Genomic DNA, 56797 nt, shown 5'->3' on the forward strand with positions numbered 1-56797 from the left:
CCCAACTCCGACGCAGCCCGCTCCACCCGCTCGACCGTCTCCCGACGCGCACCCAGACCATTGAGAACCCGCGACACCGACGCAATGGAAACCCCGGCACGCTTCGCGATCGACACGATCGTCGGCTGCCCAGCGCTCGCTGTCCTCGGCACCGCTTTACCCCCATGTGTCGGCGAACTACCGGTTGCTGTAAACGTTTCCTAAAGGTGGAAACGTTTACAGATGTTGCAGTCCCGTTCCCCGGTCGTCAACAGGCGGTCAATGTGATCCAGCTCATGTCGGGGCATGGGAGGCGTGTTGCGGCTCTGTGGCAGCAGTTCCGGGGCCCAAGCGGCGCCCCGGTTCTCGGGCCGAGGGCGGGCGGGGCAGGCCGCAAAGGTTGCGGAAGCGCTGCGAACGGCGGGATGCGCCGTCGTCGGCACAGGAAACGCTCCCCGCGACGCAGAAAAGACATCGGTCGCATACCCGCAAGGACTTGACAGGCAGGCGCAGGCGCTGGCCTCCCGGCTGCCGGGAAAGCGAGCGACCCAGGACTCCGCAGCCGTTCCGGGCTCGGTGACATTGACCGTCGGCGAGGATTTCGATGGCATTCGCTGATTCGACGGACAGCCCTTACCGGCGTGCAGGCGTGGCCATACACCGGCCTCGGTCCAGTCCCGCAGCCGGCGCCAGGCCGTCACCCCGGAGCAGCCCACGGTCTCCGCTCCTGGCGTGGACGGTCTCGGCGGACAGCGCGCCGACACCGCAATGACCGTGTGGGCATCGCTACATTCTGCTAACGTCTGCGACATGATGCGCGCTGCTATGACGACGACGCCGGAGAGTGTCCCGGCGCGCTGACAGACGATCTGATCCGAAGCCCCGGGGCAAGTGCCCCGGGGCTTCGGCGTAGACCCGGTCACTTGCTCCGCATCCAGCAAGGAGACCGCGATGACCACCAAGCACGACCACCGCAAACTGGGCCGTGAACTGGGCCTGTTCGACACCCATCCACTGATCGGCGCCGGCCTGCCGTACTGGCTGCCCGACGGCGCGACCGTACGGCACACCCTGGAGGAGTACATCCGTGCCGCCGAGCGGCGGTCGGGCTACCAGCACGTGTACTCACCGGTACTCGGCAAGCGGGAGCTGTACGAGATCTCCGGGCACTGGGCGCACTACAGCGACGACATGTTCCCCCCGATGGACCTCGGCGGGGAGCAGGTGGTCCTGCGGCCGAGCCTGTGCCCTCATCACGCGCTGATCTACCGCTCCCGCTCCCACAGCTACCGTGAACTGCCCTTGCGAATGGCAGAGTTGGGAGGCATGTATCGCTCCGAACTCTCGGGCGTGCTCGGCGGACTGACCCGTGTGCGGGCCATCCAGCTCAACGACGCGCACATCTTCTGCACCCTGGACCAGGTCGCCGAGGAGGCGCAGGCGGCGCTGGAGATGATTCGCCGGGCGTACGAGGCGCTCGGCATCATCCCGACCCGTTACCGGCTCTCCCTCCCGGGTCCTGGTGGCAAGTACGTTGCCGCACCCGAGAAGTGGCAACGGTCCACCGCCCTGCTGACCGACGTCCTGGACCGCTCCGGCCTGCCCTGCGAGGCGGCCGAGGGAGAGGCCGCGTTCTACGGCCCCAAGATCGACGTCCAGGTCACCGACGGCGCCGGGCGGGAGTCCACTCTGTCCACCGTCCAGGTCGACTTCCACCAGCCCGAGCAGTTCGACCTGCACTACATCGGCGCGGACGGCGCCAAGCACCGCCCGGTCATGGTCCACCGCAGCATCATCGGCAGTGTGGAACGTGCCGTCGCCCATCTCATCGAAAGGCACGGCGGTGCCTTCCCCGCCTGGCTCGCCCCCACTCAGCTGGTCATTCTCCCGATCTCCGACACCGAACTGGCGAACGCCGCAGCCCTTGCCCAACGCTGCACCCGTCTCGGACTGCGTGCCCAGATCGCGGGACCGGACCGCGGCAGCCTGGGCGCCCGTATCCGAGAGGCCCGCCTGGTTCCCTATCAAGCCGTCATCGGCGCGAAGGAGGCCACTGACGATCACGTCGCACTGCGTTTGCGTGACGGACGCCGACTCCACCCGCAGCCGGTCAGTGACGTGCTCACCCGCATCAGCGCTCTCATCGGGGACCACAGCACCGACCTGTGGGCTGACGCCGCCTCATAGCAGCGTCGCGATCAGCGCCTGCTGTCGCCCGGGGCGAGGAGACTGGTGATCTCCGCGATGGCGTCGGGTGAGGGCTTGAAGTAGCGGCGGACGTTCTCCGGCTTCTTGTGTCTCGACTTGGCCATCAGCATCAGCAGGCTGGCCCCGGCCTCGCCCAGGTGGGTTTGATGTGGCCGATCTCGCCCGCGTGCGGCCGGCTGCCAAGTCGGCATTCGGGGCCGGTCACACGCGGGCGAACTATGCGCTTTCTCAGTCCAATGCGGAGGAGCCCGAATCATGCTCGCCCGCACCACGCTCCGAGTGGTCGCGGTCGGGCCACAGGAGCACGACAGCGGCGGCCAGCCCTGCGACGGCGGCCAGAACCACGAGCACCATCCGGTCGGAGATGGCGGCCCCGATGTGCGAAAGGCGCTCCTCCATCGCGAACTCGGTGTCGGCACTCATCAGTGACGGCAGGGCTGACGTCCCGTCGAACAGGAGGAAGGCGGCGCCGAGAGCGATGAACAGTGTGCCTCCCACCAGTGACGTGCTGTGCAGCGACAGGGGGCCCAGTGTCCCCGTTCTGCCCCGCAGCCATCGCTTCCTGCCGAGGTCGAATCGGTCCCACAGCAGGGCCAGGACGAACATCGGCAGCGCCATGCCGAGCGCGTAGACCGCGAGCAGAAGCCCGCCGTGCAACGGATCACCGTCGATGGCGGCGACGGTGAGAATGCCGCCGAGGATCGGTCCCGCGCAGAATCCCGCCAGCCCGTACACCGCGCCCAGAGCGACCACCGACAGCGCTGATCCCGAACTGCGGTTGCCGGCTGCCTGCTGCATTGTGCGGGAGCCGAACCCGAGCCCTAGGATCTGCGCGGCGCCCAGCGCGATGACCAGCCAGCCGCCTGCGCTGACCAGGGCATCCCGATGACCGTAGAACAGGCGGCTGGCGAAGGACCCGGCCACGCCCAGCGGGACCAGGGTCGTGCACAACCCCGCGTAGAACAGGGCCGTCCGCGCGAACAGCCTGGTGCGGCTGCTGAAGGAGTAGGCGAAGAAGGCAGGCAGCAGCAGGGCGCTGCACGGGCTGAGCAAAGCGAGCAGCCCGCCCAGAAAGGCGGCCAGTAGCCCCACTTCACTCATCGGCCGACCGCTTTCGCCGCCGCGTCGATGGTCTCCTTGAACGTTTCGGTCGGCTGCGCGCCCAGGATGGGCTTGCCGTTGACCAGGAACGCCGGCGTGCTGGTGACTCCCAGCCCGTACCCTTCCTCCTGGTCGCGCTGGACGGCCTGGCGGGCTGCGGCCGAGTCCATGTCCGCCTTGAACCGCTCGATGTCCTCAATGCCCGCCCGGACCGCCATGTCGACCAGGTTCTTCTCACTGAACGCTCCCGCGTTCCGCTCGCGCGGCTCGCTGTAGGCGACCTCGTGGAAGTCCCAGAACTTCTTCTGCTGACCGGCCGCCCACCCAGCCAGGGCCGCTTGCGTTGATTCGTCCCCGAAGACGGGGAAGTTGCGCCATTCGATGCGCAGAATGCCCTTGTCGACGTACGAGCGCACGAGGTCCGGTTCCGTTCTGCGCGCGAACTGCCCGCAGAACGGGCATTGGAAGTCGGAATACTCGATCATCACGACGGGAGCGTCGGCCCGGCCGACCGCGAGCGCGTCGGTCTTGTCCCGGCGGGCCAGGGCGAGCAGGCTGTCGTCTGCCGGCGCGGACTCGCCGGGCTCGGTCACGACCGCGGTGGGCTGTGCGGCGGACTTGGTCGCAGGGGTGTCGGAGCCGTCAAGGGTGAGCGCGAAGGCACCGGTGACCACGGCGGCGACGAGAACGCCTGAAGCCAGGATGGTCCGCTTGCGGTTGCGGCGGCGTGCGGACGGAGTGCTGGTGGACGTCATGACGTACCTCTCCTGATACGGAGGAAGGGAAGAGCGAAGGAAAGGGGGCCGGGCGTCAGAGGGAGACCGACGTGGGGCATGCCGACTGGGCCGACAGGCGGCGCAGGGCCGCTTCGGCGAGAAGCGCCACGGAGGCGATGGCGATCAGCGGTTGCAGCGGCGCCCAGTAGCTGAGCGCTCCGGAGGTGCCGAGCAGCAGCAGGACGGCCTTGTTGCAGACCGGACAGCCGACCGCCAGGAACGACAGGAATCCGCCCAGCCACCCGAGACGTCCACCGTCAGGAGAGTCCGGTGCCCCGGGTGCGGAGGAAGGGCGCACGTAGGTGCCCAGGACCAGCCCGGCCAGAACGGCCGTGCCGGCAAGTGCCGGATAGTTCCACCACTGCACGGGAACCGACCGGGAGAACAGCGGGTTGGGGATCACGTCCGTCGGCATACCGACGGCCAGTGCGGACAGCAGCGCACCGGCACCGGCTACAGCCCACTGCCGAAGCCGCCAGTCACGCAGCGCCAAACCCGCCCGGCTCAATGAGCGCGGGGAAGAAGACATGTACGAGTACTCCGTTTCTGAGGATTCAGTGACACGACACGGGGGTCGGCCTAAATCCGCAGAACGCAGAACAGGACAGCAGGTGGAGGCGGGGCAGGCCCCGAGGGGAAGGCACGGGCGGGAAGCGCCGCCCCGGGTACGGACAGGGCACGGGTGACGGCCATCCACTGGCCGGAACCGGCGTGCGCGCCGTGGTCGGCGCGCTTCGCACTCGATTCCACCACGGCCTTTTTGGTGCACGGGGACATGGAACGATCAGAAGCTGCCACGGGACCCAGACGCTGGTCCGCTGTCGTCTGGAGGGCGCTCACCGTACGCGGGCCCATCCCGTTGCCGGATCCGCCCCGCGCAGCGTGACCAGCGATGCAGAGCGTTGCGACTGCTGCCAGGATCACGGCCAGGATGGCCCGGACGCTGCGCAGAGCCGCCCCGTGCCTTCCTGGTTTCATGCCACGCCATCCTCAAGTCGTCCGCAAGAGCCCCACGATAGGTCACACTCCGGCTAGCGTCTCATCCCTGGCTACGGGTGTTTCACACCGCGCTGTGCCTGTGGTGCGCCCTCGCCCGGGCCGTGACCGTTCCGGCCCTCTGCGCCTCACTCGTGTTCCCGATCCGCCACGGTCACCCGCCGTGGCCCCGGCACCTTCGCAAGACAGCGGCCGAGGCGCGCTCGCCGAGCAGGCCGGCATCGCCCTTGGTCCGCACGGCGGTATCCGGGTCGACGAGCGTCAACGCATCAGCGACCGGCACGTCTACGCAGTGGGGGGTGCCGTGGAGAAGATCGACCACCTGTCCAGGGGCGGGGTCCTGTCCCCCTGGCCAACCTCGCCAACCGGCACGGCCGCCTGCGGGCGGCAGTGCTGACCGGCCGACCCGTACGGAGTGTGCCCGCCACCGGCACGGCGATCGTGGAGGCGTCCAATACCCCACCGGGTATTCTGGAGGTCGGCGCGGCCGTCGACTCCAGGTGTGGGAGGCTGTGTTGCGTGCCTACTTCCCGAGCGGACACCGTCCGCGTCGTCGTTGCCGCTCCTCAGCCCGACCGCGTCGCACGGGCCACCATGAACCTACTGGCCGCAGCGGACCGCCCGCTGGACGTCGAGATCGTCCTCTACGGTGCGGGCGTCGACCTGATCCTCGACCGGACCCCGCCCGCCGAAGCGACGGCGCTGCACGAAGCCGGTGCCCGTGTACTGGTCTGCGCCAACACCCTCAAGGGCCGCGGGCTGACAGCGGAGGTTCTCCCTCCGTGGGTCGGCGTCGTGGACGCGGCCGTCTGGCATCTTGCCCTGCGGCAGCACCAGGGGTGGTCGCTCGTTCCGGTCTGGTGACGGGTCGGCCACGCGGTCACCGCGACGGCCGCCGCCGGAGTGCTCGCGGCGGACACCGGGGCCAGGCACGGCAGGCGCGGGCGAAGCTTGCCGAGCGCACTGCCCTGGCGGCCCGATTCGGCCTACCCGGAGCGCCAGGCTGCGGGCTCGCCCCTGGCGGTGGGTCAGGCACCGCTCACCGCGTGACGGCATCAACTACGCTGTCACCAGTTGCGTGGCCCGTGTCCGCGTTCCGGGATCAGGCCCCCTTGACCATCTCCTGAAGGCGCCTGGAGGAAGCTGTGACCGCCGAACTTCCTGACTGGATGTTTCCGCCCAGGCCGAGTGGCTGGGAGGCAGACGACCTCGACCATCTACCGCAGGCACCGCGGCACACCGAACTCATCGACGGAGCCCTGATCTTCATGATGTCGCCGCAGCGGTCCTGGCACGCCCGGATCGTGGAGAACCTGACCTTCGCCCTGCGTCAAGCGGCTCCCGCCGGGTTCGGGGCCGAGAGGGAGATGACCGTCCGCCTCGACAAGAAGAGCCGCCCCGAACCCGACCTCCTGGTCACCACCGTCCCCTACGACCCGGACCGCACCTGGTTCGCGCCCGAGGATGTCGCTCTGGTCGTCGAGGTCGTATCCGAGGAGTCTGTAGACCGCGACCGGTCCCTGAAACCTTTCAAGTACTCCCAGGGCAAGATCCCGCACTTCTGGCGCATCGAGGACGAGGCCGGGACCCCCACCGTCCACACCTATGAACTGGACGACATGACGCGTACTTACGTGCCCACCGGCATCCACCGAGGCCGACTGAAGGTCTCCGTTCCCTTCCCCCTCGACATCGATCTCGACGCCCTCGTACCGTGAACCCGGCCGTGGCCGAGGAGCGGAGGTTTGTGTGGGCCGTGACGCTCATATGACGCGTCGGCCGTCCCGGAAGATCCACGGAGAGCCGAGGAACCTCAGCCTGACCTGGTAGTTTTCCGATCCCGTCCAGGCCGACGTGATTCCGATGACGTCGCACGTGGAGTGTGTGGCTATTCTGGAGTCTGTGGAAAAGGGTGCCTGATCTGCGGTTTTTCCTAGGTTGCTCAGGCGTGGCGGGGATACTCGACCTGTTTTCCGAAGTGCAGCGGGTCGAGCGGACGGATCGCCGTTGAAGGGGCCTGACCTGCGGATTCATGGGGGATGCGCTCGCATCGGCGACGGCACCGTCGCGACTGTCAGCCGATCGCGAGGGCGGCCGATGCGTCGATGAGGGCGAGTTGGCCCGGGCTGGCTCTCCGGGTCCGGGCCTGTTCCACGAAATGGCCGAGCTCCGCGCGGACGGTGGCCGAGTCGATGCGCTTGATCACGGGCAGCGTGGCCTCGACGATCTGACAGGCGTCGTCGAGGCGGCCGACACCGGCCAGGGCTGTCGCCTGCCGAACCGCAAAGCGGGCCTGGGAGTTGCTGTCCGCCGGGACGGCCGGCCGGTGCTCGGCGGCGAAAAGGTCGGCGGCCAGCTCGAAGCGACGGAGGCTGAGCATGCAGGACGCCTCGATGAGCCGAGGGTTGCCGTTCTCGATGCGCGGGCCCCAGTGAGGGGTCCGGTCGCCGATGACCTCGGCGACGTGGCTTCTGAACCGCTCCAGTGCCCCCCGGCAGGCCCCCGCATCGCCACGGCGCGCATGCCCCTGGGCCGCGCGTCGCGCGGCGTGCGCGCGGATCACCGGGTTGGCCGCCGGGTGCCCGGCCGCCTGGTCAGCGAATCCGATCGCCGCATAGGTGTCACCGCGGTGCTGGGCGATGAACGCCTTGCGGACCAGGGCATACGCGGCCACCGTTTCGTCCCCGCCGTGTGCGCCCCAGCGGACAGCGAGATTCGTCCAGCGCAACGCCTCCGCGGGATTTCCCGCCTCTTGTGCCATCCACCCCGTGTATTCGGCGAACCTCGAGGCCAGCAGCCAGATCTCGGCACGCTGTTCGCCAACGGCGTGCGGACCGGCGTCCGTCAGGATCCGCGTGATCGACTTCATCGAAGCGGTGACGAACCTTGGTCCGGTGGATCTGCCGATGTCCTTCAGCTCCCGCAGGACCCGCTCGTACCCGGCGACCACGGGGCCGGCCTCGACGACGCCCTCGGCCCGGGCGCCGCGGCGGCCGGCCCCGGCCAGCTCGACGAGTTCCCCGCCGGTACCGAAGGCCGCGTCGCATGCCGCCGCCACAGCGGGCGTCGGGTTGCGCAACCCGCTCTCCAGATTGCAGATCTGCCCTTCGGACACATTCGCACGCCGGGCGGACTCGCGCACGCTCCACCCCCGACGTGCCCGGAGTGTGGCAAGGACGACGCCGAAGTCGCCCGGTGGTAGACGCGTGCTGGTCGATCTCCCTGCCGAGACCGTCTCTGCCGCGCTGTCCGCCGGATCCATACCCGCCAGCGTACGGAACCTTGCGGCGGCTATTCAATCCTCGGTGAATAGCGACCGAGCGTGTACTCCACCCCTAGGGTGAGCACGATGCCTGACGTCAAGGCTTCCCAGAGAGGGGGAAATTGTGCCGCGCATCTTCCTCAGCTTTCGCAAACCGGACTCCCGGTGGATGCGAGACCGCGTCTACCGCGCGCTGTCCGACCGCCTAGGTGCCCACGAGATCTTCAAGTCGGGCCAGTCGATACCGCCCGGGGCTGACTTCGCCGAGATCCTGCGGCGGCAAGCCGCCGAGTGCGAGCTCATGTGCGTACTGATCGGGCCAGGGTGGCTCGACGCGCGGGGCGGGGACGGTGTGCGGCTCCTGGACCGGGCTCACGACTGGGTCCGCCTGGAGATCGCGACAGCTCTGCGGGCGGGAAACCGCGTCGTCCCTGTCCTCCTGGGTGACGCGACGATACTGCCCGACGCCTCGGCGCTGCCGGCCGAGATCGCGGAGCTGGCGCGCCTGCAGTTCCTCCGCGTTCCGGAGACCCATCTGCCGGACGGGCTGGAGCACTTGAGCGATGCGGTGACCGCTCTCCTGTCCGATACCGACATCGACCCCGCTGTCGAACCCGGGCACGGCACGGCGCCGACCGCCGATCCGGAGCCGTCAATGACCATGACGGCCCATGTGTCCGGCGGCGGCAGCGCCTACCAGGCGGCCCGTGATCAGACGATCAGGCTGGCGTGAGGGGCTGACGATGGATCATTCCGGAGCAGACGGTGCTCATCGGATAGGGCCGTATGCGCTGCTCGGAAGAGGGAGCACGGTCGGCGGAAGCGAAGTCTTCGCGGCCCGCACGGATGAGGGGCTACTCGTCACGGTCACGGTCGTGGGGCCCGAACTCGCCGCGGACCCGGGGTTCCGGGACCGGTTCCGAGCCGCCGTCGAGCCGGCAAGGACGCTGTCCGGCGCCTTCCTCGTACCGGTGGTGGATGCCGACGCCGACGCGCCGGTTCCTTGGCTGGCGACCCAGTTCACCGCCGGACTGCCGCTCCGGCAGGTGGTGGACCGGCACGGCCCGCTGTCCGAACCGGCCCTGCGGGTGCTCGCCGACGGCCTCGCCCGGGCGCTGGCCGCACTCCACGCGGCCGGTACGGTCCACGGCGAGGTGAACCCGGACTCGGTGCTGCTGACCATGGACGGGCCCCGCATCACCGCCCTGGGGATGGCGGGAGCCACCGGAAGTCCGGCACCCTCACCGACGGACGACATGTTCGACCTCGGGTCGACCGTGCTGTTCGCAGCTTCCGGAGGCGGGCCGGACACGGGCGCCCTCCCCGTGTCGCTGCGTGACGTGATCGGCGGCTGTCTGTACCCGGAACCGTCGGACCGTCCCACCGCGGAGCAACTCATCGCCTACCTGAGGAATCAGAACCTGCCTGCCCTGGCGGGCAGTTGGCTGCCGCCGGCGGTGACCGCCGACATGGCCGCCGCGACCGCGGCGGTGGGATCGGTGTCCGCCGGGGGCGGTGGCCGGGGCCCGTTCCCTCCGCCGCCGGTGATCGCTGCCGACACGGGTGTCAGCCGCCGGAAGCTGATCACCGCTCTGGCAGGGGGCGTGGCCGTACTCGGCGGAGCCACGGCAGCGGCACTCGCCTTCTCCGGCGACTCGTCACCGGCACCCGACGGCCGGGCCGGCGGGCCCGGGTCCACTGCGCGGCCGGCCTCTCCGTCAGCCGTGCGATCCCCGTCGGCCTCCTCTGCGTCGCCGTCCTCGACGGACGGACCGGAATCGATCGTTCTGGCCGGACCCGACGCCGTCAAGGCATGGTCAGAAGCCGGAAAGCATGCCCCCACCTGCCTGGAAGCGTCCGACAAGGTGGTCATGGTGGTCACGGACACGGCCACTTCCTTCCTTGACGCCGCGACCGGAAAATCCGCGTTCCCCCCGCTGAACACGACCAACGACTTCGGCACGACCAGCCTCAAGTACCCGACGGCGTACGCGGACGGAGTGTTCTACCTGCTCTGCGACACACCGAGTCAGTCAGGCGTGCTGGCGGCGTTCGACGCCGCCAGCGGGAAGGCGAAGTGGGCGACCAACCTTGCCGACGCCGATCCCGGCGGCGGCGGCACGTATGTGTCGTACCCGAGCAACTATGTGGCAGTCGCGGGGAACACGGTCTATGTATGCGGGCAGGTGCTCAAGATAGACGGGGAGTTCTCGGCCAAGTCTCCGATTACCGGCTACATCCGTGCGTTCAACGCCGCGACCGGTAAGGGACTGTGGCAGGTCAAGGGCACGGACATCAACAACGTGCTCGTGCCGCCCTCCGGTTCTCGCCTGCTGGCCGCCTCGGCCGTTCCGGGCAAGAAACCCAGCCGCGTCCAGATGATCGACGCCGGCAGGAGAGGTGCCCGCGGCTGGAAGGTATCCGTCCCGCACGCCTCGTTCTACTTCACCACCGGCTGGCCGCTGACGTGCTACGCCGCCGGACTGTTCCTGTTCGCCGGCGGCAACGGCGACACGCTGTTCGCCGTCGACGCGGCCACGGGCAGCGAGAAGTGGCATCAACGCTTCGAGGCGAAGAACGGGGACCAGGTCCGGATCGGCGCCCCGTTCTCCAGCCTGGACGGCGCGACCGTCTACGTACCCGTCGGCAGCGACCTGGCCGCCCTGGCCGTGGCCGACGGCACGCTCCGGTGGGTCGCGGTGCTCGACGGCGCCAGCGACATGGGCCGTTCCAACCTGTTCAACGCCTCCCTCAGTGTTTCCGGCAAGAGCGCGCAGTGTTCGGCCGACACCGTCTTTGCCACCGACAGCGCCAAGACGCTGTGGGCCATCGACGCGGCCACCGGCAGGGCCCGGTGGAGATACAGCGACCCCGGGCAGCCGGACGTGGGGTTCCTGTGGACGGTGGGCGGCGACCACGTGTTCATCGCCTCCCACCTGACAATGACCGCGATCGTGGCCCACGGGCGGTAGGGGACAAGGAGTAGACATGGAGACGAGTGTGGAACTCGCCGGCCTGGCATCGGCGGCCGCGGCGCGTCTGATCGACCTGCTGGCGACGGACGGCTGGGCCGCGGTCAGGTCCTCGGTCCTGTCGCTATGGCGGTCCGCGCACCCGGAGCGCGTCGAGGAGGAACTCGCCGACGCACGCGGCGAGTTGCTTCAGGCGCAGCAGACGGGCGACGGCGAGGAGCTCCAGGGGCTGCTGGTCGCCGAGTGGCAGGCCCGCATCATCCGGCTCATGGCCACGCGGCCGGACGCCGTCGACGAGCTGCGCGCGCTGTTCGGCGGGGAACTGCGCGCTGCCGGAACCTCGGAACAGCAGATCACGGGCTCGATGACGCTGGAGGCACACGTCTCCGGCGGCGATGCGTTCCTGGCCGGCCGGGACATGAACGTCACCAGGGGCGGACAGGCGTGACGGAACGCAGCACCGGTGACTCGCCCCCCGACGGGCCGCCCCTCTGGCAGCCGAAACGGCAGGAGGCGAGCGCGACCGGCGGCGGCAGCGTCTTCCAGGCCGGCCGCGACCTCCATGTTCGCCTCGGCGACCAGGGGCGCAGAACCGTGCCCGGTCCCGGCGCCGACCAAGTCCCTTGCCCATACCCGGGCTTGGTCCCGTTCGACGCGCAGCACAAGCAGTGGTTCTACGGCCGTGAGCGAATGGTTCACCTCGTGTGCGAGCGGATGGACGCCCGGATGCGTGAGGGCGGCCCGCTGGTGCTGATCGGCCCCTCGGGGGCCGGGAAGTCGTCCCTGCTCGCGGCCGGGGTACTGCCGGCCCTGGACGACGGCCGGCTTCCGGTGGCGGGTTCGAGCACCTGGCCGCGGCTGCTGCTGACCCCGACGGCATCCCCTGCCCTCGCACTGGCGGCCGCCGCCGGGCTCGACGCCGAGACCGCCCAGCGCACGGCACCGGCGTGGCGGGCCGATCCCGCACGGTGCCTTGCCGAGCTGCGCGAGATCACCGGAGCCGGCGATCCGGAGCCCGCCGGGGAGTCCCCCTCCGCGGGCCTGGTCGTCGTGGTCGACCAGTTCGAGGAGATCTTCACGGCCTGCGGCGACGAGACCGAACGACAGTGGCTCATCGACGTGCTCGACCGTCTGGCCCGGCCCACGGGCGGGGCGGTCGTCGTGCTGGGAGTGCGCGCGGACTTCTACGCCGCGTGCACGGCCCATTCGCAGCTCCGGGCGGCGCTCCAGGCCGGTCCGGTCCTGCTGGAGCCGATGACGGAGGACGAACTCAAGGACGCGATCCGCCGCCCGGCCGACAACGTGGGACTCGACGTCGAAGACGGCCTGGTCGAGGTGCTGCTGACGGAGCTGGGCACGGTCGGGGGACCGGTCGGGACGAGCGCCACGGGCCGGCTGCCGCTGCTCGCACACGCGCTGCGGGCCACCTGGCAGCAGCGCCACGGTCACACGCTCACCGTGGACGGATACCGCGTCACCGGCGGCATCCAGGGCGCTATCGCCACCACGGCGAACAGGCTCTACGACACCCTGCCGCCGCCCTGCCACGAGGCCGCACGGTGGGTGTTCCTGCGGCTGGTCATCGTAGGACGTGACGCCGACGACAGCCGCCGGCGCGTCCGGTACGACGAGCTGCTGCGTCACGCGCCGGACCGGGATGCGGCCGCCAGAGTCCTGGACGACTTCACCCGTGGCCGGCTGCTGACCCTGGACCAGGACACGGTGGTGATGACCCACGAGGTGCTCATCCGCGCTTGGCCCCGGCTGCGGAACTGGATCGAGCACGACCGCACCGGGAACCTCGTACGACAGGATCTGGAAGAGGCGGCCGCGCTCTGGGAAGATGCCGGCCGGGAGGCAGCCGCGCTGTATCGCGGCAACCGCCTGGAGGCCGCCCTCGCCTGGGCCAAAACGCACGGGCCGGAGCTCAGCGGCGCCGCCCGGGCCTTTCTGGCAGCCGCCCGCCACCACCAGCGGCGCGGGCAACGGCTCCGCCGCGCCGCGGTCGCCACCATCACCGCCCTGGCCGTGGTCGCCTCGCTGGCCGCGGTGTTCGCCTTCCGGCAGGAGTCCCACGCCCGGGACGCCGCCACCCGGGCCCTGCGCTCCCGCGACGAGGCCATCAACGCTGCCGTCACCTCCACGTCCGTGCAACTGGGCCCGACCGATCCCTCGTTGTCCGCCCAACTCGCGCTGACCTCCTATCGCATGGACCCCACCCCAGATGCGGCGTCCCGGCTCATCACGACCCAGAACACCCCGCTGGCCACCCGGCTTCCCGGCCCGCGCGGCGCGGTGTACACCGTGGCCTACAGCCCCGACGGGCACATGCTGGCGGCCGGGAACGTCCACCAGAACCTCGTCCGGCTGTGGGACGTCTCCGATCCCGGCCGTCCGGTGGCGCTGGGCCAACCCGTGCCCGTGGACCGTTCCGTCAATTCGATCCTGTCGCTCGAGTTCAGCCCGGACGGCCAGGTGCTGGCCGTCGGCGGCCACACCAGCCACAACGGCGACGGCGGTTCCGGCGGATTCGTCGACCTGTGGAGCCTGACCAGCCCCAGCCACCCCGTCCTGCTCGGCCGGCCGAAGAGTCCCGCCATTCAGGGCTTGGACGCCGCGACCTCCATCGAATCGCTGGCGTTCAGTCCCGACGGCCGTACCTTGGCCGCCGGATGGCACGCCGGACTCGTCAGCCTGTGGAACGTCACCCACCCCGACGACGTCAAGCCCGCGGGAGCGCCCCTGAGCCTCGACTGCCCCGACGTTTTCTCCCATCGCGTCGCGTTCAGCCCCACCGGGCACACCCTGGCCGCCGCATGCGACGACGACGCCGGCACGATCGGCCTGTGGGACACCACCGACCCGGCCCACCCCGACCGCGGCCGTTCCCTGAAGGCCGGGCATCCCGTCAACTCCCTGGCGTTCAGCCCCGACGGCCGCACCCTGGCCGCCGGATCCACCGACAGCACGGTCCACCTGTGGAAGGTCGCCGACCCCGGCCACCCCGCACCCCTGGGCAAGCCGCTGACGGGTCCCGCCCAGCCCGTCATGTCGGTGGCTTTCAGCCCCGACGGTCACACCCTGGCGGCCGGCAGCGCCGACCACACCGTCCATCTGTGGAACGTCACCCACCCCGGGGCCATCGGCCCTCTGGGCCGGCCGCTGACCGGTCCCGGCAACGCGGTCACCGACGTGGTGTTCAGCCCCGACAGCCGCACCCTGGCCGCCGGGAACATGGACGGCAACGTCGATCTGTGGAATCTGCCGCCGACCCGGATCATCGGCGCCGGCGGCAATGTGGCATCCGTGGCGTTCAGCCCCGACGGGCGCACCCTGGCCGCAGGAAACCAGAACAAGACCGTCTCGCTGTGGAACACCGCCGACCCCAACAACCCCGCTCCCCGCGGTGATCCGCTCACCGGCCCCGAGGACGCGGTCGACGCCGTGGCGTTCAGCCCGGACGGGCGCACCCTGGCCGCAGGCGACAGCGGCGGCACCGTCACGTTGTGGAACACCGCCGACCCCAGCCATCCCGTTCGCTTCCCTGAGACCCTCACCGGGGCGAACGGGCTCATCTTCTCCCTGGCGTTCAGCCCCGACGGCAACACCCTGGCCGCGGCCGGCGACGACAAGCTCGGCAGCATCGCCCTGTGGGACGTCAGCGACCCCGCAAAGCCCGTCTCCCGGTCCGGCATCTCCAATTCACACACGAGGTCCGTCGCATCCCTGGCGTTCAGCCGCGACGGCACGATGCTGGCGGCCGGCGGCGACGGCAGCAATCGGGAAGTCGGACTGTGGAGTACGACGGACCCGGGGGTCCGTATCGGGGAGCCGATCCCCCAGCCGACCGCCACCAGGACCTGGGTGGCGTTCAGCCCGGACGGCCGCACGCTCGCCACCGGGAACAGCCGCGGCACCGTCACCCTGTGGAATGCCACGGACCCCAACCACCTCACGCGCAGGGGCAGTCCCCTGACTGTGCCCGGCGGCAGCCTGTGGTCGGTGGCGTTCAGCCCGGACGGGCGCACCCTCGCAGCGGCCGGCCACACCGACAACGGCACCATCAACCTGTGGAACGTCACCGATCCCGACCACCCCACCGCCATCGGCCGGCCGCTGACCGTGGATACGGGATTCGTCGCCGTTCTGGCGTTCAGCCCGGACGGTCACACCCTGGCTGCCACCACCGACGACGGCGTGGCCACGCTCTGGGACCTGAACGTCGAGTCCGCCATCAGCCGTATCTGCGCCGGGAGCTCCGGTGCCCTGAGCCGGCAGCAATGGAGCCGATACGTTCCCGAACTGCCGTACGAACCACCTTGTGTGACCACCTAGTGTGATGCGCCGGAGATCCGTTGGCAGAAGCGGGCGAGGGAGTCGAGGATCTCCTCGGCCGTCTTGGTCCAGATGAATGGTGTTGGGTTTTCGTTCCACTCCTTGACCCACGCACGGATGTCGGCTTCCAGGGAACGCACGCTTTTGTGGGAGCCGCGGCGGATCTTCTGGTCGGCGAGGAAGCCGAACCACCTCTTCACCTGGTTGCCGCAGCGTGCACCGGGGCCGGTCAGGCCGCCAGCCTGACCCTCGCCCAGGTCCGGGACCCGGGTGCGATCTGCGAGGATGCCTACCGCCCCGGCGGCCTCGTCACGGTCATCCGCGGCGTCGACCCGGGGGGCGCTGTTCGCACTAGGAGGAAGGAAGGTGCACGTCAGCCTGGACGTCGACGTACTCGATCTGGTGTACGTGTCGAACACGGGGAGCAAGGAGCCTTTCGGAGCCTCCCCGGAGCAGGTCAGACACGTGATGGCGTGATGGCCTGGATCGCGGACAACTGCACCGTCGTGAGCGCCGACGTGTCGGAGATCGTGCCTGATCCCGCCCACCGTGCGACTGCCGAGATCGCGATGCGATGTATGCATGAACTCATCAAGGAGCGAGAGACGCGATGAATGAGAGGCCAGTGGCCCAGGTGACCGATGCCGCCGTCGAGTTGCGGCCCCACACGTCGGCGAGCCTCGAACCGCTGCTGCGGTGGAAGAACGACGTCGAGATCCAGCGGCTCAGCGACGACGGGACGCGCACGTACACCCGTGAGCAGGTCGTCGCGACGCTCGAGCGCTGGATGCGTCCCAGTGACGACATCGTCCACCTCGCGATCGGGCTCGCAGGCCGTGCGGAGCCCATCGGCTTCCTCCACCTGGCGCTCATCGAACGGGCTCACCGGCGGTGCCGGCTGGGCATCGTCATCGGTGAGAAGGACTTGTGGGGGTGCGGCTACGGGCATCTGGCGGTCGTACAGGGGGTCGAACACGCCTTCGACGTGCTCGATCTTGACCGGATCACGGTGGAGGTCTTCGCCGACAACACACGTTCAGTGCGGCTGTTCGAGCGTGTGGGCTTCGTGCGCGAGGGCGTCATGCGGGAGAACATTCTGCGCGACGGGCAGCGCGTCGACGAGCTGATCTTCGGACTGCTGCGGCACGAATGGATCGGGGGGGAAGAATTGACCAGATCGCGATGACGGGGCCAGAGAACCCGACACTGGCTGGGAGCCCGGAGGCGGATCGGCGTAGCTTTTATGCGGTACGAGGGGCATGATCGAGATGTACGGTTCCCCCACTGAATTCTTCGACTGCGGCACGGACGCGGTCCAGGGGGAGACTGTCGGCCGGGAGGTACATCTGCAAAGCGCTGCCCTGAGCGGCGGCGATCCGGGCCATGGTCCAGGCGCGGAGGAAGCCTCCTCCGTGTATGTAGCGGTCCGGATCCTGCGGCAGTATGCAGAGGTAGTCGTAGTCCCGGATCCGAGCGATCCACATGCGGTCGATCTCCGACCACGGCACAACCACCTGCGCCCGGTCCCAGGAAAAGGCCTTCAGGCGGACACCGGCCGTGGTGAAGGCCGGGTCGTCGCCCCGCATCGCGGTCACGGCCCCTGCAGAGGCGAGTGCGAATGCCACGGCAATCGCACTCGCCACGATGCTGCCGGGCAGGTCTACGACCTTCAGCAGCACCGAGAGCACCCCACACCCGAAACAAAGCCCGAGGAACGTCATCAGCATCCGGCGGGGTGTTTCTCCCCGTGGGATTCTCATTTCGAGCAGCGGCACATCGCCCACATCATCCCCTGTTGCAGTCCGACCAACTGATTGGTTCTATGGTCCGGCCGGTCGCCCTGCAAGAGCAAGAGGGTCAGTTCACCGGAAGTCGGCCGGCCTGCTCGGCTCGTGCACGGTGCTGGGCGCGGATCGCCGCGATCGGGGACAACGCATTGTCCAGCACCGTCTCCGCATCGGGGAACGTCTTGGCACCAAGCGCGCGCATCGCACGGGTCTGCCACTCAACCGCCTCCGTGATGGCCTGGGCCGACCGACGGCCGCATGCGCTATAGTTGATCTTGAAAGCTCGCCGCAACTCACGGCGACTGACACTGCGTTGGTGGTCCAAGGAAAGACGCCCCGCTTCCTGCGGGGAAATGCAGGTGCAAGGCCTGCCCAGCGCTCACTCACGAAGCCCTTCCCCCACCGGGGAAGGGCTTCGTCACGTTTCCCGCGTGCGAGTTCGCCCGGCTTGCCGCCACGCTGGAGGTAGCGCATCCGTACGGGTTCGCCGACCCGGATACGCCGACGCCCCGCGCCCGGTACGGAACCGGACGTGGGGCGTCAGCACGGTCGTATGTCAGTGATCGGCGGCGTACGAGACGAAGGCGGCCCACTGCCGTGACCCGAATGCGAGTTGGGGGCCCCGCACGTGCTTCGAGTCCCGTACGTGAATGGTCTCGGGGGCGAAAGCGACCTCCACGCACTCCGGGCCTTCATTCGTGCTGTAGCTGCTCTTGAACCACTTCAGCACGGAACTGTTCCCCGTCGAGGGGTTGGTCATCATGTTTCTCCCAGCACTTTCTCGATGAAGGCCAATGACTCACTGGGCGTGAGGGCTTGGGCTCGGATGATGCCATAGTGGATCTCAAAGAGCTGGATCTCCTTGGGATGCGAGAACAGCCGACTGATGAGGTGGGCCTCGTTGTGCCCCACGGTGTCCCCTTTCTCGAGCCGTAGCAGCTGGAATGACCCCGCAAGACCGGCGTGGTCCTCGCGATCCGTGGGCATCACCTGGATCTCCACGTTCCGCCGCCGGCCGACCTCCAACAGGTGTTCGAGCTGCTTCCGCATCACCATTCTGCCCCCGAGCGGGCGGCGCAGCGTCACCTCTTCCTGGACGAAACTGAAGACACGGGGCGGCTGTCTGTCGAAGACCTTCTGCCGCGCCAAGCGCGCGACGACGTGGCGCTCAATCTCCTCCTCGGTGAAGGGCGGACGCCGCATCCCGTACAACGCCCTCGCATACTCCGGCGTCTGCAGCAGGCCGTGGACGACGGAGTTGGCGTAGGCGCAGATCTCGACCGCCTTCTCCTCCAACTTCGCCAGATCTCGCACCTTCTTCGGGAATCGAGCCTCCTCCGCATCCTTCTTCAACCCGGCGATCAGCCCACCGGCCTCCAACACCTCGTCGGCCTTCTCCAGAAACGCCTCACTCGGCGCCCGCCGCCCCCGCTCCACCGAGGACACCCGCTCCTCGCTGTAGCCGATGGCCGTGCCCAACTCGGCCTGGGTGAGCCCCTTCCGTTCGCGGCATGTCTTCACGACCCGGCCGATTGTCCGCAGTACGGCCGCCGACTCCTCGTCGTGACCGTCGTACGGCTCCATCCCGTCGCCGCCCTGCGCTCCCTGCCCCGTCACACCCACGTTCGCGTGCCTCCACGTCCGCCACGTCCGTGCCCAACTCCTCGTCGGCGTACTGCGTAACGCTGCGTCGCCCGGACAGAGCCGGACAGCACCCGGACAGTGACGCTGCGTACCGCCGTCGTTACTGGTGAGCGTAGAGGTGGCCGACAACGCTGAGTGACATGAATCGCGATACTGCCCACTCGCCGGTACTCCGCCCCGGGCTCACGCAACACACCGTTCCCACCCGCCACTTCACCATCCGTCTCTCGGCCACCCCGCGCGGCGCTCGCCTCGCCCGCCGCCTCGCGGCCGAGGAACTCCGCAGCTGGGGCTGGCCGTACGACACCGGGGCCAATCGGACGGCGACACTCCTCGTGGCCGAACTCGCCACGAACGCGGTGGTGCACGGCCGAGTTCAGGGGCGCGACTTCCGCCTGCGGCTCACCCTCCGCCCAAGGGGTTCCGCCCTCCGTATCGAGGTCACGGACGCGAGCCCCGACCGCCGCCCACCCTCTCCCGGCACGATTCCGCCGCCGTCCCCCGACCTCGACACCGGCCGGGGCCTTCTTCTTGTCGAAGCCCTGTCCACGCACTGGGGAACCACCGACGACACCAAGACCGTCTGGTGCGAGGTCGCCCTGACCTGACTGCCAGCCCCGGACCGAGGAGGGCATGCCGTTCTGGACGTTCGCCGCCGTCACCGGGTTTGGCGGTGTCTCTATCGCGTTCATGGCTGCCGACGATCGGGCCACCACGGTCTCCGACCCGGCCGGGGCCGTCACGGTGGAGGCGATTTGCTTCCTGGAAGCGCTGCTCATCCCGGCCCGGCGCGGCGCGCAGCACTCCGTGCTCGATGCCCACGGCAAGCGAGTGCTGCCGCCGCATGTGTAGGGGAGGACCGCCATGACGCGCCGGTTCCGGTTCCGGTTCCGGTTCCGATCCTGGCTCCGGTCTCGGTCCTGGTTCCGGTCTCGGTTCCTGTTCCGGATGCGGTCAGGCGGTCGTTCGGCGGAGCCAGGAAGCGATGCCCTCGATCAGGAGCACGACACCGAGCACCATCAGGATGATGGTGGCCACCACGTCGAATTCCAGCACGCGGGTTGCGCTGATCAAGTGGAAGCCGATGCCCCCGGCCCCCACGATGCCCAACAGCGTGGCCGAGCGCACGTTCACGTCCAGTTGATGCAGGACGTGGCCGATCATGGCGGGTACGGCCTGCGGCAGCGTGCTTCCGAAGAGGACCTGCCAGGCGGAGGCGCCGGTCGCGGTCAGGCCCGCACGAGGTCCTGGGTCGAGCTCTTCCAGGGAGTCCGCCAGGAGCTTGCCGAGAAAGCCGACGGATCCCAGGCCGAGAGCGAGTACGCCCGCGACGGGACCGAGGCCGGTGGCGATGACGAACGTGATGGCGAGGATGAGCTCGGGCGTACCTCGCACCAGCAGGATGACCATCCGCGCGATGCGGGCGACGAGCGGTGAGGGAGAGGTGTTCTCCGCGGCGAGTACGCCGATGGGGACGGCCAGGACGAGACCGATGAGGGTACCGGCGAACGCGATCTGGACCGTTGTCCACAGAGCGGCGAGAAGTTCGTCGAGGATGCCGCCCGTCGATGGAGGGAAGAACTCGCCGAACACGGGCAGGGCTCGGTCCGCACCTCCGACGAACTGCCCCCAGGACAGCTGTACTTCACGTATCGACGCAATGAGCACGACGGCGACGAGGACCGTGTGGACGAGGTGGCGCCGGCGCGCGGAGGTCCACGGCGGAGTGGTCCGGCGCCCCTTGGCGGATACCGCAGGGGGCGTCGGTCGCTTCGATGAGCCGGCCCCCTTTTGCGCCCTGCCCGTGACCCGGGCCCGCGGGCGCGGGGCGCGGAGCAGTGCTCGGCGGATGGCGCCCGAGACCAGTTCCATGGCGATGCAGAGGAGAAGGACCACCAAGGCCAGTGCCATCGCCCGCGGGTAGTCGAGGCGCTGGACCGCATGGGCGACATCCGCCCCGATGCCCGCCACGCCCACGAAGCCGAGGACCACGGAGACCCTGAGGTTGACGTCCAGCCGGTGCAGCGCGGTGGCGACGAACGAGGGCAGCACCTGTGGCAGTACACCGGCCACCAACTGCTGGAGCCGGGAGGCGCCGATGGCGCGAACCGCCTTGGGCACACCCTTCTCGATGTCCTCGATGGCGTCGGCGAAGAGCTTGCCCACCATGCCGACCGAGTGGATGCCCATGGCGAGCACGGCGCCCATTCCACCGAGGCCGAAGATTCTGAACGCGATGATCACCAGGATCACGTCCGGGACAGCACGTGCGAGCACGATCACCGCCCGCGCGACGACCTGACTGGGCTTGTTCCAGGAGGTGTTGACCGCGGCCAGCACAGCGACAGGCAGGCTGAGCAGCACCGAGAGCAGCGTCGCGCAGATGACGATCGACAGCGTCTGACCGCACGAGCGCAGAATCTCGCCCGGCGGAGGGAAGTCCAGGGGGAACATACGGCGGGCGAAGTCGGCGCAGAGCTCCGCACTGCTCGCCAGAGTGGCGAAATTGACCTTCAGATCGACGAGTGCCATGACTCCGGCTGTCAGCCCCCCGAGCATCACCACGATCGTGGCGAGGCCCGATGCTGACGGGCGTGGCAGTGTCATGGGTCCGATCGGAGCCGGTGCCCGCCTCATGGCGCCATGTCCGGGACAGCCCGGGGCGCAACCACCCCGGCCGCCGGGCCGGTCGGCGCGTCGGCGATATCGGAGTAGAGCCCCGTCACATCGCTGTGGTCGAGGCCCTCGGCGCGAACGTCGAGCACGACGCGGCCGGAGCGCAGGCCGATGACGCGCTCGGCCCAGCCGAGTGCCAGGCCGACCTGGTGGAGGCTGCACACGACGGTCAGCTGTTCCGACCGGGCCAACTCCTTGATGAGGGACATGACCTGGTCCGCCGACTCGGGGTCGAGCGAGGCGACCGGCTCGTCGGCCAGCAGGATGCTCGGTTCCTGCATGAGCGCCCGGGCCAGCGCCACTCGTTGCTGCTCGCCGCCCGAGAGAGTGTCCGCCCGCTGGAACGCGCGGTCCGCGAGCCCTACCCGGTCCAGCCGGTCGAGGGCCTGCTCACGGATGTTCCGGGGGTATGTGATCAGACCGAGCCGGGGCCCGCGCAGCCGCCCGAGCGCACCCGTGCAGACGTTCTCCAGCGCCGAACGGCTGCCCACCAGGTGGAAGCGCTGGAAGACGAAGCCGATACGCCGCCGCATGGCGCGGAGTTGAGCGGGGCTCGCCGAGGCGAGATCGGTACCCAGCACGGTGCCCGTTCCGGACGTGGGGAACTGGAGGCCGTTCATGTGCTCGAGGACGGTTGATTTTCCCGAGCCCGAGGGTCCCAGCAGGGCGATGATCTCGCCGGGCCGCACGCCGAATGACACATTGTCCAACGCGTGGACGATCTCCTTTCCCTTGCGGAAGTGCTTCCCGAGGGAGCTCAGTTCGATCAGGAGATCGGATTTGCCGACGTCGGCGCCGGACTGCGCCAACTGTCCCCGGGTGTGGCTCATTCGGTGGCCTGGCACTGCTTGTCCTTGGTCACCCTGCAGACTTCCCGCACGCTGTCGAAGGCGGCGTCGTCGATCGCGACGTAGCCCCAGTTCTCGCCGATCCGGCATTCACTGCCCGTGCAGAAGCCGTGTGCCTGGAGGTAGTCCTCGGTTGCCTTGTTCGCGAAGGCATCGCTGATCTTCTTGCGTAACTCCGGGGCGAGATCATCGGAAACGGCGGCCGGTGACCCAGGGATCACGTCGGACTTCCAGATGACCCGGACATCGCCCTTCTTGATCGTCCCCTGCTCCGGCAGCAGGGTGTCCACCATGGCCTCGGCGGCGAAGCCGGCCTCGCACTGCCCGGTGTCGACGGCGATGACGGAGGCGTCCTGGCCGCCGGTAAGGGTCGGCTCGATGTCGTTCTCGACGTCAAGGCCCGCCTTGGCGAGCGCGGCCTTGGGGTAGAGATAGCCGGACGTCGAGTTGGGGTCGACGAGACAGACCTTCTTCCCCTTGAATTCCTCCAGGGACTTGATCGAAGAATTCGCCTTGACGATTCCGTAGGAGCGGTATCCGGGCTTGTCGCCCTTTTCGGTGACCTGTGCGCCGACGGGTGTCACCTTGACGCCGGCCGCCCGGGCGACAACGTACGAGAGCGGCCCGTACTGGGCAATGTGGATCTTTCCGGCGCGTTGCCCCTCGATGACTGCCGCGTAGTCGGTTGCCGTCTGTATGCGGACCTTCTTTCCGGTCTCCTTCTCCAGTAACTTGATAAGCGGCTGGAACTTCTGCTGAAGCGTGGTGGCATTCTCATCCGGAACGGCAGCGAAGACGAGTTCGTCGGGGTTCTTTCCACCGTCGGCGGAGCTGTTTTCAGTTTTTGCGCTGGATCCGCAGGCGACCAGGGTGGCTGACAGTGTCATCGGTACCAGGCAGTACCGAAACAGGCGAGAATTGACCGCTGGCATGATGTGATCTCCGCTATGTGAAGGGTTTCAGAAATCCTGCGAGAGGTGGTGGCTGATGCTCTTCTGGAAAGGCGGGTGCGTCAGGATCGGCAAGGTGCTGCGAACATCGAAGGTCTCGGCCTCGGCATTCGGCACGAGGTCCTTCCAGTGGGAGGTGAAGAAGGGCTCGCCCTTCTTCGTCTGGAAGACCAGGGTCCGGCCGGTGAAGGGGCGGGGTTCGTGGTGGGCCTGCGCGTGAGCGATCCCCGCCCAGACCGCCTGGAACCACATGAAATCGTCCGGGCTCTCGTGGCCGTCGTAGTACGCGACGTCCTCCGTCTGCAGCTTTGCCAGCACCTCGGCCGCCGAGGCGGCCAGATTGTCGACGCCGAAACGCTGCTTGAAGTGGGCGAGCCGCAGCTGGTAAAGCTCCTCCATGCCATCGCCCGGGTCGAGGTCGGAGGGGATGGTGTTGGGGTAGCCGTTGACGAAGACCAGGAGGGCGACCTCCTTGCCCCGTGCGGTCAGACGCCGGGCCATCTCCAGGGCGATGTTGCTGCCGTTGCAGAGCCCGCCCAGAAGATACGGCCCCGAGGGCTGGCCCTCCAGGAGCTCCTCGACGTAGGACTCGGCGATCTCGGCGACGGACAGCTGGACGCGCTCACGCCTGACCAGTGCCGGGTGCTGGAAGCCGTACAAGGGCCGACCGCCACTGATCCTGTCCGCGATACGGCGCAGGAAGGCGATGTTGCCGGTGCCCCAGTGCACCCAGTGGAAGGGGGTGCCCGCTCCTTCGGAGAGCTTGATGCGGGCCTTCGGGCGCTCACCGTTCCAGGGGCTCACCGCTTCCGACCACAGGGCGGTGAAGGAGGGCTCCGGTCGTGCCTGGGCAGACTGTTCCCCGGAGAGGAAAGAGGCGAGTTCGGTCAGTGTCTGGTGGGTGAATACGTCGCTGGCGGAAAGGTGATATCCGACCTCGCGCAATTGGCTGACCATCTGGACGGCGAGGAATGAGTATCCGCCGAGGTCGAAGAAGTTGTCGGAGGGTTCGACATCGGTATCCAGAAGTTCTTCCCAGATCTGCTGGAGCTGCTTCTCGGCTGCCCCGAAAGGGATGTCCGTGCGATTATTGTCCATCTGAATTCCGGCTCCTCGTCGACAACGCTCAAGCGCGTCGTGAAAGTACCACAAGCCGCTGGAGGGGAATCGGATTATTCGGATCCGGTTGTCCGGAATGCTCCGGTTTGGCATTCAATATTCCCTCCGGGTGTGATCGTGCCGATCTTTCGCCAAAACTTTGATTACGACACCCCGGTCGGAATTGACATGGTGGTCCCGGTGCAGTCGCTTGCTAGGGTTCACGTACTCATCCATGGATTAATTGAGAATCAAATGTTCCGTTTGCGATGCAGGTGACAAAGGGGGAGAAGTGCCGTTCGTGCAAGGGCAAGGGGCGGAGGATGCGAAGCCGGACCTGCTGGGGCTGGTGCTCGACACGTTTGCCGACGTCCTCGAGGAGGACGACCTCCCCGAGGACGTCTCCTTCACCGCGCTGGGCGGGTCGTCGCTCGACGGGACGCTGGTCTGCGCCCGCATCGGCAACGCACTCGGGTTCCCGGTTCCCCTTTCCCAGCTCGCCGCCGCCCCGACGGCCCTGGAGTTCGCGCGCTCCCTGGCGGCGACAGGAGTACGCGCCGAGGAAACGCAGGCACGCGACGAGAGCGCCGACGAATCCGTCGTACTCACCCCGATGCAGATCGGCTTCCTCAGCCAGCACGCGATGGACCCCGGCGACCCGACACCCCACCTGCTGTTCACCTGGGTCCTGTCGGGAACCCTGGACACGGCGGCCCTGCGCGGCGCGCTCCAGGACGTGCACGAGCGCCACCAGCCGCTGGGCAGCCGATATGTGATCCGTCGTCCGGCGGTGGCCGAACCCGGTGCCGCCGCCGAGGTGGACGTTGTCACGCTTCCTGACGAGGCCGACGAAGAGGCCGCCCTCGACGCCACCCGGGCCGCTCTGGACGGCGACCTCGATCTCGCGGCGGGCAGGGTGTGGCGCGTGGCCCTTGCGGGTGTCGCCGGGCAGGACACCCACGTCCTGCGGGTACTGGTCCACCACATAGCCTTCGACGGATGGTCGGAGTCCGTCCTGGCCGACGATCTCGGCGCCTGCTACGCGGCGCGGCTGCGAGGCGGGGCCGCCGAACTGCCGGCCGTCCCGGGCATGGCCGAGCGCGGCCGTATGCGCGAACGGCAGGCCGATCTGCACCGGGCCGAGCTGGAGCGCCAGCGCGAGTTCTGGAAGACCGCCCTCGCCGATACCCCCGACCTCGCCGTCCCTCCGGTACCGGCGGGGCAGTCCGGCCCCGCCCGGCTCAGGCGCACTGTGCGGACTCTCGAGGCGGGCGCGATGGACGTCGTCGACGCCCTGGCCGCCCGGCACGGCACCACACGCTTCGCCGTTCTGCTCACCGTCTACGACCGGGCGCTCGGGGAAACGTCCGGCCAGTCCGCCTACGCCGTCGGCTTCCCGGTCGCCCGCCGGTGGGACGCCTCCACGGCCGCGGTGATCGACTGCTGCGTCGAATCCATGTGCCTGCGGATGCCCGCCGGGACCCGCTACGGCAAGGTCGGCTTCGACACGGCACTGAAGGCCACCGCGCACCGGCTGTCCGAGGCGTTCGCCGCCGCCGACACCGCCTTCGCCGACATCGTGCGGGCGATCAATCCGCCCCGGACGGGCCGCGCCCCGCTCTTCCAGAACATGCTGGCACTCCAGGACCACGACATCCGCGAACTCGGCCTGGCCGGGCTCGAGACCCGCCGTGTGGTGGAGCCCTACCTGGGCCTGCCCGCGGAACTCCACACGGAGGTCGTTCCGCAGCCGGACGGCACGACCACCGTCGCCGTCAGCCATCTCACGGACCGGGTGCCCCGCGAGTTCGCCGAGCGGTTCGCCGCCGCGTTCGTATGCCTTCTGACAGCCCTCACCGCCGCATGACGGCGTCCGGGAACCGGCAGCCCCACGGACGGGGCACCAGGCTGCTGCGCGCGATCACCGGTGACGCGCTGCCCCCGCCCGGGCCGTCCCGACGGGTGGCGGTGTCCCAGTTGGTGGACGCCATCGGCTTCGGCACCAACCTGCTGGCCCTGCCGCTTTTTCTCAGCAGGATCGTGGAACTCTCCGCGGTCGAGGTGGGACTCGCCTTCAGCATCGGCGGCCTGGCGGGAGTCTGGGCCGGGGTGCCGATCGGTCACATCGCCGATCGCCGAGGCCTGCGTAACGTACTCGTCTGCATGTATCTGTTCCATGCCTGCGTCGCCGCGGCCACTGCGTTCATCGACTCCTTCACGACGGCCGCCGTTCTGGTGGGCCTCACGAGTTTCTCGTTCGAGGGGTCGAGGGCGGTGCGTCACGCCGTGATAGCCCGCCTCGGTGGAGGTCAACGTGCCCAGTTCCGCGCCCAGTTGCGGTCCATATCCAATGTGGGGATGGCGCTGGGATCGGTACTGGCCGGAGTCGCGGCCCAGCTCGACACGCGCGTCTCGTTCACCGTGGCGTTGTGGACCAAGGCAGCCGCGCTCCTCGTCGCCGCCGCACTGCAGTGCACCCTGCCGAGAATGGATCCGCTGCCCGCACCGGCCACCCCGAAGGGAAGGTCCCCCGGATCGCCCGAGGACAGGATCGGGGGAGTATCCGGCGAACAGACCAGCACCCCCACGGGCAAGGCGGTCGCCCTCAAGGACGTGCCCTACCTTGCCGTCAGTGCGCTCAACGCGGCACTCCACCTCTCGGGCCAGATCCTCACACTGGCCATCCCGCTGTGGATCGCATCCCGAGATGTCGCACCCGGCTGGACCGCGGCGGCGCTCCTGCTCGTCAACACCGCGATCGTGGTGTTCCTCCAGGTGAGGATGACCCGGAGCATCGACTCGCCGACAGCGGCCGGCCGGGCCTGGGTGCGTTCGGGCACCGCCCTCCTGGTGACCTGCCTGCTCATCGCCGTGACCGGGACGGTGCCCACCGCGGTGGCCCTGGGAATCTTCTTCGTGGCCGTCATCATCTTCACCGCGGCAGAGATGTGGCATGCCGCCGGCAGCTTCGAGCTGGCTCTGGGACTGGCCCCGCCGCACGCCCAGGGGCAGTACCAGGGTGTCTTCAACCTCGGTGAGGGCATGGGCGGGGCCATCGCCCCGACCGTGATCGCCTACCTGTGCATCGCCTGGGGCGCCCCGGGCTGGATCCTGCTGGGGGTCGTCCTCGCCGGCTGCGGAGCCCTCGGCCCGGCGGCCACCCGATGGGCGCTGGCGACCCGACCCGCCGCCGAACCGGTGCCGACGGCCGTCGCCGGCGCGTCCGGGCCGCGCTAGGGGGTCCGTCAGGCCCTGTCCGGGCCGGGACTGCGCCCACCGCCGCCGTCAGGCCCTGTCCGGGCCGGGACGGCGCCCACCCGCCCGTGTCACACACAACCCCTCCTCAATCCGTCCCGATGCCCTCTCACGTAGGAGCGCGCAATCACCATGTCCCTGTCCAGTGCCCCGGAACCACTGACATCCGTACTGGTCAACCACGAAGGCAGGAGGAGCCTCTGGCCGGCGGACACCGCCGTACCCGCCGGGTGGCGCACCGAGCTGGACGCCGCCACGAAGGCGGACTGCCTGGCGTACGTGGAACGCCACTGGGGCGACATACGGCCGAACGGCGCTCCCGGTCAGGTCCCGGAAGAACCCGTGGCGCTCGTACCGCGGATCTTCGAACGGACGGCCGCGGAATTCCCCGACGCGATCGCCGTCAGCGGCAAGCAGGGGGAGCTGACCTACCGTGAGCTCAACATCCGTGCCAACCGGCTGGCCCGTCGGCTGATCGACCACGGCGCCGGTCCCGAGTCCCTGGTGGGAATCCTGTTGCCGCGCGGCGAGGATGCCGTTGTGGCCATCCTGGCCGTGCTCAAATCCGGGGCGGCCTACGTGCCGCTCGACCCCGCCTATCCGGCGAAGCGCCTTGAGTTCATGCTCTCCGACGCGCGGCCCGTCTGTCTGATCAGCGAAACGGGCGAGGAGGTCCGGGGGTGGGACGGGCCTTGCCTGGAGCCGTCGGGACAGAGCACGCCCGGTGGGGCGCGCGGCACCGACGAGGCAGATGTCGGTGATGTGGAGCGACTGGCGCCGCTGACCCCGCACAGCCCCGCCTACGTCATCTACACGTCCGGCTCCACGGGCCGGCCGAAGGGAGTCGTGATCGAGCACCACGCACTCCTGAGCTACCTGACGTGGGCCGCGGAATCCTATCCCGGCGGCCGGGTGTCCTCCCTCCTCCACTCCTCCCTCAGCTTCGACCTCACGGTCACCACGCTCTTCCTGCCGCTGCTGCACGGTGGTCGCATCCACGTCGCGGACCTGGCGGACGATGTGGACGCACGCGCGGCCCTCGACCGGGCACCCCTGCACTTCCTCAAGGCCACCCCGAGCCACTTGGCGCTGCTGACGCTGCTGCCGCCCCAATTCTCCCCGTCCGGCCAACTGGTGGTCGGCGGTGAGCAGCTGACCGGCAGCATGCTGCACAGCTGGCGGGCCCTCAATGCCGGCGCCGCAGTCGTGAACGAGTACGGCCCCACCGAGGCGACCGTCGGTTGTATGGAGCACCGGATCGCGCCGGGTCAGGTGGTGGCCGACGGTCCGGTCCCGATGGGCGAGGCCGCGCGCGATCTGACGATCCGGGTTCTGGACGAGTCGATGCGGGACGTCGAGGCGGGACAGGAAGGCGAGATCTGCATCGCGGGCCGGCAGTTGGCCCGCGGGTACCTCCGCCGTTCCGGCATCACCGCGGAGCGCTTCGTGGCGGACCCGTTCGGCGAACCCGGCTCCCGTATGTACCGCACGGGCGACCTCGCGCGTCGTGACAAGGAGGGCACCGTCGTCTATTTGGGGCGGCTCGACGACCAGGTGAAGGTGTCCGGATTCCGGATCGAGCCGGGGGAGATCGAAGCCGTGCTCGCCCGGCATCCCGGCGCCGCGCAGACGTCTGTACTGGCCGTGCCGGGCCGGCGCGGCAGCACGAGGCTGGTCGCGTACGTCGTACCGGCTGCGGACACGGCGCCGCCGACCCCCGTCGAGCTGCGTGAGCTGGCCGCTGCGGCACTGCCGGAGTACATGGTGCCGGCCGCGTACCTCGAGGTCGACGCGCTGCCCCTGACGAGCAACGGAAAACTGGACCGGCAAGCGCTGCCCAGGCCCGACTTCCGCAGGAACCCCGGGATATCGGGACTTCCGACGCCCGGCTGACCCTCACCGGGGAAGGACACCGGACGGCCGCGCCGGGGGCACCGCGTGATGTCGCGGGGTGCCCCCGGCGCATGCCCGACGCATCGTCAGCCGATGTCGTTCACCTCGACCCGTTCGCTGAACCAGGCACCCAGCGCGTGCATCCGGGCCTCCGCCTCCTCCTCCGAGGGCAGAGCCACCAGGATGCGACCGCCCCGGACGGAGGAGTGGACGAGTTCACCCATGACGTCCCCCTCCTTGAGGTCCACGGTGCCCTGGACGACGCCGTCCTGGCTCAGGAGTTCGTCCAGCGCGGGAACGCTCACCACACGGCCGGCGGGCGCCAGCAGATTGCTCTGGCCGTATACCAGCGGCGCAGTGGGCGGCGCGGGGCGGGACGACGGCAGCCCGACCAGCGCCCTGGCCCACTCGTCCATCAGGTCCACACCCGTCTGCGCGTGCACCATTTCACGGGCCAGGCCTCCGGCGGTACGGCCACCGCACTCGCTGAAGACCAGCCTGTCCGCCTGGTCGAACGCTTCGAGGTGGAAGACGCCGTCCCGGTGACCCAGCGCCCCCAGAGCGCGATCCAGCAGCTCGCCGGCGCGCTCGTACAGGACGGGGTGGCGGTCGGGGCGCAGCAGCACGCTGCCCATGGCGCCGCCCGAGCGGATGGCGATCACGTTCACCAGGTAGCGGGAGACGCTGAAGACCTCGAGCTTCCCGTTCCGGACGACGCCGTCCAGGTGCAGTTCCCGGCCGTGGATGAACTCCTCCACCGCCCACGGTCCCGAGGTCCGTCCCGCCTGGCTCTCCAGGAGTCCGGCGAGGTCCTGCCGGTCGCGCACGGCCCAGGTCCTCTCCGTGCCGGCACCGAGCAGGGGCTTCACCACATAGGGGAAGTCCAGGGCCACGTCGGGCAGTTCCTTGAGGTCGTCGACGGTCAGGGTCGAGGCGACCGGCAGCCCGGCGGCGCGAACGGCCGCCTTCTGGGCGACCTTGTCACGCAGCAGCACAGCCGTTTCGACGGGTATGCCACGCGCGCCCGCGAGCGCGCCGATCACACTCGCTGTCATGAGGGTGAACTCCAGATCGCTGCCCACGGCCGTGAATCCGTCGAGGGGAAGCCCGGACCGGGCGAGCCCGGCCAGGACGGACTCCGTGCCGGTGGGGTCCCCGACGGTGACCAGGTCACCCGTGAACCCGTTGGCACGTACGGCGGTCACCTCGCCCGGCGTGACCACCCAGGTCACCTTGCAGCCGAGGCGGTTGACCGCCGCCACGGACTGGGTGCGCCAGCCGATCAGCAGCAGGTGCTCTTCCTCCGGTACGACGTCGCGCGTCACCGGGAGGTCGGTTCCGGTCATATTTGCTCCTCGATCTGGGTGCGGGCCGACGGCGTGCCGGACTGCCGGGCGGCGAGCTGGACCCGGTCCACCTTGCCCGCGGTGGTACGCGGCAGTTCGGGCACGAAGGTGAAGCGGCGCGGATGCTCGCTCGCGGGCAGCCGTGTGCGCAGCCACTTGCGCAGTTCACGCTCGGCCGGCTCGTCGGGGGTGACGAGGAAGGCCTCGATGAAGGTCCGCTCGGGGTGCTCCACGTCGCGCAGGACGATCGCGGCCTGGGCGATCGAGGCGTGCTCCTCCAGCACGGCTTCGATGGAGGTCAGCTCGATCCGATGACCGCGCAGTTTGACCTGGGCGTCGGTGCGGCCGAGGAATTCCAGTGTGCCGTCCTCGCGATAGCGGCCCCGGTCGCCGGTGCGGTACACCCGGCGCGGGCCGTCGGGCGTTTCGCGGGTGAGGAACGCCCGGGAGGTGAGGTCGTCCCGGTCCAGGTACCCGAGGGCGAGCCCTTCGCCGTACAGGAGAATCTCGCCCTGCTGCCCGGGCTCGGTCACCAGCGGACCCGTACCCTCGTCTGCGCTGTCGGCGGCGTCCGGCAACCCGGCGAGGCAGACCCCGGTGCCCGGCAGCGGACCGCCCAGGGTGATGGCCTCGGCCTCGGTGACCTGTGACGCGGTGGCCCAGATGGTGGCTTCGGTCGGACCGTAGAGGTTCCACAGTTCCTTGCACAGCGGCGTCAGCTGTTTCGCGAGACTGGGCGTGAGAGCCTCACCGCCGGACCAGATACGGGTGTGGGGCGCACCCTGCCAGCCGCTGGTCAGGGCCAGGCGCCAGAAGCTGGGTGTGGCCTGGATGACGTCGGCGGGGTGCTCCTGGGTGAACCGGCCGAACGCCTCGGGGTCGAGCCGGGCCATCGGCGGCGCGGTGATGAACCGGGCTCCGACGGTGAGCGGCACCAGCATCTCCGCCAGTGAGATGTCGAACGACAGAGCCGTCATCGAGACGATGGACTCGCCCGCCGCCAGGCCGGGGACGCGGGCCAGGCCGGCCAGCCGACTGAGCAGTGAGGTGTGCGGTACGGCAACGCCTTTCGGACGTCCGGTGGATCCCGAGGTGTAGAGCACATATGCCACCTCCTGGAAGGAGGGCTCGCGTGGCTGTGGCACCAGGTCGACCGCCGGTGCCTCGATGTCGAAGCGGTGGTCGTCGGCCTCCTTCATGAGCAGCGCCGGACGGGCGTCGGTCAGCAGTGCCGCACGCTGCAACGGCGGGCTCTCCTGGCTGAGCGGCAGCACTGCGCAGCCGGCCTTCGCCGCCGCGAGCAGTGCTATGGACCCGCAGGTGCCTTTGGACGCGTCCACGGCCACCAGGGCGCCGGCGGGGGCGCGTTCAGCGATGGCGGCGGCAACTTCGGCGGCACGGTCGACGAGTTCCCGGTACGTGATGTCGTACGCGTCGGTGACGGCCACGGCCGAGGGGGCCTTGCGGGCCTGTTCCGCGACGATGTCCCACATGGTCGTCATGGGTGTCCCTTCGATGTAAGGGGAGGTCACTGGGCACTCAGGAGGCTGTCGGCGACGGCGCGCAGGAAGCCGCCCTTGCGCACATAGTCGAGTTCACCGCTCGTGTCGACGCGGGCGTGCATGCGCCATTGCCTGGAAGCGCCGGTCTCGGTGTCGAGGGCGCGTACCAGCACCTCGCCCCGGGGTTCCAGGCCGTCCAGGCCGACGATGTCGAAGGCTTCGTGGCCGGTGAGGCCCAGGGAGTCCGGGCTGTCGCCCTCGGCGAACTGCAGCGGAACGATGCCCATGCCGATCAGGTTGCTGCGGTGGATGCGCTCGAAGCTCTGCGCCAGCACGGCCCGGACGCCCAGCAGCGCGGGTCCCTTGGCCGCCCAGTCGCGGGAGCTGCCGAAGCCGTAGTCCTTGCCGGCCACCACGACGACGGGCGTGCCGGCGGCCGCGTAGGCGGTCGAGGCGTCGTACACGCTCATGGTCTGCCCGGTGGGGGTGTGGACGGTGTGGCTGCCGCGCAGGTCCGGGGTCAGCCGGTTGCGGAACTTGATGTTGGCGAATGTGCCGCGGATGAGCACCTCGTGATTGCCCCGGCGGCAGCCGTAGGAGTTGTACTGCGCTGGCGGTACTCCGGCGTCGGACAGGAAGCGCCCGGCCGGTGAGTCCTGCGCGATGGAACCCGCCGGCGAGATGTGATCGGTGGTGGTCGAGTCCCCGGCGTAGACGAGGACCCGGGCTCCGCTCAGGTCGGACAGCGTGTGCCGTGACTCCTCGTCGAAGAACGGAGACCTGATGAGGTAGTCGGAGCCGGCGGGCCAGTCGTAGACGGGTCCGGACGGGAACTCCAGTGCCCCCCACGCCTCGTCGCCGACGAACAGCGAGGCCTTCTCCCGGCCGAAGTGCTCGAACGAGACGCAGCCGACGGCTTCGCTGATCTCCTGCGGTGTCGGCCAGAGATCGCGGAGGTACACGTCCCGGCCCTCGGGGTCGACGCCGACGGGCTGCGACGTGAGGTCGGTGAGCACGGTTCCGGCCAGCGCGTACGCGAGCACGAGCGCGGGCGAGGCGAGATAGGCGGCGGCGACGTCGGGGTGGATGCGTCCCTCGAAGTTGCGATTGCCCGACAGTACGGCGGACAGCCGGACCCCGGTGGTGCGTACGGCCTCCTCGGCGAGCGGTGACAGACCGCCCGAGTTGCCGATGCAGGTGGTACAGCCGAAGCCCGCCACGGTGAAGCCGAGCTTCTCGAAGCTCGGCAGCAGCCCTGCCGCGTCCAGGTAGTGGATCACGGCCCGGGAGCCGGGGGCCAGGCTGGTCTTGACCCACTCCGGCACGGTCAGCGCGCGCTCCACCGCCTTACGGGCAACCAGGCCGGCCGTCACCATGGAGATCGGGTTCGAGGTGTTGGTGCAGCTGGTGATGGCAGCGATGGCGATCGCGCCGTCCTCGACCAAGGGGGCGCCGGGGGCGGCGTCCACGGGCTGTTTTGCCGGTGTGTCCATTCGCTCGGGGAAGCTGGCCGGCACGGAGTGGAGAGGGATCCGCTCCTGCGGGCGGCGCGGACCGGCGACGACGGGCTCGACCGCGCTCAGGTCGAACTCGACGGTCCGGGCGAAGACGGGCTCCTGAGTGCTGTCCAGCGGAACGAACAGCCCCTGCTCCTTGCTGTACGCCTCCACCTGGGCGATCTCGTCCTCGGGACGCCCGGTCAGCCGCAGATACGACAGGGTCGCCTCGTCCACCGGGAAGAACGCCACGGTGCAGCCGTACTCGGGGGCCATGTTCGAGAGCGTGGCCCGGTCGGGCAGCGACAGCTCCGCGACGCCGGGCCCGAAGAACTCGACGAACTGCCCCACGACGCCGGTGCCGCGAAGGAACTCGGTCATGGTCAGCGCAAGGTCGGTGGCCGTGCTGCCGGTCGGCAGCGCACCCGTCAGCCGGACACCGACAACAGGCGGGCTGAGCAACGAGATCGGGTGGCCGAGCAGCGCGGTCTCGGCCTCGATGCCGCCGACGCCCCAGCCGAGCACCCCGAGCGCACCCACCATGGGGGTGTGCGAATCGGTGCCGAGGACCGAGTCAGGGGCCAGCAGGCCCTGCGTGTCCGTCATGACGACGCGGGCCAGGTGCTCCAGGTGCATCTGGTGGACGATGCCCTTGCCGGGCGGTACGACGCGCAGTCCGGCGACCTCCTGCTGGGCCCAGCGCAGGAACCGGTAACGCTCGTTGTTGAGTTCGTACTCGCGCCGCATGTTGAGGCTCAGGGCGTCGGGCCGTGCCCATGCGTTCACCTCGACCGAGTGGTCGACGACGAGGTCGACGGGGAGCGCGGGCCTGGCCTTGCGGGGGTCCAGCCCGCGTTGCTCCATGATGGAGCGCAGGGATGCCAGGTCGGCGAGCACCGGAATGCCGGAGTGGTCCTGCAGGATCAGCCTGGTCGGGCGGAACAGGACTTCGACATCGGGGCCCTCACCCGTGCTCGCGGAGATCAATTCGGCACAGGTCGACAAAGCCTGGTCAATTCCCTGACCGCCTTGTTCGACGCTGGCAGAAATGGCGTTCCGTAGTATATTCTCCACCAGAATCCGGATACTGCGGGGTGCGGTCGCCATGCCGCCGAGTCCATTCTCTTCGGCGGCTTCCAGGCTACAGAACCGGGCCGTTCCGTCCGGCAGGTCCAGGGTGCGCAGCAAGTTATGCATTCTTATTTGCTCTTATTTCTCGTCGAAGGACTTATGCAGCGTGCAGGGTCCATGAACGGACGCTGCCGGGAACGAGGTTCACATGATGGATACCGCAGTGTGCGAGGTTGCTCTGTGGCAGAGCCCGGAGCCGTCCGTCGCGGCTGACGTCGACGTGGCGATCGATGTACTGGAGTTGGCGGGGCTCGCTGTGCAGTGGGTCCGCACAGCACCGGGGTCCACCGCGCCGGGAGAGGTGAATGAGCAGGTGAAGGCCGGTCTTCTGGCGCCCCTGCATACCTCGCCGACACAGGCTCAGGCGCTCGCCCGGCAGGCTCGCCAGGACTGGGGAGCGGCTCTCAGCCTCATCGGCAGGCGTGGTCCGAGCCTTCGTGGCGGGGTGGATCTGGATGTGCTCCTGATGCGGGCGGAATTCGACCTCAGTGATACCGGAATAGAATTTCCGGAAAACTCCGAAGATGTCGAACAACTGCGCCGAATAACTGTGGAGCACAGTGCACGGCCGCTGCGTACAGAGGCCGCCGCTGCTGTTCACACCGCTGACCCGGAACGCATTCGAGCATGTGTCATGAGCGCGGTGGAGGTGTGTCGCGAGAGGGGTGTAGGGCGGATTACCGTTGCCCATAAGGGAAACTCCATCAAATACACTGACGGGCTCTTCGCGTTGACTGCGCGTGAGGCAATGGAGGAACTGGTCGATTCTCCGGGAATCGTGTACGAAAGCTTGATCATCGATCATATGGCCGCTGAACTGGTGAGGAATCCGGAAAAGTACCGGGCCGTTCTGACGCACAGTGCGTTCGCCGATCTGCTGGCCGCGGTCCTCGAAGGACAGCTGGCCGAGGACCGGGGCGGTGTGTGCACCGCGCTCGACACCGCCGGCCGACCCCAGTTCGGCTATGACACCGCGCTGGACACCACACGCCTCGAAGGCGAGAGCGCGGACCGGGCCCGCGTGCGTCGGCTGCGCTCGACACTGCTGGCCGGCGCGGAACTTGCCGGGTATCTCTCGCTCGACACGGTCCGGGCGGCGATCGAGGCCGCTGTCACCGCCGTGGAGAACGACGGTTCGACCTGGCACGCCGCCGAGAGGGCCGCGCGTCACGCCGTAGGACGGGGCGGTACCCGATGACGGCGTGACGCGCGGTTTCACCGCTCCGCCGATGAGAGGCTGTCAGGCAGCCGTCTCCGCGAGGGCCTTCTTGTAGAGCTCGACGGTCGTCTCCTGGGAGACCGCTCCGCGGACCCGGATCGACTCGGCGCGAACCGCGTCGAGCACCTGGCCGAGAAGGTCCTCGCGGGCCTCGATGCCCTGCTGCTCCAGTGCCCAGGCCACGAGTGCGCGACCGGAGTGCTTGCCGAGCACGTACCGGCGCTCACCGCCGACGTGCTCCGGCGGGAAGGGCTCGAAGCTGGAGGTGTCGCGGAACATGCCGTTCGCGTGGATGCCGGACTCGTGCGCGAACACGTTGTCACCGGTCACCGGCTGCCAGGGCAGCACCTCGTGGTTGGCCGCCTCGGCGACGAGCCGGCTCATGTCCTTGAGCTTGGTGAGGTCGATGCCCAGGTCGCGGTCGTAGAGCTTCTTGAGCGCGACGACGACTTGCGCCAGGTCCGCCATACCGGCCCGCTCGCCGATGGCGTTGACCGTGACGTGGAAGTAGCGGGCACCGGCCTTGAGCCCGGCCAGGGTGTTCGCTGTCGCCAGACCGAAGTCGTTGTGGGCGTGGCACTGAGTGTCGATCGGGGCGGCCTCGCCCACGGCGGCCACCCGCTCGCCGTACGCCTCCGGGCCGAGCAGACCGACGGTGTCGGACAGGCGCAGACGGTCGGCGCCGGCCTCGTGCACGACGCCGGCGTACTCCTGCAGGAACGAGATCTCCGTGCGGGCGATGTCCTCGGCGCTGATGGAGACGAACGCCCCCCGGTCCTTGGCCATCTTGATGAGTTCGGTGGCCGTGCTCAGCAGCCATGAGCGGTCCTTGCGGACGCTGGCCTTGAGGTGGCCGGCCGAGGTGGGCAGGCCGATGTGCACAGCCTTGAAGCCCATGTCGAGCGAGCGCTCGACGTCCTCGCGGACACCGCGGTGCCAGACGACGAGGCGGGCCTCGTCCTGCCGGTCCACACAGGACCGGATGAAGTCCAGCTCCTCGCCGCCCATGGCGGGGATACCGATCTCGACCGAGGTGACACCGGCCTCGATAAGAGAATTCAAGATCTTGGTCTTGGTTTCCTTGGAGAAGGCAACCCCGGGAGTTTGCTCGCCGTCTCGGAGGGTCGTGTCCTCGAGGATGATGTCATTCCGGATAGCCACTGAGATCGAAACCTTTCGCTCTGATTGCCTCAAGGCGATGCAATGCCGCCTCGCGGTGAATTCAATAACAAGACGGATCAAGATCCCCATGCCGGGGTGAAACGGGCATACATGCCGGACCGAAACGGGCATACATGGCTATTCGATGCCGGTTCCCCCCGTATCGGAAAGCTCTTGCCAACTTGTCTTGTGGCGCGGTTCACTACCGTAGCCGGTATGGGTTGCAACTGTACATGGGCATGTTCTTGATGAACACCTCTTAAGCGTCGCGTGGACAGCGTGGCCGAGACAGCGGGAGAATTCTTGAATAAGCGGAAGATGCTGCGCGAGGCTATTTCCAGGAATGGTTTCTCCATGGCGGCCGGTGTGCACGATGGGCTGAGTGCGCGAATTGCGCAGAGAAGTGGATTCGGTGTGCTGTGGGCGAGCGGCCTCGGTATATCGGCTTCCTACGCCGTCCCGGACGACAGCATTCTGACGATGACGGAGTTCCTGAACGCCGCGCGAGCGATGAACGACGCGACGGATCTTCCGGTGCTCGCCGACTGCGACACCGGCTTCGGCGATGTGCGCAACGTCGCCCGCATGGTGGACCAGTACGAGCGGGCCGGCATCGCCGGCGTCTGTATCGAGGACAAGACCTTTCCGAAGCGCAATTCCCTGGGTACCGGCTCCCAGGACCAGGAGACGATCGAGGGCTTCGCCTCCAAGATCAAGACGGCCAAGCAGGCCCAGAGCACCGAGGACTTCGTGGTCGTTGCCCGGATCGAGACCTTCATTGCCGGTGGTCAGAAGGGCGATGCCATCGCCCGGGCCGATGCCTACGTGGCGGCCGGCGCCGACGCCATCCTGATCCACTCCAAGTCGAAGGACGGACTGGAGATCCTCGACTTCGGCCGGAGCTGGGCGAACAAGGAGGTCCCGCTCGTGGCGGTGCCGACCACCTATCCCGGAGTCGATGCCGCGCAGCTGCGCGAGGCCGGCTTCTCCCTGGCCATCTACGCGAACCAGGCCCTGCGGGCGTCGATCACCGCCATGGAGGCCAGCCTCACGCGGATCTCCCAGCAGGGATCCACCAGCAGCATCGAGGGCGAAATCGCCGCACTGGGCGATGTATTCCAGCTCCAGGGCTGATGGGGAACATGAGTAAATACAGAGTCACCCTTGTGCCGGGTGACGGAAGCGGTCCGGAGCTCATTGCCGCCGCCCGCTCCGTGCTGGATGCCGCGGCGAGCGCGGCGGGATTCTGCTTCGACTGGAATGTTCGGCAGGCCGGACAGGGTGCTCTCGATGAGTCGGGTGAATTGCTGCCGAGCGCGACGCTCGACGCCATCCGGGATGACGGAATAGCCCTGAAAGGCCCTACGACAACTCCGATCGGCACCGGGCACAGGTCGGTGAACATAACCATTCGGCAAGAACTGGATCTCTACGCCTGCCTCCGGCCGGTGCGGGTACTTCCTGGCCGGGATGATGGTCGGGGAATCGACCTCGTGGTTGTCCGGGAGAACACCGAGGACGTCTACTCGGGGCTTGAGTACCCGGCGGGTTCGCCCGGCGCGAAAACAGTTGTGGACATGTTGGCGAGCCGTGGCATCGGTATCTCCACCGATGCCGGCGTGTCGCTGAAACCGTTCACCCCGGAAGGCTGCCGCAGGGTCGTCGAATTCTCGTTCGACTATGCGCGACGGAACGGCCGGAAGCTGGTGGAGATCGCTGCGGACGCCCATCGCTACCCGGTCACGGAGGGGATGTTCACGCGGATCGGCGGGGCCGTCGCCGAAGGCTTCTCGGACGTGCCCTCCCGAGTGGTGCCGGTCACCGAACTGTGTGCGTCGTTGCTCAGGTCCCCCCTGGACCATGACGTCATCGTCCTGCCGAACCTCTACGGGGACATCGTGTCGGACATCACCGCGGCCCTGGTGGGTGGCCTGGGGGTGGCTCCGGGGGCCAACATCGGTGACCGGCACGCCGTGTTCGAGGCGACGCACGGGTCGGCCCCGGAGTTCGCGGGCACCGACCGGCTCAACCCCACGGCACTGATCTTCTCCGGCTGCATGCTGCTCGACCACCTCCGGGAGCACGAGACGGCGGCCCGGGTCCGCACCGCCGTCGAGGACGTCGTGCGAGAGGGGCGGGTCCTGACCTTCGACCTGCTCGAACCGGCGCGGGCGCTCACCGCGGCGACCACGACGGAGTTCACGGCCGCGGTCATCGACCGGATCCGGCAATCGGCATGACAGGAAACATCGACCGGATCCGGCAATCGGCATGACAGGAAACATCGACCGGATCCGGCAATCGGCATGACAGGAAACATCGACCGGATCCGGCAACCGGCATGACAGGAAACTCGGTGCGCGCGACATCGCGCTGTTGGAGATGCGTATGAACCCGAAATCGACACAGACCGGACCGGTCACGCGGGAGAGCCTGTACAAGGACTTCATGGCACTGGGCGTCACCCGCGGCCGGACCCTTCTCGTCCACGCATCGCTCTCGTCCCTCGGCTGGGTGTGCGGCGGCGCTCAGACCGTTGTGCGCGCATTGCAGGACGCCGTGGGCGACGAGGGGACTCTCGTGATGCCCACCTTCTCGGGCGATCAGTCCGATCCGGCGACGTGGCGCAGGCCCGCGGTGCCGGAGAGCTGGTGGCCCGTCATCAGGGAGCAGATGCCCGTTTTCGACCCGGCACTCACACCCACGCGGGGCATGGGCGTGATCGCGGACACCTTCCGCCGCGCGCCGGGTGTCGCGCGCAGCCTCCACCCGCAGAACTCGTTCGCGGCCTGGGGCAGGCATGCCCGGGAGATCACCGGGAACCACGGCCCCGAGGAGCGGCTGGGCGAAGGCTCTCCGCTGGAGCGGATCTTCGACCTCGACGGTCACGTCCTGCTCCTGGGCTGCGGTTTCGAGAGCAACACGTCCTTCCATCTGGCCGAGTACCGCACGGCCTATCCCGGACGGGCACGGACGACCCGCATCGTCCCGGTGCCGCGCGGGGACCGCAACGAGTGGGTGGCCCAGGACGACATCGTCTACTACGAGGAGGACTTCCACGAGATGGGTGAGAGCTGCTTGTCGGCCGTCGAGGGGCACGCGCGCGGCCACGTCGGGGAGGCCCTGGCGACGCTCTATCCCCAGCGGCCGTTCGTGGACGCGGCGTGCACATGGCTCGCGCGGCATCGCGATCTCACGGCCGGTGGAGCGGCGGTGACCTCGTGACCGGCCGGGAACATTACGGGACGGTCGTCTGCGGGGGCGGCCCGGCCGGAGTCTCCCCGGTGGTGGCGGCAGCTGTACAGGGCCGGCTCGGGGAACTGCTCGACGACGGGGTCCTGCTGATCGAGGCGGGGGAGCGGGCGGGTGCCGGAGCGTTCGCCCGCTACCGGATTCGCGCGAACTCCCTCGGTTCCGTCTTCCTGGAATGCCTGGACGGTCCGGCGGGCAAGGAGCTCCTGGCCGGCCTGGAGGACACACCGGAGGTCGAGGCGCTGCGTGCGTGGGCGGACGACTACCCCCCGCTCCCACTCGTCGGTGCTTTCCTGGCGCTGGTCGGCGACCGGGTCGTGTCGACGCTGCGCGCGCATCCCAGGTGCGATGTCCTGCTGGGTCACCGCGTCGACGAGGTCCGGCTGGAGCCGGACGGTGCCCGGGTCCGTGCCACCGCCGCCGATGGCGAGATCCGCGAGGTGCGCGGGGAGCGGGTGCTCGTGGCGATGGGAGGGGCCGAGCGGACCGACATCGCATCCGGGGCGCTGGAACAGCTCTCCGCAGCCAACCCGCACATGCGGATTCTGACGTCCGGTCAGGTGGTCGGCGACGGCGCGTGGTTGCCGACGGCCGCCAATTCCCCGTACCGGGACCTGCGCCGCATCACCGTGCTCGGTGGTGCGCACAGTGCGTGGGCCATTGCCGCGCAGCTCGGTGTGCTGTCCCAGGAGGGGTGGTTCACCGGGGACGTCGAGGTGCGTGTGGTGGAGCGGCAGGAGCCGCCGATCTTCTACTTCAACCCGGACGACGCCGCCGCGGACGGGTACCGCTTCTCGCCCGACCAGGACGTGTGCCCGCTCAGCCGCCGCGTCCATCGGTTCGCCGGACTGCGTGGCCCCGCCCGCGAACTGGCCCGCCGCGTCATGGGACTTGCCCCTCAGTCGGCGCCGGACGGCTTCGTCGCGCTGACGGTTCCCGGGCCGTGGACCGGGCCGGTGCTGGAAGAGGCGGGTGCGGCGGAGACGGATCTGCTCATCACCTGCCTCGGCTACGACGCTCTGCTGCCGCGGATGGTCGGGCCCGATGGTGCCGAACTGACGCTGGCCCGCCGCTCCGGCGCCGTGGACACCGGTACCACCGGTATTCCGACGCGGGAGTCGGGCGAACCGGTAGACCGTCTGGTCGTCTACGGGCTGGGCGCCGGTCTCGTGCCGTCCGGCAGCATCGGCGGCGAACCCGGATACCGGGGCCGGCTGGACGGCGTATGGATCTATCAGCACGACATCGGAGCAGTCGTTCTCGACTCGCTGCTGCCGTCGGCCGAGCAGGGTCGAGGCCGGGGAGCGGGCCGATGAGCCAGGAAAGGAACCCCGTGACCAGGACTGAACTGCCCACCCGGGCCATTGTGCTGGCGGCCGGACTCGGGCAGCGGCTCGGACATGCCTCCAGCCGACGGCCCAAGCCGCTGACTCCGTTGGCGGGCCGGCCCATCCTCGCCCACACGCTCGGCCACCTCGCGGCGGCGGGGGTGCAGGAGACCGTCCTCGTCGTGGGGCACCTGCGCGAGCTGATCGAGGAGCTGGCCGGCGCGGAGTTCGCGGGCATGAAGATCCGCTACGTCGTCAACGAGAACGCGGCCACGACGAACAATCTGCACTCCGTCTGGCTCGCCCGCGATTACTTCGACCAGGACGTGCTGCTCCTGGAGGGCGACGTCGTGTTCGAGGCCGAGGTGCTGGAGCGCCTCGGTGCGTTCGCGGGTGCCAGCGTCGCGGCGGCGGCGCAGCCGCTGCGCGCCCTGCGGGGCACGGTAGTGTCGAAGGACGCCGACCACCGGCTCACACGGTACGTCGACGACCGGCAGCAGTCCGGTGCCTTCGACCACCCGGGCTTCCTGAAGACCGCCAATCTCTACCTGTTGCGCGAAGAATTCCTCCAGGAGGGCTTCCTGCCGGCCCTGAACGCCCTCAACAGCGTTCTCGGTGGGCAGGGTTACTACGACTACGCCATCAGCTCCGGCATCGAGACCGGCGATCACACCTGGGCCGTCGCCGACATCACCGACCTGGCCTGGTACGAGGTGGACGACCCGGGCGACCGCAGGCAGGCGGAGTTCAGGCTGCTCCCGGCGGCGGAACAGAAGCGTGTGCTCGAAACACTGCACGGCGGGTACTGGCGATACGGGGTCAAGGATCACGCCCTGCTGTACAACGTGCACTTCCCGCCCGCCGCGATGATGGACATCCTGAGGTCCGATTTCGACGCGGTCGTGCGGAACTATCCGTCGGCGCATGCCCCGTTGACGGAACTGGCGGCCACCATCGCGGCGCGTGCGCCCGAGGAGGTCGTGCTGGCCAACGGCAGCTCCGAACTCATCAAGATGCTGGCCCGTATGCGCGGCAACTGGGCTGTTCCCGTACCCGGTTTCAATGAGTACGAGAACGTCGTCGGCACTGACCGGGTGAAGCGATTCCAGCTGTACGGACCGGACTTCACCCTGCCCGTCGAGGAGTACGCGGCGTTCATCGAGAAGTCCGGTGTGGACACCGCCGTGGTGGTCTCGCCGAACAACCCCACCTCGGTCGGCGTACCGCTCACCGACCTGCGCCGCCTGGCCGAACTCGTCGGGCCGGACGTCCTCCTGGTGATCGACGAGTCGTTCGTGGACTTCGCCCGGGCCCCGGTCGCGTCCATCGTGCCGCACCTCGACGAGCACTCCAACGTCCTCGTTCTGAAGAGCATCAGCAAGGTGTACGGAGTCGGAGGGATCCGCCTCGGCTATGCCGTGACCGGCATCAGGGAAATGGCTGCAGAGATGCGGCGGGAGCTGCCGATCTGGGACATCAACGGATTCGCCGAGGAATTTCTCCGGGTGCTCCCGCACTTCCGCTCCGATTTCGCCGACAGCTGCCGGCGTATGCAGGAGAACACTCGGGCGCTGGCCGAGGGGCTTTCCGCAATTCCTGGAATCCGGGTCGTACCACCGGACGCCAATTTCGTTTTCGTGGAGATAACCGCGCCGATAGATGCCCCGGAACTGAGCCTGGAGCTTTATCGACGGCACCGGATCCTGACGAAGGAGTGCTCCGGCAAGTCGATGCCCGGCGGTGCACAGTATCTTCGGATCTCCAGCCGCAGCATGGCCGAGAATGCGGTCGTCGTGGAAGCGGTGGCGGGGATCGTGGCGGAAGCGCGAGGTGCCTGATGGTCCCGGGGGAAGCGGAGCCCAGGCCGGTCCGGTGGATCGGTCACGGTGAGCGCGAGGTGCACCGGAGCCGCTGGCTGACGCTGTCGGCCGCCCGGGTCGAACTGCCGGACGGGGAGTTCGTCGACCACCACTTCATCCGTACACCGCCGGCCGCGATCGTCGTCGCGGTCGACGGGGAGGACCAGGTCCTGATGATGTGGCGCCATCGGTTCGTGGCCGATCTGTGGGGCTGGGAACTGCCGGGCGGCCTGGTGGACGAGGGTGAGGATCCGGCGACGACGGCGGCGCGAGAGCTGGAGGAGGAGACGGGCTACCGCGCCGGGAGCGTGGAGCCGCTGCTGACGTACCAGCCCATGGCAGGCATGGTGGATGCTCCCCATCACGTCTATCTGGCACGCGACGTACGCCGTGTGGGGCACCCCGTGGATGCGAACGAGGCGGAGCGGACGGAGTGGATGACGCCTGAGCGGTGTGCGGATGTCGTGCACGGCGGGCGCACGCTCACCTCCGGCACGGCTATCGGCCTGCTGTCCTTCCTGTCGCGCGTCCCGCGCTGACAGCACGTTCTGGACGCACGCGTGTGCCACGCCGGATCTCCGGCGTGGCACACGCGCTGACGGCGGTGTCGCAGGTCAGTCCTTCTGCTGCACGACAGCTGCTCGCTGCATGCCCCACCGGTGGGTGGACATGAACGACGGGAACTCCCGGCCGTTCTCGACGTTGATCCACAGGCGCAGCAGGTGGCGGGTCGTATCCGTGGCGCCGTCCTGGTCGTCGCTGTAGGCGGCCCGGCGGTGGACGGTGGTGTTGTCGTCGACGAGCTGCATGTCACCCGGCTCCAGCCGCATGGACACGTAGTTCTCCTCGCGCGCCGCGATGGCCTCGAACGTGTCGAGTGCCAGCTTCTCGGCCTCCGACTGGAAGAACCCCAGCTTGGCGGGGGCCGAGTCGGCGAACTGGCGCAGGAAGTAGCGGCAGGTCAGCTTGTTGTCGAAGTAGCCGTAGATGGAGTTCTTGTACGCCGGCGGGGTGCCGGGCGGCTCTTCGCCGCGGTAGTCGTAGAAGACGCCTGCGTAGTAGAGGCCGAGCAGCTCGGGGGCTTCGGCCAGCAGGTCGTTGTAGATCTGCATGGCGCTGGCGACGTAGAACTCACCGCCGTGCTGTGCCTGCTGCAGGCACAGCAGGGCCGCGATGTCCGGGGCGTCGCTGTGGAAGGGAAGCGCCTCGTTCGTCTGGTAGCCGCGGACCGTCTTGCTGTTCAGGCGGCCGACACCGTGGTCCTTGATGGAGACGACGCGATCGCCGCGGCCGTTCTGCGGCACGGCCTTGCCCAGATGCAGGCCGACGACGCCGAAGACGGTCTGGGCCTCATCGAGGGTCAGGCCCTCGACCGGGATGCCCTTGACCATGGCGAGACCTCGGCCGTTCTCCAACTGGTCGACGCATCGGGCGAAGAGATCGGCGGACGCCTGGAGCGGAACGGAAGTGCGGTCCAGGGACCAGACGTCCTGGCTGTTCGCAGAGATCTTCTCAGCGGATTCCAGGATCTCGGCGCGCATCTTCTCGTCGAGGATGTACGTCCACTGCGAAGCGTCCTCGACGTCGCTGCGACGCCAGACGCTGGGGCCGGTTACAGGGGTCTTCAATATCTCGACCACGAATTTTTCCTTTTCGATGTCTTTTTGGTCTCGCCATTGAGTCGAAAAGCCTGACTGGAATTCATCTTTAGATCCAGGTTTTCTCATTGGTGATCGTCTTGTCAAGACTCGGATGTCGAATAATTCGGACATTCTGGAAAGCTGCCTTGCGTGCCGCGCGATGTTTCCAGTCCATATCGCGAGCTCTTCGCCTCGTGCGGCGCCGGATGGCGGCGTCGAACAGGTGGGAGACTTTGATGGATCCGCGTCCTACGATGGCCTGGTGACTGCCAACAACAGCGTGCCCAGCAATGTCGTCATTCTTGGATCCACCGGATCGATCGGCACCCAGGCCATCGACGTGATCCTGCGCAATCCCGATCGGTTCCGCGTACAGGCCCTCTCCGCCGGTGGGGGAAACCTCCAGTTGCTTGCCCGACAGGCGCTGGATCTCGGCGTCGAGACGGTGGCCGTAGCCGCATCGGAGGCGGAAGCCGGCCTCCGCGCCGCGCTGAAGTCCGAGGCTGACGCGCGCGGAGGCCCGCACGCCATGCCCGAGATCATCTCGGGCCCGGACGCTTCAACTTACCTTGCCTCGCTGCCCTGCGACTCCGTGCTCAACGGCATCACCGGCTCTGTCGGCCTCGCCCCGACGCTCGCGGCGCTCGACGCGGGGAGCCGGCTCATCCTTGCCAACAAGGAATCGCTGATCGTCGGCGGCCCGTTGGTGAAGAAGCGCGCGAAGCCCGGACAGATCATTCCGGTCGACTCCGAGCACTCCGCCCTCTTCCAGTGCCTGCAGGGTGACAAGAGCGAGTCGGTGCGCCGTCTGGTGCTCACCGCGAGCGGCGGCCCGTTCCGTGGCCGTACGCGCGCGGAGATGGCAGAGGTCACTCCCCAGGAAGCGCTGGCGCACCCGGTCTGGGACATGGGTCCTGTGGTGACGATCAACTGCGCGAACCTGGTGAACAAGGGACTTGAGGTGATCGAGGCGCATCTGCTCTTCGACATCCCCTTCGACCGCATTGACGTGGTCGTTCACCCGCAGGTGATGGTGCACTCCATGGTCGAGTTCATCGACGGCTCGACGATCGCGCAGGTGAGCCCGCCCGACATGCGACTGCCCCTCTCTCTCGGCCTCGGGTGGCCGGACCGGGTCGCCGACGCCGCGCCGACGTGCGACTGGACCAAGGCCGCGACGTGGGAGTTCTACCCGGTGGACGACCAGGCCTTCCCGGCGGTGCGCCTGGCGTGCGAGGTCGGCGAGGCGGGCGGCACGATGCCGGCCGTCTTCAACGCGGCCAATGAGGAGTGCGTCGCGGCGTTCACCGAAGGCAGGCTGAAGTTCAACGGGATCGTCGACACCCTGAAGCGCATCGTCGACGAGCACGACCTCGTGCCGGGCGAATCGATGACGCTGGAGGCCGTCGCCGACGCGGAGCGCTGGGCTCGCAAGCGGGCGCAGGAGCTGACCGCTTCCGTCTGAGTCGGGTCGGCCGTCTCATCGGTGTGAACGGCTGCGGGACCCCGCCTGTTGGGTGGGGTCCCGCAGCTGTGTGGCGCAGGGCGCGGGTTGTCGTCACGCCGCCCGACGAGAAGGCGCACTTCCAACGCGAGCGGCTCTAGGGCGGCGAGATCCTCGACCAGAAGGACGCCACATACCCGGGCGCTTCGTCGACCCCATCGGTGTCAGCTGGCGCCGACCGCCGACCGCCGACCGCCGACCGCCGCCACCCAGCGACCCCGCGCCGGGCGGAGTTGGCGATTGAGGGCCAAATCGCACCTTCTCGCATCCCCCAACGCCTTCCTCCGAAAGGGGGAAACGAATCACGTTGACAGGTGGGTCGGCCGTGGGTGATCTTTCCGGCTGCCGGACGAACAGCGGGCGAGCGGCGGATCACGGTCTGCGCGCCCACGACGACCAGAAGCGCCAAGGCCCTTGCAGAGAAGGTGAATCAAGCGTGACGGAAAGCTCCGGTTCCGGATCACGGGAGACCGGCCGCGTCGCGGCTCCGCTCAGCGGGCGGGTCGCGGGGAGCCCCAGTGCCCTGTGGCACGAGGAGGTACTCGGTCCGCACTTCCAGTACGAGGTGGCGAACCTGCTGCCCCGGTACATCGTGATCGAGAAGGTCCTGGCCGCCGAGTACGCGCGGATGGGGGTGATCGCGGACGCGGACGCCCGGGCACTGGGGCAGGCGTTGCACACCGCCGACGCCGAGGTGCTCGTGGCCGATCCGGCGTCCAACATGTCGGACATCACGTTCGCCCTGGAGCGTTACGTGGAGCAGCGGCTGCCGCACCCGATCCCGTCCTGGCACGTCGACCGGAGCCGCAACGACCTCCAGTCCACAGCACAGTTGATGTTCGGACGGCACGAGCTGGCCGGAATCGGCGGCAGACTGCTGGACTTCGGTGCGGCCGTGCACCGGCTGGCCGGGGCCACGCGCGAGCTGCCGATGCCGGGGCACACCCACTTCCAGGCGGCGCAGATCATCACGCCGGGGTACTACCTCTCGGCCGTCTCCGAGCAGATCCTGCACACGCTGCGCCGGATGCTGTCGACGTACGACGGACTGGACTCCTCTCCTCTCGGCTCAGGAGCCATGGCCGGCCAGGAACTCGCCTGGGACCGGGAAAGGATGGCGCGACTGCTGGGCTTCCAGCGGGTCCAGCCGGTCGCGCTGACCGCGGTGGCCTCGCGCGGGTGGGTGGCCGAGGTGACCGCGGAAATGGGGATCCTGGGGGTCGCGCTGAGCCGGTTCGCCACCGATCTGCTGACGTGGGGGAGCAGCGAGTTCGGCTTCATCGATCTGCCGGACGAACTGTGCGGAATCTCTTCGGCGATGCCGCAGAAGAAGAACTTTCCCGTGCTGGAGCGCATCCGGGGACGCACCGCACATCTGACGACGTATCACCTCGACGCGGTGCTGGGACAGCGGAACACCCCGTACACCAACCTCGTGGAGGTGGGGAAAGAGGCCGGGGCGAACTTGGCGACCGCCTACGGCACCCTGCGCAGCGTGCTCCGGCTGTTCACGGAGGTCGTCGAACGACTGAGCTTTCGCGCGGACCGGATGCGGGCCGCCTGCGAACGGGAGTACCTCGGCGGCTTCAGCCTCGCCAATGCGCTGACCCTCGACGAGGGCGTGCCGTGGCGGCGCGCGCAGGTGGTGGCCGGTGCCTACATCGTCGCGGCGATGGAGGCCGGGCTGTCGCCGGACGAGCCCGATGCCGAACTGCTGCGACGGGTGGCGAAGGAGCGTGGGTTCACTCTCCTTGACCCCGCCGCGCTGCTGATGGCCGTGCAGGACGTCGACGCGGGTCTGCGGCGGCTGGTGTCGGCCGGGTCGGCGCATCCGGACTCCACCGCGGCCGTCCTGCGCGGCCAGGAGGGCGAGTACGAGCGGCTCCGCGCGCAGTGGGCGCACCGGGCCTTGCTCGTCAGCGACGGCCTGGCGGAGACGGACGGGCTGCTGGGGATCGGACGGTGAGCGGCGAGTGGAACACCGCGGCGAAAACGGGAGGGAAGCCGTGATCTACGGCAGCATGCAAGAGGCGATCGGGCGGACTCCGCTCGTCCGGCTGCGTATGGATGCGCCGGAAGGCGTCCAGGTGTACGCGAAACTGGAGTTGGCCAACCCGTTCGCGATGAAGGACCGGGTGGCCCGCCACATCGTCCTCACGGCCCGGCGCCAGGGGGTGCTGCGCCCCGGAGCCCCGATCGTGGAGAGCTCCTCCGGCACGATGGCGCTCGGCGTCGCGCTGGTGGGCAGGGCGCTGGGGCACGAGGTGCACATCGTCACGGACCCGAGGATCGACGCGGTCACCAAGGCCAAGCTGCGATCCCTGGGCTGCGCGCTGCACGTGGTGCCCGAGATGACGTCCCAGGGCTGGCAGGGTGCGCGGCTGGAACGGCTCGACCAGTTGATGCGCGAGCTGCCCGGGGCCTTCTGGCCGCAGCAGTACAGCAATCCGGACAACCCGGGTGCCTACCGGGAGCTGGCCGATGAACTCCGGGGAGACCTCGGCCGGGTGGACACACTGGTCGGTGCCGTCGGCTCGGGCGGCTCGCTGTGCGGATCGGCACGAGCACTGCGCCGCACCCAGCCGGACCTGTGGGTGGTCGGGGTGGACTGCGTGGGCAGTGCCCTCTTCGAGCAGCCCGACGAGCCGAAGCGCCTGCAGAGCGGTCTCGGCAACAGCCTGCAGCCGAAGAACCTCGACCGGCGGGTCATCGACGAGGTCCACTGGCTCAACGACCGTGAGGCCTTCCAGGCGGCCGCCGCCCTCGCGGGCGAGCAGCAGATCTTCGCGGGGAACACCTCGGGGTCGGTCTACCGGGTCCTGGGCGATGTCGCCGCACGGGCCAGGCCGGGCACCACGGTCGTGGGGATCTTCCCCGACCGGGGCGACCGCTACGCGGACACCGTGCACGATCCGGACTACTGGGCCGCGCAGCGGCTCGACGAGCTGGAACTGTCCCTGACACCGGAAGCGGTCGACTACGGGACGCCGGTCCGGTCATGGTCGCGCGCGGACACCAAGGGCGCCGTCGACACGGACCGGCATCTGCTCTTCATCGAGTCCAACACCACCGGGACCGGCATGATGGCCCTGCGGTCGTCGGCCGGACTCGACCTGCGGCCGGTGCTGCTGACCGGCGATCCGGACCGCTATGCCGGCGTCGACGAGACCGGCTGCGAGATCCTGCTGTGCGACACCAACTCCCAGAACGCGCTCCGGTCGGCCATCCAGGACCGCTTCACGCGTGAGGAGATCGCCGGTGTCACCACCACCAGCGACTTCTACGTGCCGGCCGTCGCCGGTATCGCGCAATGGCTGGGCCTTCCCGGGAGCCCCGTCGAGGCCGTGACCACCTGCCGCAACAAGGCCCTGCTGCGCGCAGCACTCGACGGGGCGGGCGTGGCTCAGCCGGGCTATGCGGTCGTGACCGATCCGGACGAGGTGGCCGGTGCTGTTGGGGCGGTGGGCCTCCCCTGCGTGGTCAAGCCTGCCGACGACTCGGCCTCCAACAACGTGCTGCTCTGCCACACCCTGGAACAGGCGGCCGCGCAGGCTGAGTTGATTCTCGCCATCCACACCAACGTCCGCGGTATGCCCACCGCCCGGACGGTGCTCGTCGAGGAGTTCGTGGACGCTCCCGAGTTCAGCGTGGAGATGTTCAGCCGCGACGGCGCGGCTGAATGCGTCGGCATCACGGCCAAACGGGTGGGCGGCGCACCGTACTTCGTGGAGCACGGGCACACCTTCCCGGCCGAACTGCCGGCGGACACCCGCGCCGCGCTCGTCGACATCGCGGCCGCGGCGCTGACCGCCTGCGGTGTGGAGCTGGGCCCCACGCACACCGAGGTCCGGCTCACCGCCGAGGGGCCCGTGATCATCGAGATCAATCCCCGCCTGGCCGGCGGGATGATTCCCGAACTGATACGTCTGGCCACCGGAGTCGACCTGCTGGAGCAGCAGCTGCGGGCAGCGGTCGGCCTGTCGCCCGTCCTCGTTCCGACGCGCGAGAGGTATGCGGGAATCGAGTTCCTGATCGCGGACCGGGAAGGCGTGCTGACGGCGGTCGGCGGAGTACCGGCCGCCACCGAGGCCGGCGGTGTCGAGCAGGTGAAGGTCACCGGAAGAACCGGAGCCCGGGTGCGTCCGGCGCGCAGCGCCTACGACAGGCTGGGCCACGTCATCGCGAGCGCGGCGAGCCCGGCGGCGGTGGCCGACGCCCTCGACGCCGCTGTCGGCGCCGTACGGCTCGATGTGGCGGACGGGCCGCCCAGGAGCACGGTCGGCTGAGAACCTGTCGGAGGTCATCCGACAGGCTCTGAGGCCTCCGGCAGACCGGAGACGGCCGGTGCGGACGCGGGGCGCGCCGAGGGTGGGCCCCGCGTCCGCACCCCGGTGCGCCCGCCCTGTTACGCCCCCGGATTCACGGTCGCACGGCGGTGGCGCACAGCCGAAGGCTCCCGCTGGACAACCCGTTCAACGCGTTGTCCAGCGGGAGCCTTCGGCGTTCCGTACGACGCGCCCGGGTTCTCAGGCCCAGGCGCGGCGCAGCTGGTCCAGGTGTTCCAGTCCGCCGAGCACGGTGTCGGCGTCGTCGACGAAGTCGATCAGGCACGCCACCTCGTCGACACCTGCCGCCTTCACGCTCTGCAACAGTTCCGCGTTCTCCTCGACGGTGCCGAAGAGGCCGCCCGTCTCGAAGTACTTGTCGAAGCCGAGAGAGACCAGGAAGTCCATGTCCTCGGGCGCGAGGTCCTCCGGATCCAGGTCGGGCATGATGTCGCCCGCGGCCTTGAGGAGCAGCCCGAGCGAGTTGCGCAGATACGCGCTGAACGGTTCGCGCACGATCTCGCGGACCGTCTCCCGGTCGGAGCCGAGGAAGGTGTGGAGCATCAGCACCACATGGCCGGGGCGGTCCTTCTCCGGCAGCGCCTCCCGGTAGAGGGCGATCTTCGACGCCAGTTCCTCGACCGACTGTCCGAGCAGATGAGTGAGCAGCCCGACGCCCATCTCGCCCGCCTCACGGAACGTCTCGGGGTTGCCCGCCGCGGTCAGCCAGACCGGGAGCTCCGGGCGTACCGGCTCGGGGTAGGTGCGCAGCTCGCGCGTTTCGCCGTCGCCGTCGGGCACGGCGATGGCGCCACCGCGCCACAGCTCCTTCACCTCCGTGATGGTCCGTGCCAGCACCGCCTTGCGATCGCTGTAGTTGTGCGGGGCGAGCGCGAAGTCCGCGGCGTGCCAGCCGGACGCGAAGGACAGGCCGACCCGGCCGCCGGACAGGTTGTCGACGACGGACCACTCCTCAGCGATCCGGAGGGGGTGGTGCAGCGGTGCCACCACACTGCCCGACCGGATCTGGACGCGCTCGGTCACCGCCGCCACGGCCGCACCGGTGACGGCTGGATTGGGGTAGGCGCCGCCGAAGGCATGGAAGTGCCGCTCGGGCGTCCATACGGAGGTGAATCCGTGGGTGTCGGCGAAGCGCGCCCCTTCGAGCAGCAGGCGATAACCGTCCGTGCCGGCCGAGTTGTTGGCAAAGTAGAACAGGCCGAAATCCACCGGTTTCCTCTCGTCTGTGTGCGGCTGCGGTCAGGACTGCGGGGCCGGTGTGCTCCGGCCCCCTGTCAGGACAGTTCGTCGAGTACCGCGGTGCCCGCCTGCGAGGTGCTGAGCGAGCCGCCGAGGTCCGGGGTGCAGAGCTGCTTCGCGATGGTCCGCCCGACCGCGTCCCGTACCGCTGAGGCTTCCGTGCCGCGCGACGCGCAGTCCAGCAGCAGGGCGGCGCTGAGAATCGCCGCCAGCGGGTTGGCGGTTTTGGTCCCCGCGAGGTCCGGGGCCGATCCGTGGACCGGCTCGCACAGGGCGAAGCCGGTCTCCGGATTGAGGTTCGCCGAGGCCGCGGTGCCCATGCCGCCCGCCAGCTGGGCGGTGAGGTCGCTCAGCACATCGCCGTGCGCGTTGTTGGCCACGATCATGTCGAACACGGTCGGGTCGTCCACGAGGTGCATCACCGCGGCGTCGACGTAGAGATGGCGGGTGACCAGGTCCGGCCGCCGGGCCGAGGCCTCGCGGAAGCAGCGCTGCCACAGCGATCCGTTGTTCGGCACGGCGTTGGCCTTGTCGACCAGGCAGACCGACTTCGTGGCGTGGGCGAACGCGAACTGCATCGCCCGGCTCACCCCGCGGTGGGTGCTCAGCTCGGTGTCGATGGCCGTCTCGTGCTCGGTCCCGGCGCGCAGTGTGCCGCCGATACCCACGTACAGGCCCTCGGTGTTCTCGCGCACCACCGTGCAGTCGATGGCCCTGCGTTCCGGGTCGCGCAGCGGGCTGAGCCGGTCGTGCAGCAGCTTCGCCGGGCGGTGGTTGATGTAGAGGTCGAGGTCGAACCGCAGACGCAGCAGGACGTCCCGGGCGTAGTCGGGACCGGTGACGCGGGGGTCGCCCACCGCGCCGAGGAGTGCGCCGTCGCTGTCGGCGATCCGGGCGAAGTCCTTGTCGGACAGGGCCGATCCGGTGGCCAGGTACGTGTCGGCGTTGACATGGTCGAGGACGTCGGTCTCCAGATCGGGGGCCACCGCCTTCAGGACGCGCAGCGCCTCCGCGACGACCTCGGGTCCGATTCCGTCCCCGGGCAGGACGGCGATGCGCCTCACAGTTCCCCTCCGGAGGGCCTGGGCATCCAGTGCGGCCTGGTCTGCTCGTAGCGTGCGATCACTTCATGGGACTTCAGGGTCACCTCGATGTCGTCGAGGCCGTCGAGCAGCAGCCGGCGGGCGCGGGCCGCGACGTCGAATGCCCACTGCCGCTCGCCGTCGACGACCCGCTGTTCGCGCAGATCGACCGTCAGCGTGAACGAGGGCGCCGCCTCGGCACGGTTCAGCAGCCCCTCCACGGCCTTTGCCGGAAGAGCCACGGCGAGCAGGCCGTTGCGCAGTGCGTTGCGCAGGAAGATGTCGCCGAAGCTGGGGGCGATCACGGCCCGGAACCCCCAGTCCCGCAGCGCCCACACCGCGTGCTCGCGGGAGGATCCGGTGCCGAAGTTCGGCCCCGCCAGCAGGATGCTCGCTCCCGCGCGCTCGGGCTCGTTCAGTACGAAACCTGGGTCCTTGCGCCACCGGTTGAACAGCGCGTCCGAGAAACCCGTCTTGGTGAGTTTGCGGCAGTGCCGGGCCGGGATGATCTGGTCGGTGTCCACGTCGCTGCGGCGCAGCGGCACACAGGTGCCGGTGTGCTCGGTGAGCGCGTCCATGGTTCCTCGTTCCTGTTGTCTGTCCGCAGCGGTCAGTCGAGATCGGCGGGGGAGGCGAGCCGCCCCACGAGGGCTGTCGCGGCCGCCATGGCGGGGGAGACGAGGTGGGTACGTGCCCCCGTGCCCTGGCGGCCTTCGTAGTTGCGGTTGGAGGTGGAGGCACAGCGCTGTGCGGCGGTCAGCCGGTCCGGGTTCATACCGAGGCACATCGAGCAGCCGGCGAACCGCCACTGCGCGCCCGCCTCGGTGAACACCTTGTCCAGCCCCTCCGCCTCCGCCGCCCGCCTGACCTCCATCGAGCCGGGTACGACGAGCATCTCGACACCGGGGGCGACGGCACGGCCCCGCAGCACGTCGGCCGCCGCCCTGAGGTCCTCGAGCCTGCCGTTGGTGCAGGAGCCGAGGAACACCGCGTCGACCGGAATGTCCCGCATGGGCGTCCCGGGCGTCAGGCCCATGTACTCCAGCGCCTTGCGGGCGACGGCGCGTTCGACCGGATCGGCGAGCGCCTCGGGGTCGGGCACGCGCTCGCCGATGCCCACGGCCTGGCCCGGGTTGGTGCCCCAGGTGACATGCGGGGTCAGGGACGAGGCGTCGATCACCACCGTACGGTCGAAGGACGCACCCTCGTCGGTGCGCAGCTCGTGCCAATGGGCCACGGCCTCGTCCCAGGCCGCGCCCCGCGGGCTCTCCGGGCGGGTGCGCAGATAGTCGAGCGTCGTCTCGTCCGGTGCGACGACACCGGCCCGGGCCCCGGCCTCGACGCTCATGTTGCACAGCGTCATACGGCCTTCGACGGAGAGGGCGCGCACTGCCTCGCCGCGGTACTCCAGGACGTGTCCGTGTGCGCCGTTGGCACCGAGCTCGGCCAGGAGAGCCAGGGCGAGGTCCTTGGCGGTGACGTCTGCGCGCGGGATGCCGACGAACTCCGCCGCCATCGTCCGGGGCCGTTGCAGCGCGAGCACCTGGGTGGCCAGCACATGCTCGACGTCGCTGGTGCCGACGCCGAAGGCCAGCGCGCCGAACGCGCCGTGCGTCGAGGTGTGGCTGTCGCCGCAGGTGACTGTCATACCGGGCAGGACGATCCCCAGCTCGGGGCCCACCACATGCACGATTCCCTGGCGGTCGTCGCCGTGGCTGAAGAGCCGGATGCCCTGCTCGGCGCAGTTGCGCCGCAATGTCTCCACCTGGAGGGAGGCCACCGGGTCGGTGATGGTCAGGGAATCGGTGGGGACGTTGTGGTCCTCGACGGCCAGGGTCAGATCGGGCCTGCGGACACGGCGGCCCGCCTGGGCCAGCCCGTCGAACGCCTGCGCCGAGGTGGCTTCGTGAATGAGATGCAGGTCGATGTAGAGGAGCTCGGCCCCGTCCTCCTCCCGCTGGACGACATGGGCGTCCCACAGCTTGTCGACCAGCGTCGAAGGCGCCCTCATGACGACGCCGCCGACTCGGCGAAACGGGCCGCGAGCCGCTGGGCCAGGTCGTTCAGTTCGTCGCACTCGCCCGCAGGCCGCGAGGCCACGAACTCCTCGTACAGCGCGTCCACGAGCTCGTCCTCGGCCGGGAGGTCCATGCGGGTGAGCAGGTAGCGCAGGATCGACCTGCCCGAGTGCCGGCCGACGAGCAGGGAGCGTTCACGTCCGAAAAGGTTTGGGTTCAGGTATTCGTAGTTGATCGGATTCTTGAGAATTCCCGCCTGGTGTATTCCGGCCTCCGTCGCAAACGCGTTGACGCCGAAAACCGCCTTGTTGCGAATCGGTGCGAGTGCAATGCTCTTTGAGAGCAGGAGATAGGCGGGGTAGAGGCCGGCCAGTTGCACATCGATGGTGGCGCCGAACTGGTCGCCCTTGTGTGTCAAAACGGATGCGAGCTCTTCGAGCGGTGTGTTCCCCGCGCGTTCTCCGATTCCGCCGAGGGTTGCCTGCACCTCGTTCGCACCCGCCTGGATTCCGGCAAGTGCATTGGCGAGAGAGAGGCCCATATCGTCATGACAATGAGTGGATAGGATGATTTCGTCCGGTATCCATGACCGGACGGAAGCGCACAGGTCGCCGTACTCCTGGGGGGTTGCGCACCCCGTCGTGTCGGCGAGGATCACCGTGGTGGCACCGTCCTCGACGGCGGCGGTGACGAGCGCCTCGATGTGGTCCTTGCTGCCGCGGCTGGCGTCCTCGACACCGAAGGAGATGTCGGTCGCCCCGAGATCGGCGGCGAGTCGGATCGCGTCGCGCACCTCCTGGACGGATTCGGCCCGGGTGATGCCCCGCTTGTGCTCAAGGTGCAGGTCACTGCCGGTGCCGCAGATCTGCACCTGGTGGTTGGGGCGAGCGCCGC

At 68.9% G+C, this 56797-nt stretch carries 50 protein-coding genes and 1 pseudogene (1 of these 51 cut by a window edge); 26 read left to right on the forward strand and 25 right to left on the reverse strand.

All coding sequences use genetic code 11. The features are described 5' to 3' along the window. A partial coding sequence (locus ACZ3IC_RS26810; protein WP_467420195.1) for a LacI family DNA-binding transcriptional regulator occupies window positions 1-152 on the reverse strand: 152 nt, incomplete at its 3' end. Window positions 153-285: 133 nt separating this feature from the next. Here ACZ3IC_RS26810 and ACZ3IC_RS26815 point away from each other — a divergent pair. Together ACZ3IC_RS26815 and thrS are read left to right on the forward strand one after the other, a co-directional pair. Further along, on the forward strand, window positions 286-597 hold the full coding sequence (locus tag ACZ3IC_RS26815) for a LytR C-terminal domain-containing protein (RefSeq protein ID WP_467420061.1): 312 nt from the start codon (window positions 286-288) through the stop codon (window positions 595-597). 333 nt (window positions 598-930) lie between these two features. Then, window positions 931-2166 carry a threonine--tRNA ligase gene (gene thrS, locus ACZ3IC_RS26820; RefSeq protein WP_467420062.1) on the forward strand — a complete coding sequence of 412 codons (1236 nt, stop codon included), beginning with the start codon at window positions 931-933 and terminating at the stop codon, window positions 2164-2166. Window positions 2167-2177: 11 nt separating this feature from the next. Here the strand turns inward: thrS and ACZ3IC_RS26825 are convergent. The 4 genes and pseudogenes from ACZ3IC_RS26825 to ACZ3IC_RS26840 form a co-directional block, all read right to left on the reverse strand. Continuing rightward, a pseudogene (locus ACZ3IC_RS26825) lies at window positions 2178-2330 on the reverse strand (site-specific integrase); the annotation flags it as partial. 85 nt (window positions 2331-2415) lie between these two features. Continuing rightward, window positions 2416-3288, reverse strand: a complete 873-nt coding sequence (locus tag ACZ3IC_RS26830) for a cytochrome c biogenesis CcdA family protein (protein WP_467420064.1) — start codon at window positions 3286-3288, stop codon at window positions 2416-2418. Continuing rightward, window positions 3285-4043 (reverse strand): DsbA family protein, encoded by a 759-nt coding sequence (locus ACZ3IC_RS26835; protein WP_467420066.1) that lies wholly within the window; start codon window positions 4041-4043, stop codon window positions 3285-3287. Before ACZ3IC_RS26835 ends, ACZ3IC_RS26830 begins: the two co-directional genes overlap by 4 nt. 55 nt (window positions 4044-4098) lie before the next feature. Further along, a complete protein-coding gene (locus ACZ3IC_RS26840) occupies window positions 4099-4593 on the reverse strand; it encodes a hypothetical protein (RefSeq protein WP_467420069.1) in 495 nt (164 codons plus the stop codon). Window positions 4594-5223: 630 nt separating this feature from the next. On the opposite strand from ACZ3IC_RS26840, the gene ACZ3IC_RS26845 reads away from it, so the two are divergent. The 3 genes from ACZ3IC_RS26845 to ACZ3IC_RS26855 all read left to right on the forward strand — a co-directional run bounded on the left by ACZ3IC_RS26845 (window position 5224) and on the right by ACZ3IC_RS26855 (window position 6778). Continuing rightward, on the forward strand, window positions 5224-5457 hold the full coding sequence (locus ACZ3IC_RS26845) for an FAD-dependent oxidoreductase (RefSeq protein ID WP_467420070.1): 234 nt from the start codon (window positions 5224-5226) through the stop codon (window positions 5455-5457). Window positions 5458-5579: 122 nt separating this feature from the next. After that, complete coding sequence (locus ACZ3IC_RS26850; protein WP_467420071.1) at window positions 5580-5924, forward strand: DsrE family protein; 345 nt, start codon at window positions 5580-5582, stop codon at window positions 5922-5924. Between the two features lie 305 nt (window positions 5925-6229). Then, a complete protein-coding gene (locus ACZ3IC_RS26855) occupies window positions 6230-6778 on the forward strand; it encodes a Uma2 family endonuclease (protein ID WP_467420197.1) in 549 nt (182 codons plus the stop codon). 356 nt (window positions 6779-7134) lie between these two features. On the opposite strand, the gene ACZ3IC_RS26860 is transcribed toward ACZ3IC_RS26855, so the two are convergent. Beyond that, the gene (locus tag ACZ3IC_RS26860; RefSeq protein ID WP_467420073.1) at window positions 7135-8322 is read right to left on the reverse strand and encodes a helix-turn-helix domain-containing protein; all 1188 of its coding nucleotides are present in this window, start codon (window positions 8320-8322) and stop codon (window positions 7135-7137) included. Window positions 8323-8446: 124 nt separating this feature from the next. Here ACZ3IC_RS26860 and ACZ3IC_RS26865 point away from each other — a divergent pair, with 124 nt between their 5' ends. The 4 genes from ACZ3IC_RS26865 to ACZ3IC_RS26880 are packed head-to-tail and all read left to right on the forward strand — an operon-like array spanning window position 8447 to window position 15629. After that, window positions 8447-9055: a toll/interleukin-1 receptor domain-containing protein gene (locus ACZ3IC_RS26865; RefSeq protein WP_467420075.1), complete on the forward strand. Its 609-nt coding sequence runs from the start codon at window positions 8447-8449 to the stop codon at window positions 9053-9055. Window positions 9056-9065: 10 nt separating this feature from the next. Next, entirely contained in the window at window positions 9066-11294 is a 2229-nt protein-coding gene (locus tag ACZ3IC_RS26870; protein WP_467420078.1) for an outer membrane protein assembly factor BamB family protein, read from the forward strand. A gap of 16 nt (window positions 11295-11310) precedes the next feature. Next, window positions 11311-11742, forward strand: a complete 432-nt coding sequence (locus ACZ3IC_RS26875; protein WP_467420079.1) for a hypothetical protein — start codon at window positions 11311-11313, stop codon at window positions 11740-11742. After that, window positions 11739-15629 (forward strand): NACHT and WD repeat domain-containing protein, encoded by a 3891-nt coding sequence (locus ACZ3IC_RS26880; RefSeq protein ID WP_467420081.1) that lies wholly within the window; start codon window positions 11739-11741, stop codon window positions 15627-15629. Before ACZ3IC_RS26875 ends, ACZ3IC_RS26880 begins: the two co-directional genes overlap by 4 nt. Here the strand turns inward: ACZ3IC_RS26880 and ACZ3IC_RS26885 are convergent. Beyond that, window positions 15626-16048, reverse strand: a complete 423-nt coding sequence (locus ACZ3IC_RS26885) for a hypothetical protein (protein WP_467420198.1) — start codon at window positions 16046-16048, stop codon at window positions 15626-15628. The two genes, ACZ3IC_RS26880 and ACZ3IC_RS26885, sit on opposite strands and share 4 nt — an antisense overlap. Here ACZ3IC_RS26885 and ACZ3IC_RS26890 point away from each other — a divergent pair. Together ACZ3IC_RS26890 and ACZ3IC_RS26895 are read left to right on the forward strand one after the other, a co-directional pair. Continuing rightward, on the forward strand, window positions 15996-16106 hold the full coding sequence (locus ACZ3IC_RS26890; protein WP_467420084.1) for an arginase family protein: 111 nt from the start codon (window positions 15996-15998) through the stop codon (window positions 16104-16106). The two genes, ACZ3IC_RS26885 and ACZ3IC_RS26890, sit on opposite strands and share 53 nt — an antisense overlap. A gap of 133 nt (window positions 16107-16239) precedes the next feature. Continuing rightward, window positions 16240-16815: a GNAT family N-acetyltransferase gene (locus tag ACZ3IC_RS26895; protein ID WP_467420086.1), complete on the forward strand. Its 576-nt coding sequence runs from the start codon at window positions 16240-16242 to the stop codon at window positions 16813-16815. A gap of 55 nt (window positions 16816-16870) precedes the next feature. Here the strand turns inward: ACZ3IC_RS26895 and ACZ3IC_RS26900 are convergent, their stop codons facing one another. The 4 genes from ACZ3IC_RS26900 to ACZ3IC_RS26915 form a co-directional block, all read right to left on the reverse strand. Next, window positions 16871-17356 (reverse strand): hypothetical protein, encoded by a 486-nt coding sequence (locus tag ACZ3IC_RS26900; RefSeq protein WP_467420088.1) that lies wholly within the window; start codon window positions 17354-17356, stop codon window positions 16871-16873. Between the two features lie 130 nt (window positions 17357-17486). After that, the gene (locus ACZ3IC_RS26905) at window positions 17487-17618 is read right to left on the reverse strand and encodes a hypothetical protein (RefSeq protein ID WP_467420090.1); all 132 of its coding nucleotides are present in this window, start codon (window positions 17616-17618) and stop codon (window positions 17487-17489) included. A gap of 354 nt (window positions 17619-17972) precedes the next feature. Next, window positions 17973-18179, reverse strand: coding sequence for a DUF397 domain-containing protein (locus ACZ3IC_RS26910; RefSeq protein WP_467420092.1), 207 nt, complete (start codon window positions 18177-18179; stop codon window positions 17973-17975). Beyond that, window positions 18176-19000, reverse strand: coding sequence for a helix-turn-helix domain-containing protein (locus ACZ3IC_RS26915; RefSeq protein ID WP_467420095.1), 825 nt, complete (start codon window positions 18998-19000; stop codon window positions 18176-18178). Before ACZ3IC_RS26915 ends, ACZ3IC_RS26910 begins: the two co-directional genes overlap by 4 nt. Window positions 19001-19200: 200 nt before the next feature. Here ACZ3IC_RS26915 and ACZ3IC_RS26920 point away from each other — a divergent pair, with 200 nt between their 5' ends. Continuing rightward, window positions 19201-19668, forward strand: a complete 468-nt coding sequence (locus ACZ3IC_RS26920; protein ID WP_467420097.1) for an ATP-binding protein — start codon at window positions 19201-19203, stop codon at window positions 19666-19668. A gap of 25 nt (window positions 19669-19693) precedes the next feature. After that, complete coding sequence (locus tag ACZ3IC_RS26925; RefSeq protein WP_467420098.1) at window positions 19694-19912, forward strand: hypothetical protein; 219 nt, start codon at window positions 19694-19696, stop codon at window positions 19910-19912. A 102-nt stretch (window positions 19913-20014) separates the two neighbouring features. Here the strand turns inward: ACZ3IC_RS26925 and phnE are convergent, their stop codons facing one another. The 4 genes from phnE to ACZ3IC_RS26945 form a co-directional block, all read right to left on the reverse strand. Next, complete coding sequence (gene phnE, locus ACZ3IC_RS26930; protein ID WP_467420100.1) at window positions 20015-21667, reverse strand: phosphonate ABC transporter, permease protein PhnE; 1653 nt, start codon at window positions 21665-21667, stop codon at window positions 20015-20017. 26 nt (window positions 21668-21693) lie between these two features. Then, window positions 21694-22566 (reverse strand): phosphonate ABC transporter ATP-binding protein, encoded by an 873-nt coding sequence (locus ACZ3IC_RS26935; RefSeq protein WP_467420102.1) that lies wholly within the window; start codon window positions 22564-22566, stop codon window positions 21694-21696. Further along, window positions 22563-23471 carry a phosphate/phosphite/phosphonate ABC transporter substrate-binding protein gene (locus ACZ3IC_RS26940; protein WP_467420105.1) on the reverse strand — a complete coding sequence of 303 codons (909 nt, stop codon included), beginning with the start codon at window positions 23469-23471 and terminating at the stop codon, window positions 22563-22565. The genes ACZ3IC_RS26935 and ACZ3IC_RS26940 overlap by 4 nt, the downstream gene beginning before the upstream one ends. A gap of 72 nt (window positions 23472-23543) precedes the next feature. Continuing rightward, the gene (locus ACZ3IC_RS26945) at window positions 23544-24632 is read right to left on the reverse strand and encodes a thioesterase domain-containing protein (protein WP_467420106.1); all 1089 of its coding nucleotides are present in this window, start codon (window positions 24630-24632) and stop codon (window positions 23544-23546) included. Window positions 24633-24924: 292 nt separating this feature from the next. Here ACZ3IC_RS26945 and ACZ3IC_RS26950 point away from each other — a divergent pair, with 292 nt between their 5' ends. From ACZ3IC_RS26950 to ACZ3IC_RS26960, 3 genes are all read left to right on the forward strand, one after another. Continuing rightward, entirely contained in the window at window positions 24925-26499 is a 1575-nt protein-coding gene (locus ACZ3IC_RS26950; RefSeq protein WP_467420108.1) for a condensation domain-containing protein, read from the forward strand. After that, window positions 26496-27869: an MFS transporter gene (locus tag ACZ3IC_RS26955; protein WP_467420111.1), complete on the forward strand. Its 1374-nt coding sequence runs from the start codon at window positions 26496-26498 to the stop codon at window positions 27867-27869. Before ACZ3IC_RS26950 ends, ACZ3IC_RS26955 begins: the two co-directional genes overlap by 4 nt. Before the next feature lie 150 nt (window positions 27870-28019). Further along, entirely contained in the window at window positions 28020-29780 is a 1761-nt protein-coding gene (locus ACZ3IC_RS26960; protein ID WP_467420113.1) for an amino acid adenylation domain-containing protein, read from the forward strand. A gap of 86 nt (window positions 29781-29866) precedes the next feature. On the opposite strand, the gene ACZ3IC_RS26965 is transcribed toward ACZ3IC_RS26960, so the two are convergent. The 3 genes from ACZ3IC_RS26965 to acnA are packed head-to-tail and all read right to left on the reverse strand — an operon-like array spanning window position 29867 to window position 35321. Then, window positions 29867-31126, reverse strand: coding sequence for an ATP-grasp domain-containing protein (locus tag ACZ3IC_RS26965; RefSeq protein ID WP_467420116.1), 1260 nt, complete (start codon window positions 31124-31126; stop codon window positions 29867-29869). Continuing rightward, a complete protein-coding gene (locus ACZ3IC_RS26970) occupies window positions 31123-32628 on the reverse strand; it encodes an AMP-binding protein (protein WP_467420117.1) in 1506 nt (501 codons plus the stop codon). The genes ACZ3IC_RS26965 and ACZ3IC_RS26970 overlap by 4 nt, the downstream gene beginning before the upstream one ends. A 26-nt stretch (window positions 32629-32654) precedes the next feature. Beyond that, window positions 32655-35321, reverse strand: a complete 2667-nt coding sequence (acnA, locus tag ACZ3IC_RS26975; RefSeq protein WP_467420120.1) for an aconitate hydratase AcnA — start codon at window positions 35319-35321, stop codon at window positions 32655-32657. Window positions 35322-35403: 82 nt separating this feature from the next. Here acnA and ACZ3IC_RS26980 point away from each other — a divergent pair, with 82 nt between their 5' ends. Continuing rightward, on the forward strand, window positions 35404-36453 hold the full coding sequence (locus tag ACZ3IC_RS26980) for an isocitrate/isopropylmalate family dehydrogenase (RefSeq protein ID WP_467420121.1): 1050 nt from the start codon (window positions 35404-35406) through the stop codon (window positions 36451-36453). Between the two features lie 42 nt (window positions 36454-36495). Here the strand turns inward: ACZ3IC_RS26980 and ACZ3IC_RS26985 are convergent, their stop codons facing one another. Further along, window positions 36496-37635 (reverse strand): homocitrate synthase/isopropylmalate synthase family protein, encoded by a 1140-nt coding sequence (locus tag ACZ3IC_RS26985; protein WP_467420123.1) that lies wholly within the window; start codon window positions 37633-37635, stop codon window positions 36496-36498. Window positions 37636-37938: 303 nt separating this feature from the next. Here ACZ3IC_RS26985 and ACZ3IC_RS26990 point away from each other — a divergent pair, with 303 nt between their 5' ends. From ACZ3IC_RS26990 to ACZ3IC_RS27015, 6 genes are all read left to right on the forward strand, one after another. Beyond that, complete coding sequence (locus tag ACZ3IC_RS26990) at window positions 37939-38769, forward strand: isocitrate lyase/phosphoenolpyruvate mutase family protein (RefSeq protein ID WP_467420126.1); 831 nt, start codon at window positions 37939-37941, stop codon at window positions 38767-38769. 8 nt (window positions 38770-38777) lie between these two features. Beyond that, on the forward strand, window positions 38778-39875 hold the full coding sequence (locus ACZ3IC_RS26995; protein WP_467420127.1) for an isocitrate/isopropylmalate dehydrogenase family protein: 1098 nt from the start codon (window positions 38778-38780) through the stop codon (window positions 39873-39875). A gap of 148 nt (window positions 39876-40023) precedes the next feature. Further along, window positions 40024-40860: an AAC(3) family N-acetyltransferase gene (locus ACZ3IC_RS27000; protein WP_467420128.1), complete on the forward strand. Its 837-nt coding sequence runs from the start codon at window positions 40024-40026 to the stop codon at window positions 40858-40860. Beyond that, window positions 40857-42203 carry a FrbG gene (locus tag ACZ3IC_RS27005; protein ID WP_467420130.1) on the forward strand — a complete coding sequence of 449 codons (1347 nt, stop codon included), beginning with the start codon at window positions 40857-40859 and terminating at the stop codon, window positions 42201-42203. Before ACZ3IC_RS27000 ends, ACZ3IC_RS27005 begins: the two co-directional genes overlap by 4 nt. Window positions 42204-42220: 17 nt before the next feature. Further along, window positions 42221-44053, forward strand: a complete 1833-nt coding sequence (locus ACZ3IC_RS27010; protein WP_467420132.1) for an aminotransferase class I/II-fold pyridoxal phosphate-dependent enzyme — start codon at window positions 42221-42223, stop codon at window positions 44051-44053. Further along, entirely contained in the window at window positions 44053-44613 is a 561-nt protein-coding gene (locus ACZ3IC_RS27015; protein WP_467420134.1) for an NUDIX hydrolase, read from the forward strand. The genes ACZ3IC_RS27010 and ACZ3IC_RS27015 overlap by 1 nt, the downstream gene beginning before the upstream one ends. Window positions 44614-44688: 75 nt before the next feature. Here the strand turns inward: ACZ3IC_RS27015 and ACZ3IC_RS27020 are convergent, their stop codons facing one another. Continuing rightward, entirely contained in the window at window positions 44689-45714 is a 1026-nt protein-coding gene (locus ACZ3IC_RS27020) for a TauD/TfdA family dioxygenase (protein WP_467420136.1), read from the reverse strand. A gap of 262 nt (window positions 45715-45976) precedes the next feature. On the opposite strand from ACZ3IC_RS27020, the gene dxr reads away from it, so the two are divergent. The 3 genes from dxr to ACZ3IC_RS27035 all read left to right on the forward strand — a co-directional run bounded on the left by dxr (window position 45977) and on the right by ACZ3IC_RS27035 (window position 51504). Continuing rightward, entirely contained in the window at window positions 45977-47179 is a 1203-nt protein-coding gene (gene dxr / locus ACZ3IC_RS27025) for a 1-deoxy-D-xylulose-5-phosphate reductoisomerase (RefSeq protein WP_467420139.1), read from the forward strand. 475 nt (window positions 47180-47654) lie between these two features. After that, window positions 47655-49184, forward strand: a complete 1530-nt coding sequence (locus ACZ3IC_RS27030) for a lyase family protein (protein ID WP_467420141.1) — start codon at window positions 47655-47657, stop codon at window positions 49182-49184. Window positions 49185-49224: 40 nt separating this feature from the next. After that, entirely contained in the window at window positions 49225-51504 is a 2280-nt protein-coding gene (locus ACZ3IC_RS27035; RefSeq protein WP_467420143.1) for a pyridoxal-phosphate dependent enzyme, read from the forward strand. Between the two features lie 240 nt (window positions 51505-51744). Here ACZ3IC_RS27035 and ACZ3IC_RS27040 read toward each other — a convergent pair whose 3' ends face one another. From ACZ3IC_RS27040 to ACZ3IC_RS27060, 5 genes are all read right to left on the reverse strand, one after another. Then, a complete protein-coding gene (locus ACZ3IC_RS27040) occupies window positions 51745-52773 on the reverse strand; it encodes a MupA/Atu3671 family FMN-dependent luciferase-like monooxygenase (RefSeq protein ID WP_467420145.1) in 1029 nt (342 codons plus the stop codon). Between the two features lie 65 nt (window positions 52774-52838). Next, window positions 52839-53867 (reverse strand): isocitrate/isopropylmalate dehydrogenase family protein, encoded by a 1029-nt coding sequence (locus ACZ3IC_RS27045; protein ID WP_467420148.1) that lies wholly within the window; start codon window positions 53865-53867, stop codon window positions 52839-52841. Further along, entirely contained in the window at window positions 53864-54463 is a 600-nt protein-coding gene (gene leuD / locus ACZ3IC_RS27050; RefSeq protein ID WP_467420150.1) for a 3-isopropylmalate dehydratase small subunit, read from the reverse strand. Before leuD ends, ACZ3IC_RS27045 begins: the two co-directional genes overlap by 4 nt. Before the next feature lie 32 nt (window positions 54464-54495). Beyond that, window positions 54496-55896 carry a 3-isopropylmalate dehydratase large subunit gene (gene leuC, locus ACZ3IC_RS27055; protein WP_467420153.1) on the reverse strand — a complete coding sequence of 467 codons (1401 nt, stop codon included), beginning with the start codon at window positions 55894-55896 and terminating at the stop codon, window positions 54496-54498. Beyond that, window positions 55893-56797, reverse strand: the 3' portion of a protein-coding gene (locus tag ACZ3IC_RS27060; protein ID WP_467420155.1) for a LeuA family protein. 457 nt of this gene lie beyond the right edge of the window; the window shows 905 of its 1362 coding nt (coding positions 458-1362); its start codon lies off the right edge, out of view — the gene reads right to left on this strand; it ends in the stop codon at window positions 55893-55895. Before ACZ3IC_RS27060 ends, leuC begins: the two co-directional genes overlap by 4 nt.

The organism is Streptomyces sp. NPDC002958, from assembly GCF_055563255.1.

What these genes read in the sequence shown, in the direction of transcription:
- ACZ3IC_RS26840 (WP_467420069.1), bottom strand. Translation starts at nt 4,593, where the DNA reads ATGTCTTCTTCCCCGCGCTCATTGAGCCGGGCGGGTTTGGCGCTGCGT.
- ACZ3IC_RS26910 (WP_467420092.1), bottom strand. Translation starts at nt 18,179, where the DNA reads ATGATGACCAACCCCTCGACGGGGAACAGTTCCGTGCTGAAGTGGTTC.
- ACZ3IC_RS26980 (WP_467420121.1), top strand. Translation starts at nt 35,404, where the DNA reads ATGATGGATACCGCAGTGTGCGAGGTTGCTCTGTGGCAGAGCCCGGAG.
- ACZ3IC_RS26920 (WP_467420097.1), top strand. Translation starts at nt 19,201, where the DNA reads ATGAATCGCGATACTGCCCACTCGCCGGTACTCCGCCCCGGGCTCACG.
- ACZ3IC_RS26905 (WP_467420090.1), bottom strand. Translation starts at nt 17,618, where the DNA reads ATGCGCGCGCTTGGTGCCAAGACGTTCCCCGATGCGGAGACGGTGCTG.
- ACZ3IC_RS26870 (WP_467420078.1), top strand. Translation starts at nt 9,066, where the DNA reads ATGGATCATTCCGGAGCAGACGGTGCTCATCGGATAGGGCCGTATGCG.
- leuD (WP_467420150.1), bottom strand. Translation starts at nt 54,463, where the DNA reads ATGGACGCGCTCACCGAGCACACCGGCACCTGTGTGCCGCTGCGCCGC.
- leuC (WP_467420153.1), bottom strand. Translation starts at nt 55,896, where the DNA reads ATGAGGGCGCCTTCGACGCTGGTCGACAAGCTGTGGGACGCCCATGTC.
- ACZ3IC_RS26875 (WP_467420079.1), top strand. Translation starts at nt 11,311, where the DNA reads ATGGAGACGAGTGTGGAACTCGCCGGCCTGGCATCGGCGGCCGCGGCG.
- ACZ3IC_RS26915 (WP_467420095.1), bottom strand. Translation starts at nt 19,000, where the DNA reads ATGGAGCCGTACGACGGTCACGACGAGGAGTCGGCGGCCGTACTGCGG.
- ACZ3IC_RS26940 (WP_467420105.1), bottom strand. Translation starts at nt 23,471, where the DNA reads ATGACACTGTCAGCCACCCTGGTCGCCTGCGGATCCAGCGCAAAAACT.
- ACZ3IC_RS26855 (WP_467420197.1), top strand. Translation starts at nt 6,230, where the DNA reads ATGTTTCCGCCCAGGCCGAGTGGCTGGGAGGCAGACGACCTCGACCAT.
- ACZ3IC_RS26935 (WP_467420102.1), bottom strand. Translation starts at nt 22,566, where the DNA reads ATGAGCCACACCCGGGGACAGTTGGCGCAGTCCGGCGCCGACGTCGGC.
- ACZ3IC_RS26945 (WP_467420106.1), bottom strand. Translation starts at nt 24,632, where the DNA reads ATGGACAATAATCGCACGGACATCCCTTTCGGGGCAGCCGAGAAGCAG.
- acnA (WP_467420120.1), bottom strand. Translation starts at nt 35,321, where the DNA reads ATGCATAACTTGCTGCGCACCCTGGACCTGCCGGACGGAACGGCCCGG.
- ACZ3IC_RS26900 (WP_467420088.1), bottom strand. Translation starts at nt 17,356, where the DNA reads ATGCTGATGACGTTCCTCGGGCTTTGTTTCGGGTGTGGGGTGCTCTCG.
- ACZ3IC_RS26925 (WP_467420098.1), top strand. Translation starts at nt 19,694, where the DNA reads ATGCCGTTCTGGACGTTCGCCGCCGTCACCGGGTTTGGCGGTGTCTCT.
- ACZ3IC_RS26895 (WP_467420086.1), top strand. Translation starts at nt 16,240, where the DNA reads ATGAATGAGAGGCCAGTGGCCCAGGTGACCGATGCCGCCGTCGAGTTG.
- ACZ3IC_RS27000 (WP_467420128.1), top strand. Translation starts at nt 40,024, where the DNA reads ATGAACCCGAAATCGACACAGACCGGACCGGTCACGCGGGAGAGCCTG.
- ACZ3IC_RS26960 (WP_467420113.1), top strand. Translation starts at nt 28,020, where the DNA reads ATGTCCCTGTCCAGTGCCCCGGAACCACTGACATCCGTACTGGTCAAC.
- thrS (WP_467420062.1), top strand. Translation starts at nt 931, where the DNA reads ATGACCACCAAGCACGACCACCGCAAACTGGGCCGTGAACTGGGCCTG.
- ACZ3IC_RS26830 (WP_467420064.1), bottom strand. Translation starts at nt 3,288, where the DNA reads ATGAGTGAAGTGGGGCTACTGGCCGCCTTTCTGGGCGGGCTGCTCGCT.
- ACZ3IC_RS26995 (WP_467420127.1), top strand. Translation starts at nt 38,778, where the DNA reads ATGAGTAAATACAGAGTCACCCTTGTGCCGGGTGACGGAAGCGGTCCG.
- ACZ3IC_RS26970 (WP_467420117.1), bottom strand. Translation starts at nt 32,628, where the DNA reads ATGACGACCATGTGGGACATCGTCGCGGAACAGGCCCGCAAGGCCCCC.
- ACZ3IC_RS26860 (WP_467420073.1), bottom strand. Translation starts at nt 8,322, where the DNA reads ATGGATCCGGCGGACAGCGCGGCAGAGACGGTCTCGGCAGGGAGATCG.
- phnE (WP_467420100.1), bottom strand. Translation starts at nt 21,667, where the DNA reads ATGACACTGCCACGCCCGTCAGCATCGGGCCTCGCCACGATCGTGGTG.
- ACZ3IC_RS26835 (WP_467420066.1), bottom strand. Translation starts at nt 4,043, where the DNA reads ATGACGTCCACCAGCACTCCGTCCGCACGCCGCCGCAACCGCAAGCGG.
- ACZ3IC_RS26955 (WP_467420111.1), top strand. Translation starts at nt 26,496, where the DNA reads ATGACGGCGTCCGGGAACCGGCAGCCCCACGGACGGGGCACCAGGCTG.
- ACZ3IC_RS26815 (WP_467420061.1), top strand. Translation starts at nt 286, where the DNA reads ATGGGAGGCGTGTTGCGGCTCTGTGGCAGCAGTTCCGGGGCCCAAGCG.
- ACZ3IC_RS26965 (WP_467420116.1), bottom strand. Translation starts at nt 31,126, where the DNA reads ATGACCGGAACCGACCTCCCGGTGACGCGCGACGTCGTACCGGAGGAA.
- ACZ3IC_RS27015 (WP_467420134.1), top strand. Translation starts at nt 44,053, where the DNA reads ATGGTCCCGGGGGAAGCGGAGCCCAGGCCGGTCCGGTGGATCGGTCAC.